Genomic DNA, 56,251 nt, shown 5'->3' with positions numbered 1-56,251 from the left:
AAGCCGACCGACAAGCACCTGGTGATCTACGCGCTGCTCGATTCGCCGCGCTCCACCGGCGCCTACAAGCTGACCCTGCGCCCGGGCACCGACACCATCGTCGACGTCAAGTCCAGGGTGTACCTGCGTGACCATGTCAGCCGCCTGGGCATCGCCCCGCTGACCAGCATGTTCCTGTTCGGCGGCAACCAGCCGTCCAAGGTGCCCAACTACCGCCCTGCGCTGCACGACTCCGAAGGCCTGTCGATCCATGCGGCCAACGGCGAATGGCTGTGGCGCCCGCTCAACAACCCCAAGCACCTGGCCGTGAGCAACTTCAGCGTCGAGAACCCGCGTGGGTTCGGCCTGCTGCAGCGCCAGCGCGAGTTCAGCCAGTTCGAAGACCTCGACGACAACTACCAGAAGCGCCCGAGCGCCTGGATCGAGCCGAGCGGCGACTGGGGCAAGGGCACCGTCGACCTGGTCGAGATCCCGACTGCCGACGAGACCAACGACAACATCGTGGCCTTCTGGAGCCCGGAAAAACTGCCTGAGCCCGGTGTGGCATCCGAGTTCAACTACCGCCTGCACTGGACCATCGACGAGTCCGAGTTCCACTCGCCGAACCTGGGCTGGGTCAAGCAGACCCTGCGCTCCACCGGTGACGTCAAGCAGTCCAACCTGATCCGCCAGCCCGATGGCAGCATCGCCTTCCTGGTCGATTTCGAGGGCCCGGTGCTGGCCGCCCTGCCGGAAGATGCCAACGTGCGCAGCCAGGTGACCACCGACGACAACGCCGAAGTGGTCGAGAACAACCTGCGCTACAACCCCGAGATCAAGGGCTGGCGCCTGACCCTGCGCCTGAAGGTCAAAGACCCGAGCAAGGCCACCGAAATGCGCGCCGCGCTGCTGCGCGACGTGCCGGTCGAACAGCCCAAGCCGGCCAAGCCTGCCAAGCAGGACAAGGCCGCTGCCAAGCACGCCAAGCAGGAAAAACCTGCCCAGCCGCCAGCCGCCGATGCGGCGACCACCACCGGGGCACCGGCCACCACCGAACAGGTGTTGACCGAGACCTGGAGCTATCAGTTGCCTGCCGATGAGTAACTCTTCACAAAGGCCGGAATCGCTTGGCGAGTACCTGGCCCATCTGCCCCTGAGCGACGAGCAGCGCGCCGAACTGGCCAGCTGCAATTCGTTCAGCGAGCTGCACCGACGCCTGTCGGCGCAGCCGCCGGTGGGTGAAAACGGTTCGGTACAGGGTTCGGTGGGCAGCCGCCTGACCCTGGACAGCGCCGCGGAACTGGAAGAGGCCGAGATGCTCGCCCTCGACGCCAGTGGCCGGGTGTGCCTGAAGGCCACCCCGCCGATCCACCGCACCCGGGTGATCCCCGAGCCATGGCGCACCAACATCCTGGTGCGCGCCTGGCGCCGGGTCACCGGACGTACCAACGCGCCGGCGCCTGAACAGCGCGAGCTGCCCAAGGCGCGCTGGCGCTGGGTGGGTTCGATGCGCCGCTACATCCTGCTGGCGTTGATGCTCGGCCAGACCGTGGTCGCCGGCTGGTACATGAAGGGCATCCTGCCGTACCAGGGCTGGTCGTTCGTCGACCTCGACGAAATCATGCACCAGTCGTTCATGCAGACCGTCACCCAGGTGTGGCCATATGCGCTGCAGACCAGCATCCTGATCCTGTTCGGCATTCTGTTCTGCTGGGTGTCGGCCGGTTTCTGGACCGCGCTGATGGGCTTTCTGGAACTGCTTACCGGGCGTGACAAGTACCGGATCTCTGGCAGCAGCGCCGGCAACGAACCGATCGAGGCCGGGGCGCGCACCGCACTGGTGATGCCGATCTGCAACGAAGACGTGGCCCGGGTGTTCGCCGGCCTGCGTGCGACCTTCGAGTCGGTGGCGGCCACGGGCAACCTGGACCGCTTCGACTTCTTCGTGCTCAGCGACACCAACGACACCGACATCGCCGTGGCCGAACAGCAGGCCTGGCTGGACGTATGCCGCGAGGCCAAGGGCTTCGGGCGCATCTTCTACCGTCGCCGTCGTCGCCGGGTCAAACGCAAGAGCGGCAACCTCGACGACTTCTGCCGTCGCTGGGGCGCGGACTACCGCTACATGGTGGTACTCGACGCCGACAGCGTGATGAGCGGCGAATGCCTCACCAGCCTGGTGCGGCTGATGGAAGCCAACCCCGACGCCGGGATCATCCAGACCGCGCCCAAGGCGTCGGGCATGGATACCCTGTATGCGCGCATGCAGCAGTTCGCCACCCGGGTGTACGGCCCGCTGTTCACCGCCGGCCTGCACTTCTGGCAGCTGGGCGAGTCGCACTACTGGGGCCACAACGCGATCATCCGCATGAAACCCTTCATCGAGCACTGCGCCCTGGCGCCGTTGCCGGGCAAGGGCGCCTTCGCCGGTGCGATCCTGTCCCACGACTTCGTCGAAGCCGCACTGATGCGCCGTGCCGGCTGGGGCGTGTGGATCGCCTATGACCTGCCGGGCAGCTATGAAGAGTTGCCGCCCAACCTGCTCGACGAGCTCAAGCGCGATCGGCGCTGGTGCCACGGCAACCTGATGAACTTCCGCCTGTTCCTGGTCAAGGGCATGCACCCGGTGCACCGTGCGGTGTTCCTCACCGGGGTGATGTCGTACCTGTCGGCGCCGCTGTGGTTCTTCTTCCTGGTGCTGTCGACCGCGCTGCTGGCGACCAACACCCTGATGGAGCCGCAGTACTTCCTCGAACCGCGTCAGCTCTACCCGCTGTGGCCGCAGTGGCACCCGGAAAAAGCCATCGCGCTGTTCTCCACCACCATCGTGCTGCTGTTCCTGCCCAAGCTGCTGAGCATCATCCTGATCTGGGCCAAGGGCGCCAAGGAGTTCGGCGGGCGCATCAAGGTCACCCTGTCGATGCTGCTGGAGATGCTGTTCTCCATGCTGCTGGCGCCGGTACGCATGATCTTCCACACCCGCTTCGTGCTGGCCGCGTTCCTGGGCTGGGCCGCGACCTGGAACTCGCCACAGCGTGACGACGACTCCACCCCGTGGAGCGAAGCGGTGCGCCGGCATGGCCCGCAGACCCTGCTGGGCGTGGCCTGGGCGCTGCTGGTGGCGTGGCTGAACCCGAGCTTCCTGTGGTGGCTGGTGCCGATCGTGGGCTCGCTGATGCTGTCGATCCCGGTGTCGGTGATTTCCAGCCGCACCAACCTGGGCCTGCGCGCCAAGGACGAGAAGCTGTTCCTGATCCCTGAGGAATACGCCACGCCGCAGGAGCTGCTGGCCACCGACCAGTACACCCACGAAAACCGCTGGCATGCGCTGAAGGACGGGTTTGTGCGGGCCGTGGTCGACCCGCAACAGAACGCCCTGGCCTGTGCCCTGGCGACCGCGCGCCATGGCGTGGCGGAGGTGGTCGAGCGCAACCGCGCCGAGCGCATCGCCAAGGCTCTGGAAGTCGGCCCGGCCGCGCTGGATGGCGCCACGCGCCTGGCGCTGCTCAGCGACCCGGTCGCCCTGGCACGGCTGCACAGCCGCGTGTGGGCCGAAGACAACCGCGCCTGGCTGGATGTGTGGCGTGAGTCGATTGCCAACGACCCGCACTCGCCGCTGTTGCCGCTGCACCCGCAGCACGAGGGGCAGGCCGCACTCGCCGGGGCCTGATCTGCGGGCCCCTTCGTCAGCAACGCTGGCTCCTACAGGTCATCCGTGCCGTTGTAGGAGCCGGCTTTGCCGGCGATGTTTCACTCCTTTTTCTGATACCAACAACGCCCCCCATGCGTTAGCATCCCCCCCGATAATAAAACTCGAAGTTTTCCTGCTGGGGGATCTGGTGATGATGAAAAAGTATCTGTCGATGCTGATGATCGGCGTCGCGGCACTGATGACGGTGAACGCTGCACAGGCAGCCGGCGCCATCGATGACGCGGTCAAGCGCGGCACCTTGCGCGTAGGCATGGACCCTACCTACATGCCGTTCCAGATGACCAACAAGCGTGGCGAGATCATCGGCTTCGAAGTCGATATCCTCAAGGCCATGGCCAAGTCCATGGGCGTCAAGCTGGAAACCGTCTCCACCGCCTACGACGGCATCATCCCGGCCCTGATGACCGACAAGTTCGACATGATCGGCAGCGGCATGACCCTGACCCAGGAGCGCAACCTCAAGCTCAACTTCAGCGAACCCTTCATCGTGGTCGGTCAGACCCTGCTGATCCGCAAGGAGCTGGCCGGCGAGATCAAGACCTACAAGGACCTGAACAACGAGAAGTACCGCCTGACTTCCAAGCTCGGCACCACCGGTGAAATGGTCGCCAAGAAGCTGATCGGCAAGGCCAAGTACCACGGCTACGACAACGAGCAGGAAGCGGTGATGGACGTGGTCAACGGCAAGGCCGACGCCTTCGTCTACGACGCCCCGTACAACGTGGTGGCAGTGAACAAGGCCGGCGCCGGCAAGCTGCTGTTCCTCGACGAGCCGTTCACCTTCGAACCGCTGGCCTTCGGCCTGAAGAAGGGCGACTACGACAGCCTGAACTTCATCAACAACTTCCTGCACCAGATCAAGCACGACGGCACCTACGATCGAATCCACGACAAGTGGTTCAAGGACACCGCCTGGCTGAAGGACATGGAATAAGGCCGCGGCCCCACGCCCGGTTCGAAACCCGACGCGCAGGCTGGCCCTGCGCGTTCGCTTTTACGGAAGTACCCCCGTGATCAAACACAAGAAAGCCCAGTGGCCCTGGCATGGGCTGACGGCGCTGGTCCTGATCGGCCTGGCGCTGAGCCTGTATTACGCAACCTCGGTGATCTCCTACGAGTGGCGCTGGAACCGCGTGCCGCAGTACTTTGCCTATCAGGCCGAAGTTGCCCAGCGCGCCGCCGAAAACGGCGTGATCGAGGCGATCGAGCGCAAGGGCGACATGGCCCGCGTCACCTTGCGTGACGAGAGCGGCGCCGAACAGGTGCTGAACGTCGAGCAGGCCAGCCTGCAGATGGACCGTGGCGACGACGTGGCCGAGGGCGACCTGATCGGCGTGACTCACCAGTGGGCCGCCGGGCCGCTGGCCTGGGGCCTGTTCACCACCTTGTGGATCTCGGTGGCGGCGGGGGTGCTGGGGTTGGTGATCGGCCTGTTCGCCGGCCTGTGCCGGCTGTCCAGCAACCCGACCCTGCGCGACCTGTCGACGGTGTATGTGGAGCTGGTGCGCGGCACGCCGCTGCTGGTGCAGATCTTCATCTTCTACTTCTTCATCGGCACCGTGCTCAACCTGTCCCGCGAGTTTGCCGGGGTGGCGGCACTGGCGCTGTTCACCGGCGCCTATGTCGCCGAGATCGTGCGCGCCGGGGTGCAGTCGATTGCCCGCGGCCAGGGCGAGGCGGCCCGTTCGCTGGGCCTGAGCGCCGGCCAGTCGATGCGCCACGTGGTATTGCCGCAGGCGTTCAAGCGCGTGCTGCCGCCGCTGGCCGGGCAGTTCATCAGCCTGGTCAAGGACACCTCGCTGGTGTCGGTGATCGCCATCACCGAACTGACCAAGAGTGGCCGCGAGGCGATCACCACCTCGTTCTCCACGTTCGAGATCTGGTTCTGCGTCGCCGGGCTGTACCTGCTGATCAACCTGCCGCTGTCGCATTTCGCCAGCCGGCTCGAGCGGAGGCTTGCGCAAAGTGATTGAAGTCCGTGACCTGGTAAAAGTCTTCGACACCCGTGGGCAGGTGGTGCGTGCGGTGGATCACGTCAGTACCGACGTGGCCAAGGGCGAAGTGCTGGTGGTGCTGGGCCCGTCGGGCTCGGGCAAATCGACCTTCCTGCGCTGCCTCAACGGCCTGGAAACCTTCGACGAGGGCACCGTGGCCATCGACGGCCTGCAACTGGCCGACCCGAAGACCGACGTGAATGCCTATCGGCGTGAAGTCGGCATGGTGTTCCAGCACTTCAACCTGTTCCCGCACATGACCGTGCTGGAGAACCTGTGCCTGGCGCAGAAGGTGGTGCGCAAGCGTGGCAAGGCCGAGCGTGAGGCCAAGGCGCGTGCGTTGCTGGAGAAGGTGGGCATTGCGCAGAAGGCCAACGAGTTTCCCTCGCGCCTGTCTGGTGGCCAGCAGCAGCGCGTGGCGATTGCCCGTGCGCTGGCGATGGAGCCGAAGGTGATGCTGTTCGACGAGCCGACCTCGGCGCTGGACCCGGAGATGGTTGGCGAGGTGCTGGACGTGATGAAGACCCTGGCCCTGGAAGGCATGACCATGGTCTGTGTGACCCACGAAATGGGCTTTGCCCGGGAAGTGGCGGACCGCGTGCTGTTCTTCGACCACGGCAAGTTGCTGGAAGATTCGCCACCGGAGGCGTTCTTCACTGCGCCGAAGGACCCACGAGCCCAGGCGTTCCTGCGCCAGGTGCTGTAACCGCAGCGTGGCCTTCGCCAGCAAGGCTGGCTCCTGCAGGGTTTCGCCGTACCTGCAGGAATCAGCCGTGCTGGCGAAGAGGCCGTTACAGGCTGAACCGCCCGACCAACGTCTGCAACTGCCCCCCCAGCCGCGCCAGCTCCACGCTCGACGCCGCAGTCTGCTGGCTCGCCGTGGTCGTCTGATCGGCAATATCCCTCACCGTCATCACATTGCGGTTGATCTCCTCGGCCACCGAGCTCTGCTCTTCACTGGCCGTGGCGATCTGCTGGTTCATGCCCTGGATGCTCGACACTGTCTCGGTGATCTGCCCCAGCGCCGCGCCCGCCCGCCGGCTCAGTTCGACGCTGTCGCGGCTCAGGTCGCGGCTGCTGTCGAGCAGGTGCACCACCTGCGCCGTACCACTGTGCAGGTTGCCGATCAGCTCCTCGATCTCCTCGGTGGACTGCTGGGTACGCTGGGCCAGGCCGCGCACTTCATCGGCCACCACCGCAAAACCACGCCCGGCCTCGCCCGCCCGCGCTGCCTCGATGGCGGCATTGAGCGCCAGCAGGTTGGTCTGCGACGAAACCGACTTGATCACATCCAGGATGCTGCCGATACGCTCGCTCTCCTGCGCCAGCTGCTGCATGGCCAGGATCGACTCCTCCACCTGGCTGGCCAACTGCTCGATCTGCCCGATGGCGTCGTTGACCACCTGGTTGCCTTCGCGCGCCTGGCTGTCTGCGGCAGTGGCTGCCGCCGAGGCGAACTCGGCGTTGCGCGCCACCTCCAGTACCGTGGCGGCCATCTCGTTCATCGCGGTGGCCACCTGGTCGGTCTCGTCCTTCTGGTTGCCGGTCATCACCTGGGTGCGCTCGGCGACACTCGACAGCTCGCCCACCGCAGCGGTCAGCTGGCCGGTGCCCTGGCCGATGCCACCGATCAGCTCGCGCAGGCTCAGGGCCATCTGCTGCATGCTGTTCTGCAACTGCCCCAGCTCGTCCTGGCGTGATACCCGCAGGTCGCTGCGCAGGTCGCCCTTGGCGATGCATTGCGCCGCTTGCAGGGTGCGTCTGAGCGGTTCGGTGATCTGGCGCGTGATCAGCCACGCGGCCAGGCTGCCGAGTACCAGCGCCAGCAAGGCGATGACGCTGAGCATGCTGCGCGCCTCGAGGGCTTCTTCGTCGCGCAGCTGGATCTGGTGTCGGGTCAGTACGCGACTGGCATCGCGCAGCTGGTTGCCCATGGTCTCCAGCCCGCCCTGAAGCTGCTCTACCGCAATGGCGGCCTGGCGGTAGCGGTCCAGCAACTGCACATAGCTGGCGAGCGCGGCGGTAGTGGCCTGCAGGTCGCTGGGCGGCAGGTTGCGCCTCAGATCGGCCAGGCTGGCCTGGGCGGCGCCGAGCGCGCTGGCACCCACCTGCTCGAAGGCACTCAGCGGGCTGAAGGTATAGGCCGGGGCGCGGCTTTGCTGGCCGGCGGTCTCGATGTGTCGTGCAAGCGTTGCGAACAGGCGCTGCTCCGAGGCCTGCCGTTCGCTGCCCTGGCGCTCGCCCAGCAGGGTCTTCTGCTCCAGCGTGTCGATGCCGTCGAGCAGGCGCTGCTCCTGTTCACGCAGGGCGGTTTCGTGCGTATGGCGCGTGCCGACGGCCTGCTGCAAGGTGTCGAAGTCGCGCACGAACTGGCCGACCACCTGCTGATTGGCCGTGATCACCTGGCGGTCGGCCGCATCGTCGAACTGCCCCAGCATGCTCTGCAGCAGGCGCTCCAGTTCGGTCAGGGTCGCGCTGATCCTGCGCCTGCTCTCGTCGTCCGCCAGCACCCGGTAGGTGATGCGCTCGGCACGCAGGTCCTTGCTCAGGTCGTTGATCGCGGCAATCTGGGTGAGGCGCTGCGAGCTGTCGATGGATTCGTTCAGTGCATGCCAGCCGCCCAGGGTGGTCGCCAGCGTCAGCAGCAGGACGCTGGCAAATCCCAGGGCCAGCTTGAGCCTGACGCTCAGGTTGCCAAGCATCCGGTACAAAGGTGCGAACATGACGGTTCTCCAGTGAAATGAGGGATGTAGCGCCTGGATAGGGTCGGGCGCAGCTACCTGTGCTCATCGGCCACTGGAGGCCAAGCTGGACCTGCAAATGCTGTAGGAAAATTCCCATCTTGCAGGCGGAAAATTCCACCTAGAGCTGGAAGCGCCCGACCAGCGCCTGCAATTGAACCCCCAGGCGTGCCAGCTCGATGCTGGAGGCCGCGGTCTCTTCGCTGGCGGCGCTGGTCTGGTCGGACACGTCGCGCACGTTGATCACGCTGCGGTTGATTTCCTCGGCCACTGCACTTTGCTGTTCGGCCGCGGCCGCAATCTGCTGGTTCATCGCCTGGATCGACGACACCGTGGTGCTGATGGTGGCCAGCGAGGTGCCGGCGCGCCGGGTCAGCTCGACGCTGCTCAGGGTCAGCTCGCGGCTGTTGTCCAGAATCCCGGCGACCTCGGAGGTGCCGCGGTGCAGGCCGGCGATCAGGCCTTCGATCTCTTCGGTGGATTGCTGGGTGCGTCGGGCCAGGCCGCGTACCTCGTCGGCGACCACGGCGAAGCCGCGCCCGGCCTCGCCGGCGCGGGCGGCCTCGATGGCCGCGTTGAGCGCCAGCAGGTTGGTCTGCTGGGCTACCGACTTGATCACGTCGAGCACGCTGCCGATCTTGTCGCTTTCGGCCTTGAGCTGGGCCATGGCTTCGCCGGAGTGGTCGACCGCCGCCGCCAGGCGCTCGATCTCGTCGATGGCCTCGCTGACCACCCGATCGCCTTCGCCGGCCTGCTGGTCGGCCAGGGTGGCGGCCTCGCTGGCCTGCTCGGCATTGCGCGCCACATCCTGCACGGTAGCGGCCATTTCATGCATGGCAGTGGCCACCTGGTCGGTTTCGACCTTCTGCGTGCTGACCCCGCTGCTGGTCTGCTCGGTCACGGCCGAGAGCTGCTCGGCGGCGCTGGCGATCTGGGTCACGCCCTCGCCGATGCCACCGACCAGCTCGCGCAGGCTCACGGTCATGCGCTGCATCGCACGCTGCAGCTCGCCCAGCTCGTCGCGTCGCTCGGCCACCACGGTCTGGCTCAGGTCGCCGCCGGCCACCCGTTCGACCAGGCGCAGGGTCTGCTGCAGGGGCGTGGTGATCTGGCGGGTGATCACCCACGCGGCCGCGATGCCCAGCAGCAGCGCAACGGCGATCGCCAGGCCCAGGTTGTAGCGTGCCTGCAGGGCCTGCTGGTCGACCAGCTCGGTCTGCGACTGGGTCAGCTCGTCGCTCACCGCCAGCAGGCTGTCGCCCAGCTGTGCCAGGTGCTGCAGGGCCGAGTCGCTGGCGCTGCGCGCCGCGCTGAAGTCGAGCACGGCAGCGCGGTAGTCGGCCAGTGCCCCCGCGGCGGCACGCAAGGTGTCGCGATAGGTGCTCGGTAGCCTGTCGGGCAGTGCGTCAAGCTGGCTGGCCGCCTGGTCGATGGCGGCCAGTGCCGGTGCCTCGAATTCGGCGCGGCCGCTGTAGGTGTAGCCGCGCAGGTGAAAGCGGGCCTGCTGGATCTGCTGGTCCACCGTCACCAGGCTGGCGTAGGCGCTGAAGTCGGCACGCTCGCGCAGGGCCTGCCCGACTGGCGCCAGCAGCACCACCGCGCGTTCGGCGCTGCTGCCCAGGGCGTCGCGTGCCTGCTGGCGCGCCTGCACCGTGGTCTGCAGCTCGGCGAAGGTGCGCCGGTACTGGTCGAGGGTGTTTTCCTGGCGTTGTACCCGGGCAAGGTTGGCCGGCACGTTGAGGCGCTGCTGCAGGTAGGCCAGGCGCTCGGCCACGTCGTCCAGTTCCTTGTCCATCTGCTGGCCGACGGCAGGCTCAAGGTTGCGCTCGTAGACCAGCCGCTGGTTGCGCACATCCTGGATCTCCTTGTTCACCGCCCCGATGTCGGTGAGCTTGTCGCTACGGTCGGCAAGGTCTTCCAGGGTGGTCCAGCCGATCAGGGCGATACCCAGCGTCAGCAACAGAACCAGGGCAAAGCCCAGGGCCAGTTTCAGTTGAATGCTCAGGTTGCCCAGCATCCGATTCATCGTCACAAGCATGGTGGCTCTCCAGGTACGAGGTTCAGACGCACCCGTGGGTGCGCCAATGCGAACGCATCGGCTGGAGCGCCAAGGTCTGGACCTGCAAACGCTGTAGGACTTTTCGCTATTTGTTCGGCGGCCACAGGGGGCCGGACACCGGCAGCGATCAACGCCGCTGCCGGCAGGGCGGGGGGTTACAGGCTGAAGCGGGCGACCAGGGTCTGCAGGTGGGTGCCCAGGCGCGCCAGCTCGACGCTGGAGGCGGCGGTCTCTTCGCTGGCGGCGCTGGTCTGGTCGGACACATCGCGCACCGTCATCACGCTGCGGTTGATCTCTTCGGCCACTGCGCTCTGCTGCTCGGCAGCGGCGGCGATCTGCTGGTTCATGGCCTGGATCGAGGACACGGTGCGGGTAATGGTTTCCAGCGAGGTGCCGGCGCGACGGGTCAGCTCGACGCTGCTGCCGGTCAGGCTGCGGCTGTTGTCCATCACCGTGGCGACCTGCTGGGTGCCGTTCTGCAGGCCGGCGATCAGCTCCTCGATCTCTTCGGTCGATTGCTGTGTGCGCTGGGCCAGGCTGCGCACTTCATCGGCAACCACCGCGAAACCGCGCCCGGCCTCACCGGCACGAGCGGCCTCGATGGCGGCGTTGAGGGCCAGCAGGTTGGTCTGCTGGGCCACCGACTTGATCACGTCGAGCACGCTGCCGATCTTGGCGCTTTCGGCCTTGAGCTGACCCATGGCTTCGCTGGAGTGTTCCACCTCGGCGGCCAGGCGCTCGATCTGGTCGATGGCCTCGCCCACCACGCGGTCGCCTTCGCGGGCCTGCTGGTCGGCCATCTGCGCCGCCTCCGAGGCCTCTTCGGCGTTGCGCGCCACTTCCTGCACGGTGGCGGCCATCTCGTTCATGGCCGTGGCCACCTGGTCGGTCTCGACCTTTTGATTGTTGACCCCGGCGCTGGTCTGCTCGGTGACGGCCGAGAGCTGCTCGGCGGCGCTGGCGATCTGGGTGACACCATCGCCGATACCGCCGATCAGCTGGCGCAGGTTCACGGTCATGCGCTGCATGCTGTGCTGCAACTGGCCGAGTTCGTCGCTGCGCTCCACGCGCAGGTCGTGGCGCAGGTCGCCGCTGGCGATGCGGTCCACGGCGCCGAGGGTGTGGCGCAGGGGTACGACGATCTGGCGGGTGATGGCCCACGAGGCGAGGATGCCGAAGAACAGCGCCAGCGCCGTGGCCAGGGCCAGCATCGACTGGGCGTGCTGCGATTCGTCGTCGCGCAGCTGGGTGAGGCTGCGGCTCATCTGCTGGCTCAGGTCGATCAGCAGCGTGCCCTGTTCGGCCATGTGCTGCAGGGCCGCGTCATTGGCGGCCTGGGACTGGCTGAACTGCTCCACCGCGTTGCGGTAGGTGGCCAGCGCCTGGGTGGCGGCGGCCAGGGCATCGGCATGCTCGGCCGGCACCTTGGCCGGCAGGCTGCGGATGACGCTCAGGGCCTGGTCGATGGCCTGCAGGGCGGTCTGCTGTAGCTCGGCCTGCCCGCTGAAGATGTAGCCACGCACGTGGAAGCGGGCCTGCAGCATCAGCGCCTTGGCCTGCACGGCGCTGTTGAAGGTCTGGATATCGCCGCCTTGCAGCAGCCCGCGCTCTACCTGATCCAGCGATGCGGCGGTCTTTTCCGCGCTGCTGCTCATGGTCGCACGGCTGGCCTCGCGGGCCTGGGCCGCCTGCTTGAGGTCGGCGAAGGCGCGCTGGTACTGGGCAACCGCCTCGTTCTGGCGTTGCAGGCGGTCGCCGTTTTCGCTGGGCGGTATGTGCTGTTCCACGTTCTTGAGCTGGCGATCCAGCTCTACCAGGGCGTTTTCTACCGCGTCGGCGCTGGCGGCATCGCGTTTGTGCTCATAGGTCTGGCGGGCGATGCGCAGGTCCTGGGTGATCTGGTGAATCCTGGAAATCTCGCCCAGGGTGTCGCCGCGCTGGGTGACACCGTTGAGCCCCTGCCAGCCGGTGAGTGCGATCAGCAGGGTCAGCAGCAACACGGTGCCGAAGCCGATGCCGAGTTTGAGCGTGACGCTAAAATTGCCCAGATGGTGGGCGAACCAACGGTACATGGGGTGACTCCATTGCGGTCAGGCGGGGGCGGATGCGTGGTCTGTGGCCAATGCATCGGCCTGGGGTCACAAAACTGAAGGTGTGTGTGAAAGGCGTCGCCGTCAAGGCCGGGTCCTACGCACAGCAGCGGACGCGGTGCTAGAACAACCGCGCCAGCAGGGCGGTGACCGCCGTCTCCACGCGCAGGATGCGCTCGCCCAGCTGTACCGGGTTCAGCCCGGCCTTGCCCAGCAGCTCGACCTCATACGGGATCCAGCCACCTTCCGGGCCGATCGCCAGGGTCACCGGCTCGGTCAATGCGCGCGGGCAGGGCGGGTGGTTGCCAGGGTGGCCGACCAGGCCCAGTGTACCCTCGGCAATCGCTGGCAGGCGATCTTCGACGAAGGGCTTGAAGCGCTTCTCGATCACCACCTCGGGCAGCACGGTGTCGCGCGCCTGCTCCAGGCCCAGCACCAGTTGCTCGCGTATCGCCGCAGGCTCCAGGAAGGGGGTTTGCCAGAAGCTCTTCTCGACCCGGTAACTGTTGACCAGGATGAGCTTGCCCACGCCCATGGTGGCCACGGTCTGGAACACCCGGCGCAGCATCTTCGGGCGCGGCAGGGCCAGCACCAGGGTCAGCGGCAGCTTGGCCGGCGGCGGCTGGGTGAACTCGACCGACAGTTCGGCTTCATGGCCCTCCAGGCGCAGCACCACGGCCTGCCCCATCAGCCCCCCCAGGCGTCCCACGCGCAGGGTGTCGCCCACCGCCACGCGGTGGATCTCCTGCATGTGGGTAAAGCGCCGGTCGCCCAGCACCACACGGTCGGCCGCGACGAAGTCGGCCTCCTCGAGCAGCAGCAGGTTCACGGCTGGGTGGCTGGCGGCTGGTCGTCAGGCTCGTCGGCCTGCACCGGGGCACTGCGCTTGCGGATGAGCCCGCCGAACAGCACGCCGACTTCGAACAGCAACCACATCGGCACGGCCAGCAGGGTCTGCGAGAAGATGTCCGGCGGGGTCAGCACCATGCCGACCACGAAGCAGCCGATGATGACGTAGGGGCGGATCTTCTTCAGGTACTTCACGTCGACCACGCCGATCCACACCAGCAGGATCACCGCCACCGGGATCTCGAAGGCCACGCCGAAGGCGAAGAACAGGGTCATGACGAAGTCGAGGTAGCTGGCGATGTCGGTCATCATCGACACGCCTTCGGGCGTGGCGCTGGCGAAGAAACCGAAGATCAGCGGGAACACCAGGAAGTACGCGAAGGCCATGCCGGCATAGAACAGGAAGATGCTCGACACCAGCAACGGCACTGCGATGCGTTTTTCATGGCGGTACAGGCCGGGGGCGATGAACCCCCAGATCTGGTGCAGGATCACCGGGATCGCCAGGAACAGCGAGACGATCATGGTCAGCTTGAATGGCGTGAGGAACGGCGAGGCCACGTCGGTGGCGATCATCGTGGCGTTGGCCGGCAGGTGGGCGCGCAACGGTGCCGAAACCAGGGTGTAGATCTGCTGGGCGAAGGCGAACAGGCCGGCGAAGATCACGAAGATGACCGCGACGCAGCGCAACAGGCGCGTGCGCAGCTCGGTAAGGTGCGAGACCAGCGGCATCGGCTGGTCGTTTTCCGGGATTTCGCTCATGGGGCTCGCGGCGGCTGTGTCGGTTCGGTGGGCGGTGCTGCTTCGACGGCAGGTGCAGGTGCAGGTGTCGGTGCAGTCACAGGTTCTGGTGCAGGCGCCGGCGCAGCCTCGGTGGCGGTGGCGGCTGGCTCCGCGCCGGGGGTGTGCGCCGGATCGGGCTGTACCGATTGCGGGTTGAGGATGCGCCGGGCTTCCTGCTCCATGGAGAGGATGTGCTCGTTGTGCAGCTGACGCCGGATATCGTCGGCACCGATCTCGCGCTCCACCTCGTTCTTGATCGCGTTGAAGCTGCGTTTCAGTCGGCCGATCCACAGCCCGGCGGTACGTGCAGCGCCCGGCAGGCGCTCGGGGCCGAGCACCAGCAGGGCCACCAGGCCGACAAGCAACAACTCACTGAAGCTGATCCCGAACATGTGTTCACTCTTTCCTGGTCGGCTCTTCGACCTTGTGCGCCTGACCATCGAAGGTCTGCGGCTGGTTCAGCGGTGCAGCGGCGGGCGGCGGGGTCGGCTGGGCAGGCTGTACGGTGGGCTGCTCCGGCTTGTCTTCCTCTTCGTTCATGGCCTTCTTGAAGCCCTTGATCGATTCGCCCAGGTCGCTGCCCAGGTTTTTCAGTTTCTTGGTACCGAACACCAGTACAACCACCACCAGCAGGACGATCCAGTGTTTCCAGTCAAAAATACCCATGGTGCAATCCTCGATTGAATTCGTTAGGCCGACGGCTGGCGGGCGGCCTTCTCGTCGTGCCCGGACAGGCCGAAGCGGCGGTCCAGTTCGTCCAGCACGGCCTGCGGGTGCTGGCCCAGGGCGGCGAGCATGACCATGCTATGGAACCACAGGTCGGCGGTCTCGTAGATGACATCGCTGCATTCGCCACTGACGGCGGCGTCCTTGGCGGCGATGATGGTCTCGACCGATTCCTCGCCGACCTTTTCCAGGATCTTGTTCAGGCCCTTGTGGTACAGGCTGGCCACGTACGAGGTGTCGGGGGCCGCGCCCTTGCGCGATTCGAGCACTTCGGCCAGGCGGATCAGGGTGTCGCTCATGTCAGTGTCCTGCGCTGTAGATGGCATGCGGGTCTTTGAGTACCGGGTCGACGGTCTTCCACGCGCCGTTCTCGTACACGCGGTAGAAGCAGCTTTCACGGCCGGTATGGCAGGCGATGTGGCCCAGTTGCTCGACCATCAGGATGATCACGTCGGCGTCGCAGTCCAGGCGCATTTCATGCAGCTTCTGCACGTGGCCGGACTCTTCGCCCTTGCGCCACAGTTTGCCACGCGAACGCGACCAGTAGATGGCGCGCTGCTCGGCGGCAGTCAGGCTCAGGGCCTCGCGGTTCATCCAGGCCATCATCAGCACGCGCCCGGTCTTGTGGTCCTGGGCGATCGCCGGTACCAGGCCATCGCTGTTCCAGTTGATCTCGTCCAGCCAGTCTTTCATGTTCGACTCCAAAATAGGCCACGGTCCCGCACCGATGCCACCTGCTAGTGTGCCAGCCACGCAGCAGGCTGGCTATCGGCGCACGATCAGGTAAAGGCCCCCGGCCAGCATCAGCCAGGCCGGCCAGGCTGCCGGGGCGCTGAGGCTCACGGCACCTGCGGCGAGGGTTGCGCCGCCCGCCAGCAGGCCGGCACCGAGCAGGCGCAGGGCCCAGCGATCGCGCTGCTGCCAGGGTGGCGGCGGGTCGTTCAGGTGCGGTTGCGACATGCGTTCGAGCAGGTCGCGGGTCATGCCGGCCAGGTGCGGCAGTTGCTCGACCTGGCTGTGCAGGTTCTGCAGCACGTTTTTCGGGCTGACCCGCTCGCGCATCCAGCGCTCCAGAAACGGCTGGGCGGTGCTCCACAGGTCCAGGTCAGGGTACAGCTGACGGCCCAGGCCCTCGATGTTGAGCAGGGTCTTCTGCAGCAGCACCAGTTGCGGTTGCACTTCCATGTTGAAGCGCCGCGCGGTCTGGAACAGGCGCATCAGCACCTGGCCGAAGGAAATATCCTTTAACGGTTTTTCGAAGATCGGCTCGCACACGGTGCGGATCGCCGCCTCGAATTCGTTGAGCTTGGTCTGCGCCGGTACCCAGCCCGAGTCGATGTGCAACTGGGCCACGCGACGGTAGTCACGCTTGAAGAAGGCGAACAGGTTGCGTGCCAGGTAGTCCTGGTCCTCGGGGGTGAGGCTGCCCACGATGCCGCAGTCGATCGCGATGTACTGCGGGCTCCACGGCTTGACGGTGCTGACGAAGATGTTGCCCGGGTGCATGTCGGCGTGGAAGAAGCTGTCGCGAAACACCTGGGTGAAGAAGATCTCGACGCCGCGCTCGGCCAGCAGCTTCATGTCGGTGCGCTGGTCGGCCAGGGTGGCAAGGTCAGTGACCTGCACGCCATAGATGCGCTCCATCACCAGCACCTTGGGCCGGCACAGGTCCCAGTACACCTGGGGCACGTACATCATCTCCGAGCCTTCGAAGTTGCGTCGCAGTTGGCTGGCGTTGGCCGCCTCGCGCAGCAGGTCGAGCTCGTCGTAGATGGTCTTCTCGTAATCGTTGACCACCTCGACCGGGTGCAGCAGGCGGGCATCGGCCGACACCCGCTCGGCGCCGCGAGCGATCAGGAACAGCCAGGCCAGGTCCTGCGCGATGATCGGCTTGAGGCCTGGGCGCACCACCTTGACCACCACCTCCTCGCCGCTCTTGAGGCGCGCCGCGTGCACCTGGGCCACCGAGGCCGAGGCCAGCGGTTCGACGTCGAAGCGGCTGAAGATCTCGCCCACCTTGGCGCCGAGCTGCGATTCGATCAGCGCCACGGCCTTTTGCGGGTCGAAGGGCGGCACGCGGTCCTGCAACAGCATCAGCTCGTCGGCGATGTCGGCGGGCAGCAGGTCACGGCGGGTGGAGAGCAGCTGGCCGAACTTGATGAAGATCGGGCCCAGGTCCTGCAGCGCCAGGCGCAGGCGCGCGCCACGGCTCAGGGGCGACGGCTTGCGCGGCAGCCAGCGCCAGGGCATGGCGAAACGCAGGGTCATCAGCCACCAGGGCAGGGGCAGGTCGAACAGCAGGTCATCGAGACGGTAGCGGATCACGACGCGCTGGATGCGCAACAGACGGCGGACGGCAAGCAGCTTCATGCGTTATCGCTGGATTCAAGGGATCGGGCAAGGCGCGCAATGCGTGCCTCGAGGCGTTCTACATCGATTTTCAGGGCATCGAGCTCGGCGAAGCGCGCTTCGGCTTCGCGCTGGCCGACCAGGGTGCGGGCCTCTTCGGCCAGGTATTCGCCAAGGTTCTGGTTGAGGCTGGCCAGGCCCTGGCGGGTCCAGCGCGCGCGGCTGCGCAGGTGGCCGCCGATCAGCTGGGTGGCGACCGGGCCGAGCCAGCGCGAGAGTTCGTACTCCCAGTCCAGCTCCAGGTCCTGCAGCACGCCGACCAGGTCGAGCAGCACCGCGCTGTCGCCTTCGAGTTCCACCTGCGGGCTGTGCAGCACCGCCGGCTTGTCCTGGCTCAGGGCCAGTTGCAGCAGGCTGCTGGCCGGCGCACGCAGGGTGCAGTCGGCCTTGGTTTCCCAGTGGCTGGCGAGCATCAGGCCTTCATCGCCGGGCAGGATGTACAGCTGCAGCGCCGGCTGGCGGCAGTCGATGGCAATGATCTTGCCCTCGAGCGCAGCCAGGCGCGGCAGCGCAGTGCTGTCCATGCGCAACACACGGTTGAGACCGTGTTCGACGCTGGCGAGCAGCCCGGCCAGCAACATCAGGGTTTGATACCGCGGTGCAGGGCCACGATACCGCTGGTCATGTTGTGGTAGGTGACGCGGTCGAAACCGGCGTCGACCATCATGGCCTTGAGGGTTTCCTGGTCGGGGTGCATGCGGATCGATTCGGCGAGGTAGCGGTAGCTGTCCGCGTCGTTGGTGATCAGCTTGCCGGCCAGCGGCATGAAGGCGAACGAGTAGGCATCGTAGACCTTGGACATCAGCTTGTTGGTCGGCTTGGAGAACTCCAGCACCAGCAGGCGGCCGCCCGGCTTGAGCACGCGCAGCATCGAGCGGATCGCGTCGTCCTTGTGGGTCACGTTGCGCAGGCCGAAGGCGATGGTCACGCAGTCGAAATGGTTGTCGGGGAAGGGCAGCTTCTCGGCGTCGGCCTGGACGAACTCGATGTTGCCGGCCACGCCCTTGTCGAGCAGGCGGTCACGACCGACCTTGAGCATCGAGGCGTTGATGTCGGCCAGTACCACCTGGCCGGTGGGGCCGACCAGCTGCGAGAACTTGCGCGCCAGGTCGCCGGTGCCGCCGGCGATGTCGAGCACGCGGTTGCCAGGGCGCACGCCCGACAGCTCGATGGTGAAGCGCTTCCACAGGCGGTGCATGCCGCCGGAGAGCACATCGTTCATCAGGTCGTACTTGGCGGCCACCGAGTGAAAGACTTCGGCGACTTTCTCGGCCTTCTGACTTTCGGGGACATCCTTGTAGCCGAAGTGGGTGGTGGGTTCGGCGTGTTCGCCTTTGCGCTGGTCGTTCATATCGCTTCACCGGAAAAAATTACTGGCCATTCTAGGGCGTGCGGCTGCATTTGTCTTGGCGGGGTGTGTCGCAGGCGGAGGCAGGGGCATAATGGGAGTATGCCCTTCTAGCCAGGATTGATTGAATGACCCAGATCAGCGTCGAACGCAAACACAGCCTGGGGCGCGCAGCGGCCCGGGAAAAGGCCGAAGCCCTGGTGGACAAGCTGACCCGCGAGTACGACCTCAAGGCGCAGTGGAATGGTGACCGGGTAGAGGTCAGGCGCAGCGGTGCCAATGGCAGCATCGATATCGGCGACGACAGCATCCGGGTGGAGTTGAAGCTCGGGATGATGCTGTCGATGATGGGCGGCACGATCAAGGCCGAGATCGAGCGGGCCCTGGACAAGGCCCTGGCCTGAAACCGCTGTCGCGGGTCAAGCGGCCCCGCAGGTTCACTGCAGGCCCTGTGGGCGCGGGCTTGACCCGCGACAGGGGCCTTCGCTGCACAGCAAATCCTGCCCTTAGGGTGAGGATTCTAATTTTTCCCCCTACCTTTGTGCCCAAGCCCAACTTTCACGGGCGTAACTCCATTTCCGTTCAAGCGTGAGGTGCAGAGCATGGCCAAAGTGACCCTGAAGAAAATCGACGACGCCCCGGGCAAGGCCCTGGGCGAGGTGCGCGGCTACGCGCGCAAGATCTGGCTGGCAGGCCTGGGGGCCTACACCCGGGTCGGGCAGGAGGGCGCCGAGTACCTGAAGGAGCTGGTCAAGGCCGGCGAAACCGTGGAGAAAAAAGGCAAGAAACGCCTCGACCACGAACTCGATGCCGCCAACAGCGAGATCCAGTCCGCCAGGCAGGAACTGGGCAGCGTGAAGGGCAAGGTCGAAGTTCAGCTGGATAAAATCGAAAAGGCTTTCGACACACGGGTCGCCAGCGCCTTGAATCGCATCGGCATTCCGTCTAAACATGACGTGGAGGCACTTTCTGCCAAGCTCGAAGAGCTGACGCTGTTGCTCGATCGTGTCGCACGCAAACAATAAGGAGAGCGGGATGGCTGGCAAAAAGACAACTGAGAAAGAGAGCAGCTCCTGGGTCGGGGGGATCGAAAAGTATTCCCGCAAGATCTGGCTGGCTGGTTTGGGTATCTACTCCAAGATCGATCAGGACGGCAGCAAGCTTTTCGAAACCCTGGTCAAGGACGGTGAGAAAGCTGAAAAGCAGGCCAAGGGCAGCGTCAACTCGGCCAAGGCCAGTGCCAAGTCTGCGACCTCGCGCGTAGGCGACGTGAAAGACCGCGCACTGGGCAAGTGGAGCGAACTCGAAGAGGCTTTCGACAAGCGCCTGAACAGTGCCATCTCGCGCCTGGGCGTGCCCAGCCGCAATGAGGTCAAGGCACTGCACCAGCAGGTCGACACCCTGACCAAGCAGATCGAGAAACTGACCGGTGCCTCGGTCAAGTCGGTCTCGGCCAAGGCGCCGGCCAAGCCACTGGCCAAGGCAGCACCGAAAGCGGCGGCCAAGCCTGTGGCCAAAACTGCGGCGGCCAAACCAGCAGCGGCCAAGCCAGCAGCCAAGCCGGCCGCGGCGAAAACCGCAGCCGCCAAGCCTGCAGCGAAAGCGGCGGCCAAACCTGCCGCAAAACCTGCCGCCAAGCCGGCAGCAGCGAAAAAGCCAGCGGTGAAGAAAGCCCCGGCCAAGCCTGCTGCAGCCAAGCCCGCAGCGGCCAAACCGGCAGCGCCAAGTGCCAGTGCGGCACCGGCGCCAAGCCCGGCGGCCACTGCGGCGCCAGCCGCGTCGGCAGCACCAGCACCTTCGAGCCCGGCCAGCCAGGCCTGACTCGAGGTAGCTGTACAGAAAACGCCCGGCCTGTGTGCCGGGCGTTTTTATGTGGGGTGCCTGTGCTGGCCTCATCGCGGGTCAAGCCCGCTCCCACAGGGATCACTGCCTTCCTTGCAGGCGCGGGCTTGTTCCGCGATGGGACCCTCAGCCCTCCAGGTACCTCAGGGCCAGTTGCTCCGCCGCCAGGCGTGACTCCACCTCCAGGTGCGGCGCCACCAGCATCATCACCTGGTACACCACGATCCCGACCTCGCCCTCGCGCGCCAGAATCCGCTGGTAGTCCAGCGAGAACAGCAAGGTCATGCTGATCTGCTCCACCAGTTGCCCCAGTGCGCGGGTATCGCTGGTCACCTGCCCATGCGCCTTGAGGCTCGCCAGCAATGCCGCCAGCGTGCGCTTGAGCGCATTGAGCAGGGTGCGCATGCCCCGCGCCAGCTTGGGCAGGCGCCCGGTAAGGTTGGACAGGTCCTGGAACAGAAAGCGGTACTGCGCCATGCGCTCCACGATCAGGTGCAGGAACAGCCAGTAGTCCTCGGCATCCAGGCGCACCTCCAGGGGCGGGTCGAGCAGGGGCGTCAGCTCCTCCTCGAAACGCTCGAACAGGCCCAGCACCAGTGGCTCCTTGCCGTGGAAGTGGTAGTACAGGTTGCCCGGGCTGATGCCCATCTCGTTGGCGATTTCCAGCGTCGAGACATTCGGCTCGCCCTGACGATTGAACAGGTGCAGGGCGCACTCCAGGATACGGTCGCGGGTCTTCATCCGTTCTTCTTGCTCAGCGCACCAGCACGTAGGTGCCGGGTGCGGGGTCCATGGGAGGGTAATTGGCGCTGCCCAGCGACAGGCGGGTTTCGCGCTGCGCACCGGAGCGCGCCTGTATCCAGTCGAGCCACTGCGGCCACCAGCTGCCCTCGACCTTCTGCGCATCGTGGTACCAGGCCCGCGGGTCGCTGCTCAGCCTGGGGTTCTCGACAAAATGCGCCTTGGGGTGGCCCGGCGGGTTGAGGATGCTCTGCACATGCCCGCTGTTGGCCAGCACGAAGCGCCGTTCGCCGCCCAGCAGCAGGGCCGAGCGGTACACCGCGTCCCACGGGGTGATGTGGTCGTTGCTGCCGGCCACGTGGAAGCTGTCCACCGTGACCTTGTGCAGGTCGATCGGCGTGCCGCACACCTCGAGGCCGTCGGCGTGCGTCAGCGGGTTGAATTTGAAGAAGTCCAGCAGATCGCCGTGCAGCGCGGCCGGCAGGCGGCTGTTGTCGTTGTTCCAGTACAGGATGTCGAATGCCGGGGGCGCCTTGCCCAGCAGGTAGTTGTTGACGAAGTAGTTCCAGATCAGGTCGTTGGGGCGCATCCAGGCGAACACCCGTGCCATCTCGCGGCCCTCCAGCACGCCCTGCTGGTAGGAGCGGCGCTTGGCCGCCTCCAGGGTCTGCTCGTCGGCGAACAGGCTGGCGGGGCTGTCGAACTGGCTGTCGAGCAGGCTGACCAGGTAGGTGGCGCTGTGCACCCGGCGCATCTGGCGCTTGGCCTGCAGGTGACCCTGCAGGGCCGCGATGGTCAACCCGCCGGCACAGGCGCCAAGCAGGTTGACGTCGCGGCTGCCGGTGATCGAGCGGCACACGTTCATGGCTTCCTCGACCGCCGCCACGTAGCTCGACAGGCCCCATTCGCGATGCCGGGCGTCGGGGTTGCGCCAGCTGATCATGAAGGTCTGCAGGCCGTTCTTGAGGGCGTACTGCACAAAGCTGTTGGTCGGGCTGAGGTCGAAGATGTAGAACTTGTTGATCTGCGGCGGCACCACCAGCAGGGGCCGGGCGTACTGTTTTTCGCTCATCGGGCGGTACTGGATCAGCTCCAGCAGCTCGTTGCGAAACACCACCGCGCCGGCGGTGCTGGCCAGGTTCCTGCCCACCTCGAAGGCGTCCGGGTTGACCTGGCGTGGCAGGCCGTCGTTGTGGCGCAGGTCGTCGAGCAGGTGGTTCAAGCCGCGCACCAGGCTCAGCCCGCCGGAGTTCAGCAGCTCCTTGACCGCCGCCGGGTTGAGCAGGGTGTTGCTGGGCGACATTGCATCGTTGAGCAGCGAGAACACGAAGTGCGCGCGGGCGCGGTCATCGTCGTCCAGCTGGCTCTCGTCGATCCACTGGCAGGTCTGCTGCTGCCAGGCCAGGTAGGCCTGCAGGCCGCGTCGGTACAGCGGGTTGAGCTGCCAGGCCGGGTCGTTGAAGCGGGTGTCGCGTGGCGAGGGCTGGTAGGGGGTATCGCCCAGCATCACGCGCCCCAGCTGGCCACCCAGCGCCAGCAGGTGGCGCGCCGTGTGCAGCGGGTGACGCAGGCCGTGGCGCCCCAGCTGGTGCACCGTCGACAGCAGGTCGCGACCGCGCAGGCCACTGATGGCGCTGCGCACGTTGAGATAGGCAGCGGGGGTCGGTACCCCGGGCTTCGCGGGCTTGTCTTTCATCCAGGCAACACTCCGTCGTCAGGCCATCAACCAATGTTTCAATGCAAGAGCGACACCAACCCGAACTGGCGCTGACATGCCCCGGCGCTCCTGCCGGGGGTGCAAGCGATAGAGGTGCTCAAGCGCTCGGGGCGGGCCGTGGATGCATGACGGCGCGTTGGCGCTCCTGCTGCAGGAATTTCATGATGATCGGGGCAACGGCTTCGGCCCGGGTGATCAGGAACAAGTGACCGTCGTCGATTATGTGTAGCTGGGCATTGGGAATTCGCCAGGCCAGCAGGCGCATATTGATCAGCGGGATCAGCGGGTCGTCGTCGCCTGCCAGCACCAGGGTCGGCTGCTGGATCTTGTGCAGCCAGTGGATGCTGGTCCAGCCCATGCCGGCGAACAGCTGCCAGTAATAGCCCAGCTTGCCCGAGGAACGCACCTTGGCCGCATGCGACGCGGCCAGGTTCGGGTCGCGGCGAAAGGCCCCGCCATAGATTTCCGGGGCGATGCGGATCACGTGGGACGGCTGTATGTAGCGCCTGGGGCTGGCCATCAGCCACAGCACCCGTGGCTTGCCCGGCACCATCACCGCACCGGCGGCGGTGGCCGCCAGCACCAGCTTCTTGCAGCGCTCGGGGTAATCGTGGGCGAACTGCTGGGCCAGCGCTCCGCCCCACGACACGCCGATGGCATTGACCTGCCCGTAGTCGAGGTAGTCGAGCATGCGCGCCGTCAGCTTGGCCAGCCCGGGGAAGCGGTAGGGCCGGCGCGGTGTCGACGAACCGCCCACGCCGGGCACGTCGAAGGCGATCACTTCAAGGTCCGGGTCCAGCGCATCGATGAACGGGAACACCAGCTCCAGGTTGGCGCCGATACCGTTGAAGATCAGCAGCGGCGTGAGGTGCGGCTTGCCGGGGCGAACGGCCGTGCGGATGGACTGGCCATCGAGCTCGACGGTTCTGAAGAGGTACGGTTGCGGCATGCGCGAGCCCTGTCGTGAGTAGCAGCGCCGCCTTGCCTGCGGCGGCGCCGGGTGTTTTCAGCGTTCGTGGACGTAGGTGCCGGGCGACGCTTCGGCGCTCGGGTAGGCCTTGTTGCCCAGCTTGGCGGGTGCCGGCTTGAGTGCGCCGGAGCGCTCGGCCAGCCACGCCTGCCAGTACAGCCACCAGGAATCGGTGTGCTTGGTGGAGTTCTCCTGCCAGTCGTCGGCCTGGGCCGGCATCTCGCTGCTGGTCATGTAGCGCGACTTGGGGTTGCCCGGCGGGTTGAGGATGCTCTGGATATGCCCGCTGTTGGACAGCAGGAACTCGACCTTGCCGCCGAACAGCTGCGCCGACTTGTAGCAGGACTTCCATGGGGTGATGTGATCGTTGGTGCCGGCCACGCTGAAGATGTCGGTGGTGACCTGGCTCAGGTCGATCGGCGTGCCGCACACTTCCAGTGCACCGGGACGCACCAGCGGGTTGTTCTTGAACATTTCGATCAGGTCGCCGTGGAAGGCGGCGGGCAGGCGCGTGGTGTCGTTGTTCCAGAACAGGATGTCGAACACCGGCGGCTCGTTGCCGAGCAGGTAGTTGTTGACCCAGTAGTTCCAGATCAGGTCGTTGGGGCGCATCCAGGCGAACACCTTGGCCATGTCGCGGCCTTCGAGCACACCGGCCTGGTAGGAATGGCGCTTGGCCGACTCCAGGGTCTGCTCGTCGACGAACAGCGCCACCTGGGTGTCGAGGGTGGTGTCGAGCACGCTCACCAGCAGGGTCAGGGCATTGACCTTCTTCTCGCCCAGTGCCGCGTAGTGGCCCACCAGCGCGGTGCAGGTGATGCCGCCGGAGCAGGCACCGAGCATGTTCAGGTCCTTGCTGCCGGTGATAGCCAGCACCACGTCGACGGCCTCCTTGAGCGCATCGATGTAGGTCGACAGGCCCCACTCGCGCTGGGACTTGTTGGGGTTGCGCCAGCTCACGATGAAGGTCTGCACCGTGGAGCGCAGGCAGAAGCGCGCCAGGCTCTTTTCCGGGCTGAGGTCGAAGACGTAGAACTTGTTGATCTGCGGCGGTACCACCAGCAGCGGCTTTTCGTGCACCTGCTCGGTGATCGGGCGGTACTGGATCAGCTCCAGCACGTCGTTGCGAAATACCACGGCGCCCTCGGTGGTGGCCAGGTTCTTGCCCACCTCGAAGGCGTCCATGTTGACCTGGCTGGGCATGCCGCCGTTGTGCACCATGTCCTTGGCCAGGTGCGACAGGCCGTCGAGCAGGCTCTTGCCACCGGTTTCGAAGAAGCGCTTGACCGCTGCCGGGTTGGCCGCGCTGTTGGTGGGGGCCATGGCCTCGGTCATCAGGTTGATGACGAAGTGCGCGCGGCTGATGTCCTGCTCCGACAGGTTGCTGTTGCCGATCCAGTCGTGCAGTTCCTTGCGCCAGGCCAGGTAGGTCTGCAGGTAGCGGCGGTACAGCGGGTTCTGGCTCCAGGCCGGGTCGCTGAAGCGGCGGTCGTCGCCCTCCGGCTGCAGGCCGGACTTGCCGAAGATCACGTCCTTGAGCTGCAGGCCGAAATGCGCGACGTGCTTGGCACTGTGCAGCGGTTGCTTGATGGCCTGACGCAGCACCATCCGGGCCGAAGACAGCAAATCCTTTCGGCGCAGGCCAATGATGGGGCTCAGGCCCAGGGTGTTTTCAGAGGCTTGGCGCTGCAGGTCATCGTTGTTCTTGTTACTCATCTACGACGCTCCGTTGTCCTGAGACGAGTACCGGCTGGGCTGTGGGCGTTGCACAGACGAATGCCCGGTACTACTGCTCGGGTGACCAGTGATAACGAACTGCGGTCCTGCGACCGGATGCGCGACGGTGATGAGCCCTGCGGGTTTATGCGTGTGAAGACAACCTGCTTTCGCTCGCGACCTCGGCATACCGGCCAGACCCTGCATCAACCCGCCCATGCAGGGTACTTGCCATATCCATTGGTTACCCGACTTTCATGGAATGCGCAAGCCGGCCAATCGCTGGCCGGCGCACGGGCATTCAAGCAAATAGAATTAGAAAATGCGCTCTAAAACGCCGGAGTGCCGGGCTAGAGCATCAGCTTGACGATCGACTCGGAAGGGTCGCGGGATTTACCGGCCTTGGCCAGCTCGTCGAGGTACTCGGCCCACAGCTGGTCCTGGCGCAGGCACAGCTGTTCGAGGTATTCCCAGGTGAACAGGCCGCTGTCGTGGCCGTCGTCGAAGGTGAGCTTGAGCGCGTACTGCCCGGCGGGCTCGAGCTGGCTCAGGCCGACGCCGAGCTTGCCAAATTGTAAGATCGGATTGCCGTGGCCCTGGACCTCGGCGGAAGGGGAGTGCACGCGCAGAAATTCGGCGGGCAGGTGATACACCTCGTCGGGCCCGTAGGTCAGGCTCAGGGTCTTGGAGGCTTTGTGCAGATTGATGGCGGTAGGCAGACGGGGCATGGCTATAAGGCTCTTGGGCTTCAAGCTGCAAGCTACAAGCTGCAGGAGAAGGCGTCCAGCACCTCCGGCCTGCAGCTCGCCGCTTGCCGCTGAGCTACAGAATGTAGCGCGACAGATCTTCGTTCTGTGCCAATTCGCCCAGGTGGCTGTTGACGTACTCGGCGTCGATGCGGATCGGCGCTTCGCTGTGGGCGCTGGCCAGGTCGCCGGCGCTGAACGACACCTCTTCGAGCAGGCGCTCGAGCAGGGTGTGCAGGCGACGGGCACCGATGTTCTCGGTCTTCTCGTTGACCTGCCAGGCAATCTCGGCCAGGCGCTTGATGCCGTCGGCAGCGAACTCGATGTTCAGCCCCTCGGTCTTGAGCAGCTCGCGGTACTGCTCGGTGAGCGAGGCATGCGGTTCGCTGAGGATGCGCTCGAAGTCTTCCGGGCTCAGGGCCTTGAGTTCGACACGGATCGGCAGACGACCCTGCAGCTCGGGCACCAGGTCGCTCGGCTTGCTCAGGTGGAACGCACCGGAGGCGATGAACAGGATGTGGTCGGTCTTGACCATGCCCAGCTTGGTATTGACCGTGCAACCTTCGATCAGCGGCAGCAGGTCGCGCTGCACGCCTTCACGGGACACATCGGCGCCACCGACGTTGCCGCGCTTGGCTACCTTGTCGATCTCGTCGATGAACACGATACCGTGCTGCTCGACCGCCTCGAGGGCCTTGGCCTTGAGTTCTTCCTCGTTGACCAGGCGCCCGGCTTCCTCGTCGCGCACCAGCTTGAGCGCTTCCTTGACCTTGAGCTTGCGGCTCTTCTTCTTGCCCTTGCCCATGTTGGCGAACAGGTTCTGCAGCTGGTTGGTCATCTCTTCCATGCCCGGCGGCGCGGAAATGTCGACGCCGACCGCTTCGGCCACCTCGATCTCGATTTCCTTGTCGTCCAGCTGGCCTTCACGCAGGCGCTTGCGGAACAGCTGGCGGGTGTTGGAATCGCTGCTGTTGACCGGGTCTTCGTTGAAGCCGGTGCGGGCCGGTGGCAGCAGCGCATCGAGGATGCGCTCTTCGGCGGCGTCTTCGGCACGGTGGCGCACGCGCACGATCTCCTGCTCGCGCAGCAGCTTGATCGCGGCGTCGGCCAGGTCGCGGATGATCGACTCGACGTCACGGCCCACATAGCCCACTTCGGTGAACTTGGTGGCTTCGACCTTGATGAACGGCGCGTTGGCCAGCTTGGCCAGGCGACGGGCGATTTCGGTCTTGCCCACGCCGGTGGGGCCGATCATCAGGATGTTCTTGGGGGTGACTTCCACGCGCAGCTCTTCGGGCAGCTGCATGCGGCGCCAGCGGTTGCGCAGGGCGATGGCGACGGCGCGCTTGGCATCGTCCTGGCCGATGATGTGGCGGTTGAGTTCGTGGACGATTTCGCGGGGGGTCATGGACATAATGGTCGATGGTCCTGTGGGCAAGTGTTCAGCGTGGAAAAGCCCGACCGTCGGGGTCGGGCGCCAGAACAGCTGAATTACTCGGCCAGGTCCTGCTCCTCGATGGTCAGGTTGTGGTTGGTGAACACGCAGATGTCGCCGGCGATGTTCAGTGCGGTCTCGGCGATTTCGCGAGCCGACAGGTCGGTTTTCTGCAGCAGGGCGCGTGCGGCGGCCTGGGCGTAGGCGCCGCCGGAACCCATGGCGATCAGGCCGTCTTCGGGTTCGACGACGTCACCGTTGCCGGTGATGATCAAGGAGGCGTCCTTGTTGGCCACGGCCAGCATGGCTTCCAGACGGCTCAGCGAGCGGTCGGTACGCCATTCCTTGGCCAGCTCGACGGCGGCGCGAATGAGGTGGCCCTGGTGTTTTTCGAGCTGGCCTTCGAAGCGCTCGAACAGGGTGAAGGCGTCGGCGGTGGCACCGGCGAAGCCGGCGATGACCTGGCCGTGGTACAGGCGACGAACCTTCTTGGCGTTGCCTTTCATCACGGTATTGCCGAGGGAAACCTGGCCGTCGCCGCCCATGACGACTTTGCCGTGGCGACGAACTGAAACGATGGTGGTCAAGGGAGAGTCTCCACGCAGCGAGGCGAAAATGCCTGATGCAGACTCATATGGGGGTGGGGGGAAAGATTTCAACCTTTGCGGCCCCTTCGCCGGCAAGCCGGCTCCTACCGGTAGGAGCCGGCCTTGCCGGCGAAGGGTTTGACTCAGGCTTCGTGGCTGATGTGCCCGTCAACCAGGGTGTAACGCACCGCACCCGGCAGGCAGTGCCCGATGAACGGGCAGTTTTCGCCCTTGGAGCGCCATTGTTCGCCAGCCACGGTCGAGGCCTGCGGGTCGAACAGCACCAGGTCTGCCGCCGCACCCACCTGCAACTGCCCGGCCGGCAGGCGCAGGGCCGCCGCAGGGCCTGCAGACAAACGCTGCAACAAGGTTGCCAGGTCGAGCAGGCCGTCCTCGACCAGTGTCATCGCCAGCGGCAGCAGCAACTCGACGCTGCTGATGCCTGGTTCGGTGGCACCGAACGGCGCCAGCTTGGCGTCGCGCTCATGCGGCTGGTGATGGCTGGAAATCGCCTGGATCACGCCCCGCTTGACCGCATCACGCAGGCCGTCGCGGTCGGCGCGGGTGCGCAGCGGCGGTTGCACGTGGTACAGGCTGGAGAAGTCGCGCAGCGCCTCGTCAGTGAGGATCAACTGGTACAGCGCCACATCCGCCGTCACCGGCAGGCCGCGGGCCTGGGCCTGTTCGATCAGCTTGGCGCCCCGGGCGCTGGTCAGCTGGCTGAAGTGCGCACGCACGCCGGTCTGTTCCACCAGCAGCAGGTCGCGGGCCAGGGCCACGGTCTCGGCGGTTTCCGGAATGCCCGGCAGGCCGAGGAAACTGGCCATCGCGCCCTCGTGGGCGAGGCCGCCCTGGGCCAGGTCGCGGTCCTGGGAATGGAAGATCACCGTCAGGTCGAAGGTGGCCGCGTAGTCCAGCGCGCGGGCCAGGGTGCGGGTGTTGGTGAAGCTGTTCAGGCCGTTGCCGAAGGCCACGCAGCCGGCATCGCGCAGGGCGATCAGCTCGGCCAGTTGCTCGCCTTCCAGGCCCTTGCTCAAGGCGCCGATCGGGTACACCTTGCTGTGCCCGGCTTCACGGGCGCGGTCCAGGATCAGCTCGGTGACTGCCGAGGTGTCGAGCACCGGCCGGGTCTGCGGCGGGCAGCACAGGCTGGTCACGCCACCGGCGGCGGCGGCGCGGGTTTCGCTGGCGATGCTGCCCTTGCGGCTGTAGCCGGGCTCGCGCAGGGCAACGCTCAGGTCGACCAGGCCGGGCGCGGCCACCAGGCCGGTGGCGTCCAGGGTACGGGCGGGCTTGAAGCCGGCCGGGGCAGCGCCGATGGCGACGATCTTGCCGGCGTCGATGTGCAGGTCGCCGACCTGGTCCAGGCCGCTGGTTGGGTCGATGACACGGGCGCCGAGGATACTCAGGCTCACTGGGCGTTCTCCTGCTCGAATTGACGTTGCGCGGTCTGCCCGCTCATGGCCATGGACAACACCGCCATGCGCACGGCGATGCCGTAGGTGACCTGGTTGAGGATCACCGAGTGGGCGCCGTCGGCCACGGCCGACTCGATTTCCACGCCACGGTTGATCGGCCCGGGGTGCATCACGATGGCATCGGGCTTGGCCCCGGCCAGGCGTGCGGTGGTCAGGCCGAACAGACGGTAGAACTCGCCCTCGCTGGGCAGCAGGCCGCCGGTCATGCGCTCACGCTGCAGGCGCAGCATGATCACCACGTCGACGTCCTTCAGGCCTTGCTCCAGGTCGGTGTAGACCTTCACGCCGTACTGTTCGATGCCGATCGGCAGCAGGGTCTTGGGGCCGATCACGCGGATGTCCGGGCAACCCAGGGTTTTCAGCGCGAGCATGTTCGAGCGCGCCACCCGCGAGTGCAGGATGTCGCCGACGATGGCCACCGAGAGGTTCTCGAAGCCGCCCTTGTGGCGACGAATGGTCAGCATGTCGAGCATGCCCTGGGTGGGGTGCGCGTGGCGCCCGTCGCCACCGTTGATGATCGCCACCTCCGGGCACACGTGCTCGGCGATGAAGTGCGCGGCGCCCGAGTCGGCGTGGCGCACCACGAACATGTCGGCGGCCATGGCTTCAAGGTTGCGCAGGGTGTCGAACAGGGTCTCGCCCTTGCTGGTGGAGGAGGTCGACACGTTCAGCGTGATCACGTCGGCCGACAGCCGCTGGGCGGCCAGTTCGAAGGTGGTGCGGGTACGCGTGGAGTTCTCGAAGAACACGTTGCACACGGTCTTGCCGCGCAGCAGCGGGACTTTCTTGACCGCACGCGCGCCGACTTCGAGAAACGAGTCGGCCGTGTCGAGAATTTCGGTCAGCAGTTCGCGGGGCAAACCGTCGAGCGAGAGGAAGTGGCGCAGCTGGCCCTGGTCATTGAGCTGCAGCGGGCGCTTGGCGTCGATTGGCGTCATCGCGGGGGACTCTTAAAGGGCGGAAGCGGAAGCGAGGTCCTGGCGCTCGAGTTCGAGCGGCGCGGGGCCGGACAATTTTACCCGTTCATGGGCTTGCAGCGACAGGGTGGCGCCCACCACGTTTGGCCGGATCGGCAGTTCGCCGGCATCCAGGTCCAGCAGACACACCAGGGTCACGCTGGCCGGGCGGCCATAGTCGAACAGTTCGTTGAGGGCGGCGCGGATGGTGCGCCCGCTCATCAGCACGTCGTCCACCAGTACCAGGTGCTGGCCTTCGATCTCGAACGGCAGCTCGGACGGGCGCACCTGCGGGTGCAGGCCGTTCTGGCTGAAGTCGTCGCGGTAGAACGACACGTCGAGGGTGCCCAGCGGCGAATCGCTGCCCAGCTCGGCCAGCAGCGCCTGGGCCACCCATACGCCGCCGGTGCGGATGCCGATGAAGCGCGGTTCGGCGATGGCGCGGCGTTGCAGGTGGGCGCGAAGGTCAACGGCCATCTGCCGGATCAGTTCGGCGGGGTTGGGTAGGCTCATGCTTGCTCCTCAAGAGGCCGGGGCAGAGAGCTGGCCCGGCGTGTAACCGATGGTCGGGTTCAGGCCTGTTCGGCGTGGGCGTCGAGCCAGCCTTGCAGCAGCAGGGCGGCGGCAATCGCGTCCACCGGGTTGTCGCGGTAGCTGCCGCGCTGGCCGCCACGGGCCATGCGTTCGCCCTTGGCCTCGAAGGTGGTCAGGCGCTCGTCGTGGGTGTAGGCCGGCACGTTGAAGCGGCCGTTCAGGCGTCGGGCGAATTTCTCGGCGCGCGCGCTCATTTCGCTGGGCGTGCCGTCCATGTTCAGCGGCAGGCCGACGACCACCGCGTCGGGTTGCCATTCCTTGAACAGTTTTTCCACCTGGGCCCAGTCGGGTGCGCCGTTCTGCGCCTTCAGGGTGCACAGCTCGCGGGCCTGGCCGGTGATCACCTGACCGACGGCGACGCCGATCTGCTTGGTGCCGTAGTCGAAGCCCAGCAGCAGTTTGAGCGCCGCCATCAGGCGTGCCCCGCCTGGCTGGTGAGCAGGCTGAGGTTGATGCCCAGGCTGGCTGCGGCGGCTTCGAGGCGTTGCTCGCAGGCCATGCCGAAGATGATCTCGGGGTCGAACGGGCAGTTGAGCCAGGCGTTGTCGGCCAGTTCCGCTTCCAGCTGCCCGGCTTCCCAGCCGGCGTAGCCCAGGGTAATCAGGCTCTGCGCCGGGCCCACGCCGTCGGCGATGGCGAACAGCACGTCCTGCGAGGTCGACAGGGCCAGCCCGTCGAGCTGGACGGTGGCCTGGAAGGTCTTGTCGTTGGTGTGCAGCACAAAACCGCGGTCAGTCTGTACCGGGCCGCCGATATGGATAGGCACGTGGATGCAGCGTGCCGGCGGCTCGGTGTCCGGGCGCAGCTGCTCGAGGATATCGGCCAGGTTCAGCTCCTGCGGGCGATTGACCACCAGCCCCATGGCACCGTTGGCATTGTGCTCGACGATGTAGGTCAGGGTGTGGGCAAAGTTCGGGTCGGCCATGTGCGGCATGGCAATCAGGAACTGATGCTTGAGGTAACTCGGGCTGAGGTTTTTCATGGGGGTTAGTGTGGCGGCGAGCGGCCACGCTGACAAGGTGCGTGTCGAGCCTGCGGGCCGATTATGCCTGTTTCTTGGCGGTGCTAATCGGCACGGGCTGCTGTGTGAGGCGCTAGTTAGGTGACCCTGCGGTTGCTGATGTCGCGGCACTGCGCTGCTTTTTGAAGCGGGTACATTTTTTTCGCGGCGACCTACAACTGGTAACTGTGTCAGGTGACAGGTGGTCTGGATCAACTCATAGTCTCACCGCAAACCGAGCATTTGGCTTATCTAAAGGAGAAGTGCAATGATCACTCGGATGTCTATCAACGAAGCAATCGGAAATTTCTTTACTAGTGAGGTAACGCTTACAGGACGCGGTGACCCCGAACGCGCTTATCTGGTCTGTGTCAGTGGGACCGGAGAATACTGCGGCGAGGGTAAGACGTACGAGAATGGGTGTTTCACAATTACCTTCAAGCCACCTGGCCCAAACCCTCACCATGGCTACCAATTTACGGTTAGGCATCTTGAAGACGATGGCACAGTAGGCAACAACCTGAACTGGTCTACTGCCGTCAACAACCCACTCGAAGGTTAATGATCTGACATGGCGAGTTGAAACTCTTCTCACTGTCTAGCAGTTGAGGCATGCCTCGCAGTTATTGTAAGTGCTGGTCCTGCTTCAATTTCGCGACAACATTTTTTGTTGGCCAGCTTCGGTAGTTTTGATTACGAACACTCGTACTTACAGGTGTTACTTGAGGCGCTTGACGATGTCAGACGAGTACACCTTCGGCGATCAGTTGCTCGACAACCGATCCCCACGGGCGAAGCGCCACGTTCGAACAATTTCCAGCCGATCGATATCCGACAGGTCGCCGGTGAACGGCGCAAACGGCGCCGCCAGCCTCACGATGCGCTGCGCCGCCTGGTCCAGCAGCGGCTGCCCGGAAGATTCGAGCACCAGCACCTCGTACAGCGAACCGTCATGGTTGATCGACACCAACAGGCGCAAACTGCCGTAGATCTGCTGGCGGCGGGCCTCGTCCGGGTAGTTGAGGTTGCCGATGCGCTCGACCTTCTTGCGCCATTCATCCTTGTACCAGGCGCCCTTGTCGCGCATGGTCGAAGCCGCGCTCAGGCGGTGGATGCGCGGGCGCTTGGCGTACAGCTGCTGTTCGTTGGCCAGCTCCGCCTCGAGGCTGGCGATCTGGCTGGACAGGTCGGCGCTGTCGAACGTCGGCGTGGCCGCCTTGGGTTGCACCTTGGGCTGCTGCTCCTTGGGTCGGGTCTCGACCTTCTGCGGCTTGGGCCTGGTGGTGGCCACCACTGCCTTGGGCGGGGCCGGCTGGGGCGCCACTTCGGGCTTCGCGGCCGGGGGCGGCGTCACCTTGTTGATCTTGCTGTCCTGGAACGGGGCAATCTCGGTGGTTTTGGGCACCGCCTTCTTGTCCAGCGTGCCGCTGCCCTGCTGGTTGTCCTGCGCCAGGTAATCGGCCTTCTTCGGCGGTGCCTCGCTCTTGAAGGTGGCCAGGGTGATTTCCATGGTGCGGCGGATTTCTTCAGGCTTGGCGAAGGTAAACCCCAGGCCCAGGATCAGCGCCAGGTGCAGCAGCGCCGCCAGGAACAGGGTAAAGCCCAGCCGGTCCGCCGCGCGGACACGGGGCGGGGCAAAATCGGCAGGAAGGTCGGCAGGAAGCGTCATCGATTATCCAGCAGCCGGGGCAGGGCCGGCGCAGCGGGGTGCCAGTCGAGAATGGACCGGCATGATACCCCACAACGCGGGCCCGCCACTTGTCGGCGGTCAGCGTGCCTTGAGCTTGCGATCAATGGCGTCCATCAGCTGCGCGCCGATCTGCGTGCCGTAGGCGTTGTCGATTTCGCGGATGCAGGTGGGGCTGGTCACGTTGATTTCGGTCAGGTGCTCGCCGATCACGTCCAGGCCGACGAACAACAGGCCCTTCTCGCGCAGGGTCGGGCCCACCTGGGCGGCGATCCAGCGGTCGCGCTCGGTCAGCTCGCGGGCCTCGCCACGACCGCCGGCGGCCAGGTTGCCGCGGGTTTCGCCGCTGGCCGGGATGCGCGCCAGGCAGTACGGCACCGGCTCGCCGTCGATCATCAGGATGCGCTTGTCGCCGTCCTTGATCGCCGGCAGGTAGGCCTGGGCCATGATCTGCTGGGTGCCCAGGGCGGTCAGGGTCTCGAGGATCACCGACAGGTTGGGGTCGCCCACGCGGTGGCGGAAGATCGAGGTGCCGCCCATGCCGTCCAGCGGCTTGAGGATCACGTCGCCGTGCTTGGCGGCGAACTCGCGGATGATGTCCGGGCGCCGGCTCACCAGGGTTGGCGGCGTGCACTGCGGGAACAGCGTGGCGAACAGCTTCTCGTTGCAGTCGCGCAGGCTCTGCGGACGATTGACCACCAGCACCCCGGCGGCCTCGGCCTGCTCCAGCAGGTAGGTGCTGTAGACGAACTCCATGTCGAAGGGCGGGTCCTTGCGCATCAGGATCACGTCCAGCTCGCTCAGCGCGACGTCGGTCTCGGCCTCCAGCTCGAACCAGTGCTCGGGGTCGGCGAACACCTTGAGCGGGCGCATGCGGGCACGGGCCACGCCTTCGCTCTGGTACAGGTCGTGCTGCTCCATGTAGAACAGCGACCAGCCACGGGCCTGGGCGGCCAGCAACATGGCCAGCGAGCTGTCCTTCTTGTAGGAGATCTGCGCGATGGGGTCCATGACAATCCCGAGGCGAACGCTCATGGGGTATTTCCTCTCGGCGGCTTGCTGCCGCAGTGGCTCGAATTGAAGTGCGTCAGGGTGGCGCCCGGCGGGCTGGCGGTCAAGGGGAAACGTCAGCCGGCAGGCATCGGCGCAGGGCGCGGCGAGGCTCGATGGAATGCACCCCCAGAGTGTGCTAAAAAGGCCTGGCACGTGGCCTGCAAGGCCCTTCCAGGCGATGGTAGAGCAATTATGGTACAGCCCGACACGGCGTTGAAGGTGATGGTGATCGATGACTCCAAGACGATTCGCAGCACTGCCGAAAAGCTGCTGGGCGAAGCCGGTTGCGAAGTCGTCACCGCGGTCGACGGTTTCGACGCCCTGGGCAAGATCGTCGACCACACCCCGGGGATCATCTTCGTCGATGTGCTGATGCCGCGCCTCGATGGCTACCAGACCTGCCTGCTGATCAAGCAGAACAGCGCGTTCAAGGACATCCCGGTGATCATGCTGTCGTCGCGCGACGGCCTGTTCGACAAGGCGCTCAGCCGCCAGGTGGGCTCTGATCAATTTCTGACCAAACCTTTCAGCAAGGAAGAACTGCTGGATGCGATCCGCGCCCATGTGCCGGGTTTCGCCGCAGAAGAACAACCCGCACCCTGACGCCGCCGCCCTCCTGGCCGCGGCGTCATGCCTTTATTGGGGAACAGCATGGCCCGAGTTCTGATCGTCGACGATTCGCCGACCGAAATGTACAAACTGACCGGAATGCTCGAAAAGCACGGGCACCAGGTGCTCAAGGCCGAGAACGGCGCCGATGGCGTGGCCCTGGCCCGCCAGGAAAAGCCCGATGCGGTGCTGATGGACATCGTGATGCCCGGCATGAACGGCTTCCAGGCGACCCGTCAGTTGAGCAAGGACGACGTCACCAAGGGCATCCCGGTGATCATCGTCACCACCAAGGACCAGGAAACCGACAAGGTCTGGGGCCAGCGCCAGGGCGCCAGCGACTACCTGACCAAGCCGGTGGACGAAGACACCCTTATCCAGGTCCTGAACAAAGTTCTCAAGGCTTGACCACGCGGCGCATGGGCGAATCGCTGACCGCCTTCGAGCTGTTGCTCGAAATCGACCGGCGCTGTCGCCTGCTGGCGGCCGACCTGCCATTGCAGGAAACCCGCCTGCAGACCTGGAGCGGCATCGGCTTTCGCATGGCCGAACACTGGTTCGTGGCGCCCATGGGCGAGGTCGCCGAGGTGCTGCAGGAACCCCGGCTCAGCCGCATTCCCGGGGTCAAGCCATGGGTGGCGGGGGTGGCCAACCTGCGCGGGCGGCTGTTGCCGGTGATGGACCTGTGCGGTTTTCTCGGCCTGGGCCTGTCGGTGGTGCGCAAGCAGCGGCGGGTGCTGGTGCTGGACCACGAGGAGCTGTTCGCCGGGCTGCTGGTGGACGAAGTGGTGGGCCTGCAGCACTTTGCCCTGCACGGCCTGGAGCTGTCGCCGCCGGCGCCGCTGCTGCCGGCTGCGGCCCCCTTCGTGCAGGGGCACTTTCAGCGCGAGCACTGCTGGGGCATTTTCAGCCCCTTCGCCCTGGCCCAGGCGCCAGGCTTTCTCGATGTGGCGTTGTAAAGGGATGCCAGACCTGTGACCAAGTTCAAGACCCGCCCCTCGGTACAAGGCTCGCGCAGCAGCGCGCAGATCGCCGCACTGTTCATCGTGCTGATCCTGTCGATCATTCTGCTGTTCGCCAACTTCGCCTACCTCAATACCCAGGCCAACTACGACAAGCAGTACATCGGCCATGCCGGCGAGCTGCGCGTGCTGTCCCAGCGCATCGCCAAGAACGCCACCGAGGCCGCTGCCGGCAAGGCCGTGGCGTTCAAGCTGCTCAACGATGCGCGCAACGATTTCGAACAGCGCTGGGGTTACCTGAAAAAAGGCGACCCGGCCACCGGCCTGCCGTCGGCCCCGGTGGCGGTACGCGGCGAGATGGATGCAGTGCAACGCGACTGGGAGAGCCTGCGCAAGAGCACCGACGCGATCCTGGCCAGCGAGCAGACCGTGCTGTCGCTGCACCAGGTGGCCGCGACCCTGGCCGAGACCGTGCCGCAGTTGCAGGTCGAGTACGAAAAGGTGGTGGAGATCCTGCTGCAAAGTGGCGCCCCCGCCAGCCAGGTGGCGGTGGCCCAGCGCCAGTCACTGCTGGCCGAGCGCATCCTGGGCTCGGTCAACACCGTGCTGGCCGGCGACGACACCGCGGTGCAGGCCGCCGATGCCTTCGGCCGCGATGCCAGCCGCTTCGGCCAGGTGCTCGACGGCATGCTCGGCGGCGCGCCCTCGATCCAGGTCACCCGCGTCCAGGACCCGGATGCCCGTGCGCGCCTGGCCGAGATCGCCGAGCTGTTCCAGTTTGTCGCAGGCTCCGTCGACGAGATTCTTGAAACCTCGCCCGAGCTGTTTCGCGTGCGCGAGGCGGCCGGCAGCATCTTCAGCCTGTCGCAGACATTGCTCGACGAAGCCTCGCACCTGGCCAACGGCTTCGAGAACCTGGCCTCCGGCCGCACCCTGGATACCGTCGGCGGCTACGTGCTGGGCCTGCTGGCGCTGGCCTCGATCATCCTGATCGGGCTGGTGATGGTGCGCGAAACCAATCGCCAGCTCAGCGAAACCGCTGAAACCAACGAACGCAACCAGCAGGCGATCATGCGCCTGCTCAACGAGATCCAGGAACTGGCCGACGGCAACCTGACCGTCACCGCCTCGGTCACCGAGGACTTCACCGGGGCCATCGCCGACTCCATCAACTATTCCATCGACCAGTTGCGCGACCTGGTGGCGACCATCAACCTCAGCGCCGAGGAAGTCGCCAGCGCGGTGCAGGAGACCCAGACCACCGCACACCTGCTGGCCAAGGCCTCCGAGCACCAGGCCCAGCAGATCACCGATGCGTCGATTGCGGTGGGCGACATGGCCGAGTCGATCGACCGGGTGTCGGGGCACGCCTACGAGTCGGCCAAGGTGGCCGAGCGCTCGGTGGCCATTGCCAACAAGGGCAACGAGGTGGTGCACAACACCATCAACGGCATGGACAACATCCGCGAGCAGATCCAGGACACTGCCAAGCGCATCAAGCGCCTGGGCGAGTCGTCCCAGGAAATCGGCGACATCGTCAGCCTGATCGACGACATTGCCGACCAGACCAACATCCTCGCCCTCAACGCGGCGATCCAGGCGTCGATGGCCGGCGAGGCCGGGCGCGGCTTTGCGGTGGTGGCCGATGAGGTGCAGCGGCTGGCCGAGCGCTCATCCTCGGCCACGCGCCAGATCGAGGCGCTGGTGCGCGCGATCCAGGCCGACACCAACGAGGCGGTCATCTCCATGGAGCAGACCACCGCCGAAGTGGTGCGCGGGGCGCGTCTGGCGCAGGATGCCGGGGTGGCGCTGGCCGAAATCGAGGGTGTATCGCAGACCCTGGCCGAACTGATCCACAGCATTTCCGATGCCGCGCAGTTGCAGACCTCTTCGGCCGGGCAGATCTCCCACACCATGGCGGTGATCCAGCAGATCACCTCGCAGACCTCGTCCGGCTCGACCGCCACCGCCGAGAGCATCGGCAACCTGGCGCGCATGGCCAGCGAGATGCGCCGTTCGGTGTCGGGCTTCACCTTGCCGCCAACCACGGAGCCGCGCTGACCGGCGCGTGGGACTTTATGGCTACTAAAGTGCGTATCGCCGAGCGCCACGACAAGGTGGCCCTGGCCTGGGTCAAGGGCCCCATCGACGACTGCCTGGCCCAGGCCCGCCAGGCGTTGGAGCAGTTTGCCGGCGACGCTGGCGACAGCCAGGTGCTGGAGCGTTTCGACGCGCCGCTGCGCCAGGTGCGCGGTTGCTTGCAGATGCTCGAGCTGGAAGGCGCGGCCTTGCTGACCCGTGAAATGCAGCAGCTGGCCCAGGCCCTGGGCGAAGGCCGCGTGGCCTCTCGCGGTGACGCGCTGGGCGCGTTGTTCAGGGCGCTGGAGCAGCTGCCGCAGTACCTGCAACGCCTGCGCGGCGCCCGGCACGAGCTGCCGTTGCTGGTGCTGCCACTGCTCAACCCGTTGCGCGCCGCGCGTGGCGCGCCGGCGCTGGCCCAGGCCAGCCTGCCGGGCGAGCAGACCGTCGCCGAGCCCGCTGCGGGGCTAGGCCTGAGCCTCGGCGCGCTGCGTGACCCGCTCGAGGCGGTGCCGGGGCGCGATGCGATGCGTTCGGTGGTGCTGGCAGTGCGCGAAGACCTGGTGCGCATCAAGGAGCAACTGGACCTGTTCGTGCGCAGCGACCGCCAGCAGGTCGAGGCGCTGGCCCCGCTGCTGGCGCCGTTGCGCCAGATCGCCGATACCCTGGCGGTGCTCGGCTTCGGCCAGCCGCGCCGGGTGATCATCGACCAGGTGGCGGTGCTTCAGGCCCTGGCCCAGGGCCAGCGGGTGCCCGAGGATGCGCTGCTGATGGATGTTGCCGGGGCGCTGCTGTATGTCGAGGCGACCCTGGGCGGCATGGTGGGCTCGATCGAGTCGGTCAGCCAGGCCAGCGTACCCGGCACCGACCTGGACGACATTCGCCGACTGGTGCTGGACGAGGCCCACGGCGTGCTGCTGCAGGCCAAGGACCTGATCGCCGATTGCCTGGAGGCCGGCTGGGATCGCCTGCGCCTGCAACCGCTACCGGGGCTGTTCACGCAGATCCGCGGGGCGCTGGCGATGCTCATGCTGCCCCGGGCGGCGGCGCTGGTGCGGCGCTGCCATGATTACGTCGAGACCCACCTGCTGTACGCCGAGCGGCTGCCGGACAACGCCGCGCTGGATCACCTGGCCGATGCCCTGTGCAGCCTGGAACTGTACCTGCAATGGCGCGCCATCGACCCCCAGGCCGACCTGGACGAATGGCTAGAGCGCACCCAGCTGGCCTTGGCCGCACTGGGGTTCCCGAGCCTGCCGCCGGCCCCGCCGGCGCCCGCGCCTGTGCCCGAGATGCTTGAGGCGCCGCTGGACGACGAGCTGCGCGAGGTGTTCCTGGAGGAAGCCGAGGAGGTGCTGCAGCAATTGCAGCAGCACTGGGCGATATGGCGGGGCAACCCGGCGGCACGTGACGCGCTGGTGGAAATGCGCCGCGCCTTCCACACCCTCAAGGGCAGCGGCCGCATGGTGCGCGCCCAGGTGCTGGCCGAGCTTGCCTGGGCCGCCGAGCACCTGCTCAACCGCATGCTCGAAGGCCGCGTCGAAGCCAGCGGCGATGTGCTGGCCGGGCTCGAGCAGAGCATTGCGCTGCTGACGCCGTTGCTGGACGAATTCGCCCAGGCCCAGGCTCTGCCCCATGCCGAGGTCGAGCGCCTGGCCACGCGCCTGCATGCGCTGGCGATGAACGACCCGCTGGGCGTCACAGCCCCGGAGCCGGCCTTCGACCCGCGCCTGCTGGAGATCTTCCGCAACGAGGCGCAGACCCACCTGGCCAGTGTCGACGAGTTTCTGCAGGCCGCCGAGGTGCAGTTGCCGGTGCCGGTCAGCGACAGCCTGCAACGGGCGCTGCATACCCTCAAGGGCAGCGCCGCGATGGCCGGGGTGGTGCCGATCGCCGAGCTGGCCAGCGCACTGGACCTGCTGGCCCGCGAATTCAAGGCCCACCAGCTGGGCCTGGACCTTGACGAGCTGTACCTGCTGCAGATGGCCGAACCACTTCTGCGCCGCGGTCTGGCACAGCTCGACAGCACCCCGCTGGCACCCATCGGCGGTGCCCGGACCCTCATCGAACAGATCGACCAGGTGGTTGCTGCGCGCCTGCAGGCACTGCGCGACGCGCCGAGCCAGGGCCTGCGGGTCAAGCGCGACCCGCAACTGATCGCCAGCTTCCTGGCCCAGGGCATGGACATCCTGCTGGACGCCGAAACCCTGTTGCAACGCTGGCAGGAGCACCCCGGCGAGCGCCAGGAGCTGACTGCGCTGCTGGATGAACTGACCACCCTGGGGCAGAGCGCGCACCTGGCCGACCTGTGGCAGGTGGACGAACTGTGCGAGGCGCTGCTGGACCTGTACGGCGCGGTGGAGGAGAGCAGCCTGGCGGTCAGCGAGCGCTTCTTCGGCGAGGCGCAACGGGCCCATGAAGCCCTGATCGACATGCTCGACCAGATTGCCGCCGGCCAGGAAGTGGACCCGCAACCGCAACGCCTGCACGCATTGCGCGAGCTGCTCGAGCAAGGCCTGGCGCCGGATGCCATGGGCCTGGTGCGCAGCCAGGGCGAGCAGCCCGGGCAGATCGCCGAACTGGGCGATGCCACCCGCGCGCTGCAACGCCAGGCGCACGACAGCGAGGTGGTCGAGCTGTTTCTGGAAGAGGCCCGCGACATCCTCGAAGGGGCCGACCAGGCCCTGGCGCGCTGGGCCGGCGACCCCGACAACGGCTCGGCGCTGTCGTCGCTGCAGCGCGACCTGCAGACCCTCAAGGGTGGCGCACAGCTGGCGCAGGTGGGGGCGGTCGAGGTGCTGGCCCAGGAGCTGGAGTTGCTCTACGAAGGCCTGGTCGATCGCCGTTACCAGCCCGGCAACCTGTTGCCGGGCCTGCTGCGTGAAAGCCATGCGTTGCTCGGGCGTCTGCTCGAGCAGGTGCAGCAGGGACAGGCAACGGAGCTGGTGGTGGAACAGCTGGCAGCCCTGCGCGAGTTCCGTCACACCGCACCGGCGCCCGAGCCCCAAGGCAAGCCGGCGGAGCCCCAGCGTCACGAGGGCGACAAGGAACTGCTGGAGATCTTTCTCGAGGAAGGCTTCGACATCGCCGAAAGTGCCGGTGCCGCGCTGCTGCGCTGGCAGGCCGACCCGCGCAACGGGGTGGAGGTGGAGAACCTGCTGCGCGACCTGCACACCCTCAAGGGCGGTGCGCGCATGGTCGAGATCGCGCCCATCGGCGACCTGGCCCATGAACTCGAATTCCTCTATGAACACCTGGCGGCCGGGCAGTTGCAACCCAGCCCGGCGCTGTTCAGCCTGCTGCAGAACTGCCATGACCGCCTGGCGCACATGCTCGATGCGGTGCGCCTGCACCAGCCGCTGCACGCCGCCACGGCGCTGATCGACTATATCCGCAATTTCAGCAGTGCTGCCCTGAGCGACACCGCCGCCGCAACGCCCGGCGCCGAGGTGGCCCCGGTGGAAGTGGCGGCGCCGAGCCCGGAGCGTGCCCCGGCCGACATGGTCAAGGTGACGGCCGAGCTGCTCGACGACCTGGGCAACCTGGCGGGCGAGAACTCGATCATTCGCGGGCGCATCGAACAGCAGGTGAACGATGCGCAGGTGGCCCTGGGCGAGATGGAAACCACGCTCGAGCGCATGCGCGACCAGCTGCGCCGGCTCGATACCGAGACCCAGGGGCGCATCCTCAGCCGCCAGCAGAGCGAAGGCGAGGCGCTGGGCTATGACGACTTCGACCCGTTGGAAATGGACCGTCATTCACAGTTGCAGCAGCTGTCGCGGGCCCTGTTCGAGTCGGCCTCCGATCTGCTGGACCTGAAGGAAACCCTGGCCGTGCGTGCCCATGACGCCTACAGCCTGCTGCAACAGCAGGCGCGGGTGAACAGCGAGTTGCAGGAAGGCCTGACGCGCACCCGCATGGTGCCGTTCGAGCGCCTGGTGCCGCGCCTGCAGCGGGTGGTGCGCCAAGTTGCCAGCGAGCTGGGCAAGCAGGTCGAGCTGGTGGTGGGCAATGCCGAGGGCGAGCTGGACCGCAGCGTGCTCGAACGCATGGTGGCGCCGCTGGAACACATGCTGCGCAACGCCGTCGACCACGGCATGGAAAACCGTGCGGCGCGCCTGGCGGCGGGTAAGCCGGAGCAGGGCACCATCGCCCTCAACCTGCTGCACGAAGGCGCCGATATCGTCATCGAAATGACCGACGATGGCGCCGGCGTGCCGCTGGAGGCGGTGCGGCAAAAGGCGATCAAGCGCGGCCTGCTGGACCCTGCCACCGAACTGAGCGATCACGAGGTGATGCAGTTCATCCTGCGGCCCGGGTTCTCCACTGCCGAGAAGATCACCCAGATTTCCGGGCGTGGCCTGGGCATGGACGTGGTGCACGAAGAGGTCAAGCAACTGGGTGGCTCGATGGTGATCAACTCGGTGCCGGGCAAGGGTGCGCGTTTTCTGATTCGCCTGCCGTTCACCGTGTCGGTCAATCGCGCACTGATGGTGAACTACGGCGAAGAACAGTACGCGGTGCCGCTGAACACCATCGAGGGCGTGGTCCGTGTACCGCCGGCCGAGCTCGAGGCCTGCTACCAGCTGGACCCGCCGTGCTACCGCTACGCCGGCCACCGTTATGAGCTGCGCTACCTCGGCGAACTGCTGCAGGGCGAGGTGCAGCCGCGCCTGCTGGGGCAGAGCCTGCCGCTGCCGGTACTGCTGGTGCAGGCCCACGACCAGCAGTTCGCCGTGCAGGTGGACAGCCTGGCGGCCAGCCGTGAAATCGTGGTCAAGAGCCTTGGCCCGCAGTTTGCCGCAGTGCACGGGCTGGCCGGGGCGACCCTGCTGGGCGATGGCCGCGTGGTACTGATTCTCGACCTGCTGGCGCAACTGCGTGCGCTGCACCTGCAGTTGTCCAAGGTGGCCCAGGGCGCCGCACGCCTGCGCCTGGAGCACCCTGGCAATGCCGCCGCACGTCCGTTGCTGGTGCTGGTGGTGGACGATTCGGTCACGGTGCGCAAGGTGACCGGGCGCCTGCTGGAGCGCCATGGCATGAACGTGCTGACGGCCAAGGATGGGGTCGATGCCATGAGTGTGCTGGCCGAACACCGTCCCGACATCCTGCTGCTGGACATCGAGATGCCACGCATGGACGGCTTCGAGGTGGCCACCCAGGTGCGCCAGGACCCGCACCTGAAGGACCTGCCGATCATCATGATCACCTCGCGCACCGGCCAGAAGCACCGCGACCGGGCCATGGCCATTGGCGTCAACGACTACCTGGGCAAGCCCTACCAGGAGTCGGTGCTGCTGCAGAGCATTGCCCGCTGGAGTACCCCGCATGCTTGAACAGACCCCTCGCAACAATCGGCGCAACACCCTCACCGGGCTGTTGCTGCCGTTGAGCGACCGCAGCCTGGTGCTGCCCAACGTGGCGGTGGCCGAGCTGATCGGCTACCAGCCGTGCACGCCCTTGCCGCATCAGCCGGCCTGGTTGCTGGGCTGGATCGACTGGCGCAGCCAGCGCCTGCCGCTGCTGAGCTTCGAGGCGGCCTGCGGTGGCCAGACCCAGGTTGGCGAGCGCGCGCGCATCGTGGTGCTCAATGCCCTGGGCGATACGCCGCGGCGTTTCTTCGCCCTGCTGGTGCAGGGCATACCGCGCACGTGCAAGCTCGACAGCCAGCTCAACTACGTCGATGTGCCGCTGGCGCCGCTGGAGCTGGCGGCGGTGCAGGTGGGCGAGCAGGTGGCGCGGGTACCGGACCTGCCCGGGCTGGAACAGCTGTTGCAGACGGCCGTGGCCTAGTACCAACCGCGTAATGCACTTGATGCCGGGCTTGTGTAGGGTAGGGGAGCGAATCATTCTACGGAGGGCATCAATGCATGTACCACGGTGAACGTTTCAATGCCTGGACCCACCTGGTGGGCGCGGTTCTGGCCTGCATCGGCGCGATCTGGCTGCTGGTGGTGGCCGGGATGCAGGGCGACCCCTGGAAGATCGTCAGCCTGGCCATCTACGGCTTCACGCTGATGCTGCTGTACAGCACTTCGACCCTTTATCACAGCGTGCGCGGGCGGGCGAAGGTGATCATGCGCAAGCTCGATCACCTGTCGATCTACCTGCTGATTGCCGGCAGCTATACCCCGTTCTGCCTGGTGAGCCTGCGCGGTCCGTGGGGCTGGAGCCTGTTCGGGGTGGTGTGGGGGCTGGCGGTTATCGGCATGCTGCAGGAGATCAAGCCGCGCTCCGAGGCGCGCGTGCTGTCCATCGTGATCTACGCACTGATGGGCTGGATCGTGCTGGTGGCGGTCAAACCGCTGCTGGCCAGCCTGGGTACGGCGGGGTTCGCCTGGCTGGCGGCGGGGGGCGCGCTGTACACCATCGGCATCATCTTCTTTGCCTATGACAGCCGCTTCCGCCATTGGCATGGCATCTGGCACCTGTTCGTGATTGCCGGCAGCCTGCTGCACTTTATCGCGATATTTTTCTACGTGCTTTAGGGCCCCTTCGCCGGCAAGGCCGGCTCCTGCAGTAGGAGCCGGCCTTGCCGGCGAACGCCGCGACGCGATCTAGAAATCGCCCCACAGCTGCTGCGCCACTGCCAGCGCCACCACTGGCGCGGTTTCGGTACGCAGCACCCGCGGGCCCAGGCGCGCGGCATGGAACCCCGCCGCCTTGGCCTGCTCCACTTCTACCTCCGACAAGCCGCCTTCCGGCCCGATCAGAAACGCCAGGCTCGCGGGCCTGGCATGGCTGGTCAAGGGTTCGGCCACCGGGTGCAGCACCAGTTTCAGCGCCTCGTCACGCGCCTTGAGCCAGTCTGCCAGCAGCACCGGCGAATGGATTGTCGGCACTGTCGAGCGCCCGCATTGTTCGCAGGCACTGATCGCCACCTGGCGCCAGTGGGCCAGGCGCTTGTCGGCACGTTCGTCCTTCAGACGCACCTCGCAGCGTTCGCTGACGATCGGGGTGATCACGCTGGCGCCCAGTTCGGTGGCCTTCTGGATCGCCCAGTCCATGCGCTCGCCACGGGACAGGCCCTGGCCCAGGTGCACGTGCAGGGGGGATTCGGCCTGGCCGGGGAGGGCCTGGGCGAGCGTGACGCGCACGCTCTTCTTGCCGACCTCGAGCAGTTCGCCCAGGTATTCCTGGCCGCTGCCGTCGAACAGTTGCACCGCATCGCCCGGCGCCATGCGCAGCACGCGGCCGATGTAGTGGGCCTGGGCCTCGGGCAGGTCGTGCTCGCCCAGGCTCAGGGGGGCGTCGATGAAGAAGCGGGACAGTCTCATGGTTCTGCTCTGAATAGATGGAGGCAGTTCGGGCGCCATCGCGGGTCAAGCCTGCTCCTGCAGGGTCACAGGTGATCCCTGTGGGAGCGGGCTAGCCCCGCGATGCTGTTTAGCCCGGATCGCGGAAATCAGGATGGAAATCGGCCGGCACCGCCACGCTCACGCTGCTGCGCGTGGCGATATCGATGCCCTCGCTGGCCACCTCGGCCAGGAAGTCGATCTGTTCGGGGGTGATCACGTACGGCGGCAGGAAGTACACCACGCTGCCCAGCGGGCGCAGCAGCGCACCACGGGTCAGGGCATGCTCGAACACCTTCAGGCCGCGCCGCTCCTGCCACGGGTAGGCGGTCTTGCTGGCCTTGTCCTGCACCATCTCGATGGCCAGGGCCATGCCGGTCTGGCGCACTTCGGCCACATGCGGGTGGTCGACCAGGTGCGCGGTGGCCGTGGCCATGCGTGTGGCCAGGGCCTTGTTGGCCTCGATCACGTTGTCCTGCTCGAAGATGTCCAGGGTCGCCAGCGCCGCGGCACAGGCCAGCGGGTTGCCGGTGTAGCTGTGCGAGTGCAGGAACGCGCGCAGGGTCGGGTAATCGTCGTAGAACGCGCTGTACACCTCGTCGGTGGTCAGGCACGCGGCCAGCGGCAGGTAGCCGCCGGTGAGGGCCTTGGACAGGCACAGGAAGTCGGGGCGGATGCCGGCCTGCTCGCAGGCGAACATCGTGCCGGTGCGCCCGAAGCCTACGGCGATCTCGTCGTGGATCAGGTGCACGCCGTAGCGGTCGCACGCCTCGCGCAGCAGCCTGAGGTACACCGGGTGGTACATGCGCATGCCGCCGGCGCCCTGGATCAGCGGTTCGACGATCACGGCGGCGATGCTCTGATGGTGCTCGGCCAGGGTCTGTTCCATGGCGGCGAACATCGTGCGCGAATGGTCTTCCCAGCTCACGCCCTCGGGGCGCAGGTAGCAGTCGGGGCTGGGCACCTTGAGGGTGTCGAGCAGCAGCGCCTTGTAGGTCTCGGTGAACAGCGGCACGTCGCCCACCGACATCGCCGCGATGGTCTCGCCGTGGTAGCTGTTGCTCAGGGTGACGAAGCGCTTCTTGTCCGGCTGGCCCTTGTTGAGCCAGTAATGGAAGCTCATCTTCAGCGCCACTTCGATGCACGAGGAGCCATTGTCGGCGTAGAAGCAGCGGTTCAGGCCCTCGGGGGTGAGCTTGACCAGGCGCTCGGACAGCTCGATCACCGGCTGGTGGCTGAAGCCTGCGAGGATCACGTGTTCGAGCTGGTCGACCTGGTCCTTGATGCGCTGGTTGATCTTCGGGTTGGCGTGGCCGAATACGTTGACCCACCAGGAACTCACCGCGTCGAGGTAGCGCTTGCCTTCGAAGTCTTCGAGCCATACGCCATCGCCACGCTTGATCGGGATCAGCGGCAGGTGCTCGTGGTCTTTCATCTGGGTGCAGGGATGCCACAGGACCTTGAGGTCACGTTCCATCCACTGTTGATTCAGGCCCATGGGCTCTCTCCTGGCGACGCGGGTTCGGGTAACCGCGCAAGCCTATGCAAAGCGCCGGGGCAGGACAACCCATAAGGCGCAAACGGTGCGGGCATTAGTGGCAGGCCCGGGCGGCCTGACGTATCCTTCACCGACGTTTTTCCCGGGGGGTTCACCCCGCATTTTCCGCCTTTGATCCGGAGTTCGCCGAATGTCTGCTGGTTGGCTGCGCGCCTGCGCGCTGGTAATGATAGGGCTGTTCAGCGCGGGCGCCCTCGCGGCTGCCAAGCAGCCGACGGCCATCGTGGTCGGTGGCGGCCTGGCAGGCCTCACCGCCGCCTACGAACTGCAAAACAAGGGCTGGCAGGTGACCCTGCTGGAAGCCAAGCCGGGCATGGGCGGGCGTTCGGGCCTGGCCACCAGCGAGTGGATCGGCAACAGCAAGGCCCAGCCGACCCTCAACCGCTACCTCGACACCTTCAAGCTGGCCACCCTGCCGGCGCCGGAGTTCGTGCGCGTACCGAGCTACCTGATCGATGGCGAGTACTTCAGCGCCGCAGACCTGGCCACCAAGCAGCCGGCCACCGCTGAGGCACTCAAGCGCTACGAGAAGACCCTCGACGACCTGGCGCGCTCGATTAGCGACCCTGAAAACCCGGCGGCCAACAGCACCCTGTTCGCCCTCGACCAGCTCAACGTTTCCGGCTGGCTGGACAAGCTGCAACTGCCACCGACCGCGCGCCAGCTGGTCAACCAGCAGATTCGTACCCGCTATGACGAGCCTTCGCGTCTGTCGTTGCTGTATTTCGCGCAGCAGACCCGCGTGTACCGCGATGTGAGCGATCGCGACCTGCGCGCCGCCCGTCTGCCCGGCGGCAGCCCGGTGCTGGCGCAGGCTTTCGTCAAGCAACTGAAGACCATCAAGACCAGCGCACCGGTCAGCGCGATCATCCAGGACAAGGACGGCGTCACGGTCAAGGTCGGCGCGGTGGGCTACAGCGCCGACTACGTGGTGCTGGCGGTACCGTTGCGCGCCCTGGCCAAGATCCAGATGACCCCGAGCCTGGACAACCAGCACCTGGCGGCGCTCAAGGGCACCAACTACGGCTGGCGCGACCAGCTGCTGCTCAAGTTCAAGACCCCGGTCTGGGAAAGCCGTGCGCGCATGTCGGGCGAAATCTACAGCAACACCGGCCTGGGCATGCTGTGGATCGAACCGGCGCTCAAGGGTGGCGCCAACGTGGTGATCAACCTGTCCGGTGACAACGCGCGCCTGCTGCAGGCGTTCGGCGACAAGCAGATGGTCGACCAGGTGCTGATTCGCCTGCATGCGTTCTACCCGCAGGCGCGTGGCGCGTTCACCGGCTATGAAGTGCGTCGCTACAGCACCGATGCCGGCACGGGCGGTGCGTACCTCGCCTACGGGCCGGGGCAGATCAGCAGGTTCTGGCGCCTGTGGGAGCGTCCGGTGCAGCGCGTGGCGTTTGCCGGCGAACACACCGATGCGCTGTACCCCGGCACCCTGGAAGGCGCTCTGCGCAGCGGCCAGCGCGCGGCGGGCCAGGTGGTGGACATGTCCAACGGCAAGTCGTTCGACCCGGCCAAGCTGGCGCCGGTGGCGGCCGGGGCCGCAGCGGCAGCGGTGGCGGCCAAGGACAGCAAGCCTGGCTTCTTCTCGAGGTTGTTCGGTGGCGGTGACAAGCCGGTAGACAACGCGCCGGCCAAGCCGGTTGATGCGGCGCCAGCTCCTGCGCCAGTAGCCAGGCAGGCGCCGGCAAAGCCTGCGCCTGCTGCCAAGAAGGCCCCGGCGAAAGCTGCGCCAGCCAAGAAGCCTGCGGCCAAGGCCCAGCCGGTCAAAAAGCCTGCGGCCAAGCCGGTGGCGAAGAAGCCGGCGGCGGCTACCCAAGCCAAGACGCAGTAATGCAGTGACCGCATCGCGGGTCAAGCAGCACCAGAATTCCTTCCTGCCGAGTTAATGTTTCCTTAACCTGTTCGTCTCACACTAAAGATCATGTTTCTCGATCGTTCAAAGCAAAATTTTCCGCTTTAATTCGATAGATAACCGGTTAGTCTTGGGCACAGTTCTTACAGGGAAACACGGCAATGCAACTGCGCAATTCTCCTTCTCGCTATGGCGTGGTCAGTATCGTCCTGCACTGGGGCGTGGCCCTGGCGGTCTTCGGCCTGTTCGGCCTGGGGCTGTGGATGGTCGGCCTGGACTACTACAGTGCGTGGCGCAAAACGGCACCCGACCTGCACAAGAGTATCGGCCTGACCCTGCTGGCGATCATGCTCGGTCGCGTGCTGTGGCGCTTCATCAGCCCGCCACCACCGGCCCCGGCCAACCACGGCCCGCTTACCCGCTTCGCCGCCAAAGCCGGCCACGGCCTGCTGTACGTGGGCCTGTTCGGGGTGATGATCACCGGCTACCTGATCTCCACCGCCGACGGCGTGGGCATCCCGGTGTTCGGCCTGTTCGAGGTGCCGGCACTGGTCAGCGACCTGCCCAATCAGGCGGATGTTGCCGGGGAAATCCACTTCTACCTGGCCTGGGGGTTGGTGATCTTCGCCGGCCTGCATGGCCTGGCCGCCCTCAAGCACCACTTTATCGACCGTGACGCGACCCTCACCCGCATGCTGGGCCGCAAAGCTTGATGTTCAACCTCAACTCCAAAGGAATAGAAGTAATGTTGAAAAAGACTTTTGCCGCTCTGGCGCTCGGTACCGCCCTGTTCACCGCTGGCCAGGCCATGGCTGCCGACTACAAGATCGACAAGGAAGGCCAGCACGCCTTCATCGACTGGAAAGTCAGCCACCTGGGCTACAGCTTCATCCACGGCACCTTCAAGGACTGGGACGGTACCTTCAGCTGGGATTCCGCCAAGCCGCAGGACAGCAAGATCTCGGTAGACGTGAAGACCGCCAGCCTGTGGTCCAACCACGCCGAGCGTGACAAGCACATCGCCAGCAAGGACTTCCTGGACGTTTCGAAATTCGCCGACGCCAAGTTCGTCTCCACCGCCGTCAAGCCCACTGGCGACAAGACTGCCGACGTGACCGGCGACCTGACCTTCCACGGCGTGACCAAGCCAGTGACCTTCAAGGCCACCTTCAACGGTGAAGGCAAGGACCCATGGGGCGGCGAGCGCGCCGGTTTCAATGCCACCACCACGCTGGACCTGAAAGACTTCGGCATCAAGCTGCCTGGCGACGTGGCACAGACCGCCCAGCTGGACATCTCGCTGGAAGGCGTCAAGCAGAAGTAATTGCCTGGCCTGTAAACAAGAACGCCGCCCCTAGGGGCGGCGTTCTTGTGTGCGCAGTGGCGGGATCAGCGGTTGCGCGTCAGCAGCGCAGGCTTCTCGCCACGTGGGCGGCTTGGTAGCTGCTCGAGCTGTTCGGCGGTCGGAAACCGGTCGATCTTGGATTCCTTGTGCACGATCTTGGGCTGCGACTGGCCGTCACGCGGGTTGCGCACTGCCGGTTCCTGCGACGACTGGTCGTCACGGGCCGGGCGACGGTTGCGGTTGTTGCTGCCGTCGCGGCGCGCCTGGCCATCGCGACCACCGCCACCGCTGCGTGCACCACCGCGCTTCTCGCCATTGCTGCCGGCGCCACCGCTACGTGCACCACCACCGGTGTTGCTGCGTGGCTGGCCACCGCGGGGTGCGCCGGTGCCGGCACCGGCGGCTGCCGGTGCGCCCGGGCGACGGTTGCGGCCCTGGCCGCCCTTGTTCTGGTACGGGCTGACGTAGTCGGCACGGTTGCCGAAGTTGTCCACTTCGTCGTCCAGGAAGGCTTCAGGGTCACGGTCGGCCGGGATTTTCGGAACTACTGCTGCCTGACCCGAGGGTGCCTGGCGGGTTTTGCTGTTGTCACGGGGCTTGCGCTCTTGGCGCCCGCCGGCGGCCTTCTCAGTGGCTCTGTCGCCTGCGGGCTTATCCTTTTCCTGGCCTTTGTCCTTGCCCTTGTCCTTGCGCCCGCCGGCATTGCTGCCGTCGGCACGCTGGCCACGGCCACCGCGCGGGTTCATCTGCGGACGTTCACGGGCTTCGGGTTTTTCGGCTTCGACCGTCGAGGCATCGAAGCCCATCAGGTCGCCGTCCTGGATTTTCTGGCGGGTGACGCGCTCGATGCTCTTGAGCAGCTTCTCTTCGTCCGGCGCCACCAGCGAGATGGCCTCGCCGGAACGGCCCGCACGGCCGGTACGGCCGATACGGTGCACGTAGTCTTCCTCGACGTTGGGCAGCTCGAAGTTGACCACGTGGGGCAACTGGTCGATGTCCAGGCCGCGGGCGGCGATGTCGGTGGCGACCATGATGCGCACGGTGCCGGCCTTGAAGTCGGCCAGGGCCTTGGTGCGCGCGTTCTGGCTCTTGTTGCCGTGAATCGCCGCGGCAGTCAGGCCGTGCTTCTCGAGGTACTCGGCCAGGCGGTTGGCGCCGTGCTTGGTACGTGTGAAGACCAGTACCTGCTCCCAGGCACCCTGGGTGATCAGGTGGGCCAGCAGGGCACGCTTGTGGCTGGCGGGCAGACGGTACACACGCTGCTCGATACGCTCGACCGTGGTGTTGGGCGGCGTGACCTCGATGCGCTCGGGGTTGTGCAGCAGCTTGTCGGCCAGGTTGGTGATGTCTTTTGAGAAGGTCGCCGAGAACAGCAGGTTCTGGCGCTTGGCAGGCAAGCGTGCGAGGACCTTCTTCACGTCATGGATGAAGCCCATGTCGAGCATGCGGTCGGCTTCGTCGAGCACCAGGATCTCAACGTGGCTCAGGTCGACGCTGCCCTGGCCGGCGAGGTCCAGCAGACGGCCGGGGCAGGCCACCAGCACGTCGACGCCGCGGGACATGGCCTGCACCTGCGGGTTCATGCCGACACCGCCGAAGATGCAGGCGCTGACGAACTTGAGGTCGCGGGCGTAGATCTTGAAGCTGTCGTGGACCTGGGCGGCGAGTTCGCGGGTGGGGGTCAGCACCAGTACCCGCGGCTGGCGTGGGCCATGGCGCTGGGACTTGTCGGGGTGGCCACCTGGAAACAGGCGTTCGAGAATCGGCAGTGCAAAGCCACCGGTTTTACCAGTACCTGTCTGCGCCGCGACCATCAGGTCGCGACCTTGCAACACGGCGGGAATGGCCCGCTGTTGCACCGGCGTAGGCTGGGTATAGCCCGCTGCCTCGATAGCGCGGACTAGAGCCTCGGAGAGACCGAGGGAAGCAAAGGACATGAGTAATCCTGTTCTAGTGGGGGCTAAGCCCTATGGGAAGTTCGTGCCTGGCGCGACGGGCATCAGGTGATGCTATCGCGTCCGGTCCTGCTGGGCCTTCAATGCGCATCCGGGGTGCGGCGGGCGGGCTCTGGGCGCGCTGTCCTGCCGATCGGGATGCCTTTTGCAAGGCCGAGCGTCCGGGCGTAAGCCTGGCGGGGTTGGCGGAGTATAACAGAGCAATCAGTGCGTGCTGCGTTCCTGCTGCTCAACGGTTTGCGGAGTATTCACCTCGGCGCCTGCGTAGCGTGCGTTCAGCTCGGCATAGGCCGGCTCCTGCTTGAAGCGGCGCAGCTCGGCGGCGAAGCGTTGCGCCAGCAGGTCCATGCCGGCATTGCGGCGTACTGCCAGGAACTGGGGCTGGCGGTCGATCACCAGCCCCAGTTCACTGACCTGTTGCTCCAGGCCCAGGCTCTTGATCACATGCCGGCCAACCCGGCGATCGGTGACCAGCAGGTCGATGCGCCCCAGTTGCAGCTTGCCCAGGTTGGCTTCCAGGGTAGGTGCCGGCTCGCGCTTGAAGTCGGGTGAATCGGCAAACGCCGGGCCGTAGGTATAGCCGGGCGCGGTGCCCACGGTCAGCCCCTTGAGGTCTTCCAGGTGCCTGATGGCGTGGGGCCGGGCGTTGGCCTGGAACAGCACGAACTCCACGTGCGACAGCGGTTCGCTGGGGTAGAACAGCTGGGCGTCGCGCTGCTCGGTCTTGAAGATGTCGAGCACGCCGTCGGCCAGCCCCTGTTCGACCATCGCCAGGCAGCGCTTCCATGGCAGGAACTGCCATTGCACCTCGATGCCCAGGCGCTTGAACACCTCGGCGGTGACCTCGTAGTCGATGCCCTTGGCCTCTCCGTTTTCCTGGTACACATAGGGCGGCCAGGGGTCGGTGACGATGCGCAGCCTCTCGCCATGAGCCAGGGTACTCAGGCAGGCGAGAAACAGGGCGGCGAACAGTCGGTAAAGATCGGGCATGGCTGGAGAGTACGATGGCTGCTCGAGAATGGCCAGCGCGCCCAGGCTTCAGCCCTCGCGGCGCTGCTCCAGGTGAGCTTTCACGATCGGCAGCTGACGACCCAGGGCCAGGCGCATGCCTGGATGCCTGAACCACTGCCCGAGCTGGTTGGCGCAGGCGGGCTTGCCCTGGCGCCTCTCGACGTTCTCCAGGGCTTTTTCCCACCAGGCCTGGGCGCAGGCGCGATCGAATTCGTTGGCATAGGGATGACAGCCGTAGGCCAGCTCACGCATGAACTGACGTTGCCTTGCCGGCAGCAACAGCCCCAGCAGCTTGCAGTGCAGGCGTTGCAGCAGCGGCGGGCGTGGCAGCTGTGTGTTGACCTGGGCGATATCGGCCATGGCCTGTGTCGAGAGCGGGTCGCTACCGTGCTTGTTCAGCCAGGCCTGGATCTTGGCTCGGAACAGTTGCTTGCGGCTCCAGTAGTGGTGGATCAGGTCGGGGCATTCCTGCACGTTCAAGGTGTCATGGGCGGCGACCGCCAGGCAGAACTCTTCGAGGGTATAGGCGCGCGGGGCCAGCGGATAGAACTCGTCCATCAAGGCGATGGACTGGTCGAGCAGGCCCGCGTCCTGCCGGTACAGGCCGATGACGCCCGAATTGAGCAATGGCATGCCGTCTTTGGCCAGGCCGCGTGCCTGCAGTGGGCCTGCAAGGTTTTGGTACAGTGCGCATTGCTGATTTACGCCGTATTTGCCGCCGACCGCATTGCACAGCAGCGTGCCGGGCTGCATGCGCCGGAACAGCTCGATGGGTGACTGATGGAAAAACGTGTCGGTGTCGATCAGCAGGGCGTGTTCGTGGTCCTGCAGCACCTGGCGCAGCAGCACGTGCTTGGTGCGAAAGTGATAACCGTGCGGCTCGCTCCATGCCTTGCGGGTGTCGGCATCGAGTGCATGCACCGTTACCGGCAAGTGGCGATAGGGGTGCGGGTCGTCGCTGAACACCTGGATATCGAGGGGTTCCCCCGGCGTCTTGTGCAGGTTGGCCAAGGCGCTGGAGATGCTGAACTGCGCTTCCTGATGGTAAGTCTGGGCACCGAAGACAAGATAGATCAGTTGGGGACGTGCGGAAGGGGAAGCGAGGGGCATAGAAACGCGAAGATCCGTATCTGTAAGGGAAAATGGAAAGGGCCTTAGCGTACGCTAAAGCCCTTACCGTTTTCGCAACTATTTATTACCGTGTTTGACAGTAATCAGCGTGGCAGCTTGAGGTTGTTCCACACTGCCAGGCTGGGTTCGGCCTGGTTCAGGGTATAGAAGTGCAGCCCCGGTGCGCCGCCTTGCAGCAGTTTTTCGCACATTTCGGTGATGACCTGTTCGCCGAAGGCCTGGATGCTTTGCACATCGTCGCCATAGGCTTCCAGCTGCTTGCGGACCCAGCGCGGGATCTCGGCGCCGCACGCATCGGAGAAGCGCGCCAGCTTGCTGTAGTTGGTGATCGGCATGATGCCGGGTACCACCGGGATGTCCACGCCCAGCTTCTGCACGCGCTCGACGAAGTGGAAGTAGCAGTCGGCGTTGAAGAAGTACTGGGTGATGGCGCTGTCGGCGCCGGCCTTGGCCTTGCGCACGAAATTGATCAGGTCGTCTTCGAAGTGACGGGCCTGTGGGTGCATTTCCGGGTAGGCGGCCACTTCGATGTGAAAGTGATCACCGCTTTCCTGGCGAATGAATTCGACCAGCTCGTTGGCGTAGCGCAGCTCGCCACTGGCCATGCCCATGCCCGACGGCAGGTCGCCGCGCAGGGCCACGATACGCTTGATGCCGGCGGCCTTGTACTGGGCCAGCAGGCTGCGCAGGTCGTCCTTGCTGTCGCCCACGCACGACAGGTGCGGCGCGGCCGGTACCTTCACTTCGCTTTCCAGCTGCAGCACGGTGTTGAGCGTGCGGTCGCGGGTCGAGCCACCGGCACCATAGGTGCAGGAGAAGAAGTCCGGGTTGTAGCTGGCCAGGGTGCGAGCCGTGGCGAGCAGTTTTTCATGTCCAGCGTCGGTCTTGGTCGGGAAGAACTCGAAGCTGTAACGGCGTTCCTGAGACATGGCGAAATCCTGGTAAACCGATCGTGCTGGCCAGCCGTGAGGCTGGCCACAGAAAAAAGCCGGTGACGCTGTGGCAGCGTCACCGGCTTTGGCCCATCAGTAGCGGTAGGCGTCTGGTTTGAACGGGCCTTCAACAGTCACGCCGATGTAGTCGGCCTGCTGTTTGGTCAGTTGGGTTACCACGCCGCCGAAACCGCGGACCATTTCCAGGGCCACTTCTTCGTCGAGTTTTTTCGGCAGTACTTCGACGGTCAGGCGCTCGGCTTTCTGGGCCGGCGACAGGTCGGCGTACTTCTGGCCGAAC

Annotated in this window: 51 protein-coding genes and 1 pseudogene (2 of these 52 only partly in view); 18 read left to right on the top strand and 34 right to left on the bottom strand. The window is 65.9% G+C overall.

The window, feature by feature from the left end; genetic code table 11:
• The 5 genes from JZZ72_RS01015 to JZZ72_RS00995 all read left to right on the top strand — a co-directional run.
• Positions 1 to 1,083: the 3' portion of a glucan biosynthesis protein G gene (locus tag JZZ72_RS01015; protein WP_080922881.1), read on the top strand. The gene continues 633 nt to the left of window position 1, outside the view; only the last 1,083 of its 1,716 coding nucleotides appear in the window; the start codon falls outside the window, past its left edge; the stop codon is at positions 1,081 to 1,083.
• Positions 1,076 to 3,649, top strand: coding sequence for a glucans biosynthesis glucosyltransferase MdoH (mdoH, locus tag JZZ72_RS01010; RefSeq protein ID WP_043862171.1), 2,574 nt, complete (start codon positions 1,076 to 1,078; stop codon positions 3,647 to 3,649). The genes JZZ72_RS01015 and mdoH overlap by 8 nt, the downstream gene beginning before the upstream one ends.
• A 175-nt stretch (positions 3,650 to 3,824) precedes the next feature.
• Complete coding sequence (locus JZZ72_RS01005) at positions 3,825 to 4,625, top strand: transporter substrate-binding domain-containing protein (RefSeq protein ID WP_043862230.1); 801 nt, start codon at positions 3,825 to 3,827, stop codon at positions 4,623 to 4,625.
• 76 nt (positions 4,626 to 4,701) lie between these two features.
• On the top strand, positions 4,702 to 5,664 hold the full coding sequence (locus JZZ72_RS01000; protein WP_043862170.1) for an amino acid ABC transporter permease: 963 nt from the start codon (positions 4,702 to 4,704) through the stop codon (positions 5,662 to 5,664).
• Complete coding sequence (locus JZZ72_RS00995; protein ID WP_043862229.1) at positions 5,657 to 6,391, top strand: amino acid ABC transporter ATP-binding protein; 735 nt, start codon at positions 5,657 to 5,659, stop codon at positions 6,389 to 6,391. The genes JZZ72_RS01000 and JZZ72_RS00995 overlap by 8 nt, the downstream gene beginning before the upstream one ends.
• Before the next feature lie 85 nt (positions 6,392 to 6,476).
• Here the strand turns inward: JZZ72_RS00995 and JZZ72_RS00990 are convergent, their stop codons facing one another.
• The 13 genes and pseudogenes from JZZ72_RS00990 to ubiE all read right to left on the bottom strand — a co-directional run bounded on the left by JZZ72_RS00990 (position 6,477) and on the right by ubiE (position 18,693).
• Positions 6,477 to 8,408, bottom strand: coding sequence for a methyl-accepting chemotaxis protein (locus JZZ72_RS00990; RefSeq protein WP_210013903.1), 1,932 nt, complete (start codon positions 8,406 to 8,408; stop codon positions 6,477 to 6,479).
• Positions 8,409 to 8,547: 139 nt separating this feature from the next.
• The gene (locus tag JZZ72_RS00985) at positions 8,548 to 10,464 is read right to left on the bottom strand and encodes a HAMP domain-containing methyl-accepting chemotaxis protein (protein ID WP_210013902.1); all 1,917 of its coding nucleotides are present in this window, start codon (positions 10,462 to 10,464) and stop codon (positions 8,548 to 8,550) included.
• A 176-nt stretch (positions 10,465 to 10,640) separates the two neighbouring features.
• Positions 10,641 to 11,354, bottom strand: coding sequence for a methyl-accepting chemotaxis protein (locus tag JZZ72_RS28170; RefSeq protein ID WP_404940724.1), 714 nt, complete (start codon positions 11,352 to 11,354; stop codon positions 10,641 to 10,643).
• A gap of 141 nt (positions 11,355 to 11,495) precedes the next feature.
• Positions 11,496 to 12,557, bottom strand: a pseudogene (locus JZZ72_RS28165) (methyl-accepting chemotaxis protein); the annotation flags it as partial.
• 139 nt (positions 12,558 to 12,696) lie between these two features.
• Entirely contained in the window at positions 12,697 to 13,404 is a 708-nt protein-coding gene (locus tag JZZ72_RS00975; RefSeq protein ID WP_043862166.1) for a 16S rRNA (uracil(1498)-N(3))-methyltransferase, read from the bottom strand.
• Positions 13,401 to 14,186 (bottom strand): twin-arginine translocase subunit TatC, encoded by a 786-nt coding sequence (gene tatC / locus JZZ72_RS00970; protein WP_043862165.1) that lies wholly within the window; start codon positions 14,184 to 14,186, stop codon positions 13,401 to 13,403. Before tatC ends, JZZ72_RS00975 begins: the two co-directional genes overlap by 4 nt.
• Positions 14,183 to 14,599 carry a Sec-independent protein translocase protein TatB gene (tatB, locus tag JZZ72_RS00965; protein ID WP_043862164.1) on the bottom strand — a complete coding sequence of 139 codons (417 nt, stop codon included), beginning with the start codon at positions 14,597 to 14,599 and terminating at the stop codon, positions 14,183 to 14,185. The genes tatC and tatB overlap by 4 nt, the downstream gene beginning before the upstream one ends.
• Positions 14,600 to 14,603: 4 nt before the next feature.
• On the bottom strand, positions 14,604 to 14,873 hold the full coding sequence (locus JZZ72_RS00960; RefSeq protein WP_043862163.1) for a twin-arginine translocase TatA/TatE family subunit: 270 nt from the start codon (positions 14,871 to 14,873) through the stop codon (positions 14,604 to 14,606).
• Between the two features lie 23 nt (positions 14,874 to 14,896).
• Positions 14,897 to 15,232, bottom strand: a complete 336-nt coding sequence (locus JZZ72_RS00955) for a phosphoribosyl-ATP diphosphatase (RefSeq protein ID WP_043862162.1) — start codon at positions 15,230 to 15,232, stop codon at positions 14,897 to 14,899.
• A 1-nt stretch (position 15,233) separates the two neighbouring features.
• On the bottom strand, positions 15,234 to 15,626 hold the full coding sequence (hisI, locus tag JZZ72_RS00950; RefSeq protein ID WP_043862161.1) for a phosphoribosyl-AMP cyclohydrolase: 393 nt from the start codon (positions 15,624 to 15,626) through the stop codon (positions 15,234 to 15,236).
• Positions 15,627 to 15,698: 72 nt separating this feature from the next.
• Positions 15,699 to 17,303: a ubiquinone biosynthesis regulatory protein kinase UbiB gene (ubiB, locus tag JZZ72_RS00945; RefSeq protein WP_043862160.1), complete on the bottom strand. Its 1,605-nt coding sequence runs from the start codon at positions 17,301 to 17,303 to the stop codon at positions 15,699 to 15,701.
• Positions 17,300 to 17,923: a ubiquinone biosynthesis accessory factor UbiJ gene (locus JZZ72_RS00940; protein ID WP_210013901.1), complete on the bottom strand. Its 624-nt coding sequence runs from the start codon at positions 17,921 to 17,923 to the stop codon at positions 17,300 to 17,302. Before JZZ72_RS00940 ends, ubiB begins: the two co-directional genes overlap by 4 nt.
• Complete coding sequence (ubiE, locus tag JZZ72_RS00935) at positions 17,923 to 18,693, bottom strand: bifunctional demethylmenaquinone methyltransferase/2-methoxy-6-polyprenyl-1,4-benzoquinol methylase UbiE (protein WP_043862158.1); 771 nt, start codon at positions 18,691 to 18,693, stop codon at positions 17,923 to 17,925. The genes JZZ72_RS00940 and ubiE overlap by 1 nt, the downstream gene beginning before the upstream one ends.
• 125 nt (positions 18,694 to 18,818) lie before the next feature.
• Here ubiE and JZZ72_RS00930 point away from each other — a divergent pair, with 125 nt between their 5' ends.
• The 3 genes from JZZ72_RS00930 (at position 18,819) to JZZ72_RS00920 (ending at position 20,511) form a co-directional block, all read left to right on the top strand.
• Positions 18,819 to 19,094, top strand: coding sequence for a polyhydroxyalkanoic acid system family protein (locus JZZ72_RS00930; RefSeq protein ID WP_043862157.1), 276 nt, complete (start codon positions 18,819 to 18,821; stop codon positions 19,092 to 19,094).
• A 198-nt stretch (positions 19,095 to 19,292) separates the two neighbouring features.
• Entirely contained in the window at positions 19,293 to 19,715 is a 423-nt protein-coding gene (locus JZZ72_RS00925) for a phasin family protein (protein ID WP_043862156.1), read from the top strand.
• Between the two features lie 10 nt (positions 19,716 to 19,725).
• Positions 19,726 to 20,511: a phasin family protein gene (locus JZZ72_RS00920; protein WP_210013900.1), complete on the top strand. Its 786-nt coding sequence runs from the start codon at positions 19,726 to 19,728 to the stop codon at positions 20,509 to 20,511.
• Between the two features lie 147 nt (positions 20,512 to 20,658).
• Here JZZ72_RS00920 and JZZ72_RS00915 read toward each other — a convergent pair whose 3' ends face one another.
• From JZZ72_RS00915 to gshB, 14 genes are all read right to left on the bottom strand, one after another.
• On the bottom strand, positions 20,659 to 21,273 hold the full coding sequence (locus JZZ72_RS00915; protein WP_043862154.1) for a TetR/AcrR family transcriptional regulator: 615 nt from the start codon (positions 21,271 to 21,273) through the stop codon (positions 20,659 to 20,661).
• Positions 21,274 to 21,286: 13 nt separating this feature from the next.
• A complete protein-coding gene (gene phaC, locus JZZ72_RS00910) occupies positions 21,287 to 22,969 on the bottom strand; it encodes a class II poly(R)-hydroxyalkanoic acid synthase (protein WP_078479839.1) in 1,683 nt (560 codons plus the stop codon).
• A 118-nt stretch (positions 22,970 to 23,087) separates the two neighbouring features.
• A complete protein-coding gene (gene phaZ / locus JZZ72_RS00905) occupies positions 23,088 to 23,939 on the bottom strand; it encodes a poly(3-hydroxyalkanoate) depolymerase (protein ID WP_043862152.1) in 852 nt (283 codons plus the stop codon).
• Positions 23,940 to 23,996: 57 nt separating this feature from the next.
• On the bottom strand, positions 23,997 to 25,676 hold the full coding sequence (phaC, locus tag JZZ72_RS00900) for a class II poly(R)-hydroxyalkanoic acid synthase (RefSeq protein WP_043862151.1): 1,680 nt from the start codon (positions 25,674 to 25,676) through the stop codon (positions 23,997 to 23,999).
• Positions 25,677 to 26,026: 350 nt separating this feature from the next.
• On the bottom strand, positions 26,027 to 26,404 hold the full coding sequence (locus JZZ72_RS00895; RefSeq protein ID WP_043862150.1) for a gamma-butyrobetaine hydroxylase-like domain-containing protein: 378 nt from the start codon (positions 26,402 to 26,404) through the stop codon (positions 26,027 to 26,029).
• A 94-nt stretch (positions 26,405 to 26,498) separates the two neighbouring features.
• On the bottom strand, positions 26,499 to 27,836 hold the full coding sequence (gene hslU, locus JZZ72_RS00890) for an ATP-dependent protease ATPase subunit HslU (protein WP_054915767.1): 1,338 nt from the start codon (positions 27,834 to 27,836) through the stop codon (positions 26,499 to 26,501).
• A 77-nt stretch (positions 27,837 to 27,913) separates the two neighbouring features.
• On the bottom strand, positions 27,914 to 28,444 hold the full coding sequence (gene hslV, locus JZZ72_RS00885) for an ATP-dependent protease subunit HslV (RefSeq protein WP_028945572.1): 531 nt from the start codon (positions 28,442 to 28,444) through the stop codon (positions 27,914 to 27,916).
• Between the two features lie 143 nt (positions 28,445 to 28,587).
• The gene (locus JZZ72_RS00880) at positions 28,588 to 29,859 is read right to left on the bottom strand and encodes a dihydroorotase (protein ID WP_043862148.1); all 1,272 of its coding nucleotides are present in this window, start codon (positions 29,857 to 29,859) and stop codon (positions 28,588 to 28,590) included.
• Positions 29,856 to 30,860: an aspartate carbamoyltransferase catalytic subunit gene (locus JZZ72_RS00875; RefSeq protein WP_043862147.1), complete on the bottom strand. Its 1,005-nt coding sequence runs from the start codon at positions 30,858 to 30,860 to the stop codon at positions 29,856 to 29,858. Before JZZ72_RS00875 ends, JZZ72_RS00880 begins: the two co-directional genes overlap by 4 nt.
• Before the next feature lie 12 nt (positions 30,861 to 30,872).
• Positions 30,873 to 31,391 carry a bifunctional pyr operon transcriptional regulator/uracil phosphoribosyltransferase PyrR gene (gene pyrR / locus JZZ72_RS00870; RefSeq protein ID WP_054915766.1) on the bottom strand — a complete coding sequence of 173 codons (519 nt, stop codon included), beginning with the start codon at positions 31,389 to 31,391 and terminating at the stop codon, positions 30,873 to 30,875.
• Between the two features lie 59 nt (positions 31,392 to 31,450).
• Complete coding sequence (ruvX, locus tag JZZ72_RS00865) at positions 31,451 to 31,885, bottom strand: Holliday junction resolvase RuvX (RefSeq protein ID WP_043862145.1); 435 nt, start codon at positions 31,883 to 31,885, stop codon at positions 31,451 to 31,453.
• Positions 31,885 to 32,454: a YqgE/AlgH family protein gene (locus JZZ72_RS00860; protein WP_043862144.1), complete on the bottom strand. Its 570-nt coding sequence runs from the start codon at positions 32,452 to 32,454 to the stop codon at positions 31,885 to 31,887. The genes ruvX and JZZ72_RS00860 overlap by 1 nt, the downstream gene beginning before the upstream one ends.
• Positions 32,455 to 33,235: 781 nt before the next feature.
• Positions 33,236 to 34,141 (bottom strand): energy transducer TonB, encoded by a 906-nt coding sequence (locus JZZ72_RS00855; protein WP_043862143.1) that lies wholly within the window; start codon positions 34,139 to 34,141, stop codon positions 33,236 to 33,238.
• Positions 34,142 to 34,240: 99 nt separating this feature from the next.
• On the bottom strand, positions 34,241 to 35,194 hold the full coding sequence (gene gshB / locus JZZ72_RS00850) for a glutathione synthase (protein ID WP_210013899.1): 954 nt from the start codon (positions 35,192 to 35,194) through the stop codon (positions 34,241 to 34,243).
• A gap of 210 nt (positions 35,195 to 35,404) precedes the next feature.
• On the opposite strand from gshB, the gene pilG reads away from it, so the two are divergent.
• The 7 genes from pilG to trhA all read left to right on the top strand — a co-directional run bounded on the left by pilG (position 35,405) and on the right by trhA (position 45,350).
• Entirely contained in the window at positions 35,405 to 35,815 is a 411-nt protein-coding gene (gene pilG, locus JZZ72_RS00845; RefSeq protein WP_043862141.1) for a twitching motility response regulator PilG, read from the top strand.
• A gap of 48 nt (positions 35,816 to 35,863) precedes the next feature.
• Positions 35,864 to 36,229: a twitching motility response regulator PilH gene (gene pilH, locus JZZ72_RS00840; RefSeq protein ID WP_043862140.1), complete on the top strand. Its 366-nt coding sequence runs from the start codon at positions 35,864 to 35,866 to the stop codon at positions 36,227 to 36,229.
• Positions 36,226 to 36,780: a chemotaxis protein CheW gene (locus JZZ72_RS00835; protein ID WP_078479846.1), complete on the top strand. Its 555-nt coding sequence runs from the start codon at positions 36,226 to 36,228 to the stop codon at positions 36,778 to 36,780. Before pilH ends, JZZ72_RS00835 begins: the two co-directional genes overlap by 4 nt.
• Positions 36,781 to 36,795: 15 nt before the next feature.
• Positions 36,796 to 38,844: a methyl-accepting chemotaxis protein gene (locus JZZ72_RS00830; protein ID WP_043862138.1), complete on the top strand. Its 2,049-nt coding sequence runs from the start codon at positions 36,796 to 36,798 to the stop codon at positions 38,842 to 38,844.
• A 17-nt stretch (positions 38,845 to 38,861) separates the two neighbouring features.
• Positions 38,862 to 44,198 (top strand): Hpt domain-containing protein, encoded by a 5,337-nt coding sequence (locus JZZ72_RS00825; protein WP_213085732.1) that lies wholly within the window; start codon positions 38,862 to 38,864, stop codon positions 44,196 to 44,198.
• The gene (locus tag JZZ72_RS00820) at positions 44,191 to 44,655 is read left to right on the top strand and encodes a chemotaxis protein CheW (protein ID WP_058541631.1); all 465 of its coding nucleotides are present in this window, start codon (positions 44,191 to 44,193) and stop codon (positions 44,653 to 44,655) included. The genes JZZ72_RS00825 and JZZ72_RS00820 overlap by 8 nt, the downstream gene beginning before the upstream one ends.
• Before the next feature lie 77 nt (positions 44,656 to 44,732).
• Positions 44,733 to 45,350 carry a PAQR family membrane homeostasis protein TrhA gene (gene trhA, locus JZZ72_RS00815; RefSeq protein WP_043862136.1) on the top strand — a complete coding sequence of 206 codons (618 nt, stop codon included), beginning with the start codon at positions 44,733 to 44,735 and terminating at the stop codon, positions 45,348 to 45,350.
• Between the two features lie 69 nt (positions 45,351 to 45,419).
• Here trhA and JZZ72_RS00810 read toward each other — a convergent pair whose 3' ends face one another.
• Together JZZ72_RS00810 and JZZ72_RS00805 are read right to left on the bottom strand one after the other, a co-directional pair.
• Positions 45,420 to 46,139 carry a 16S rRNA (uracil(1498)-N(3))-methyltransferase gene (locus JZZ72_RS00810; RefSeq protein ID WP_043859631.1) on the bottom strand — a complete coding sequence of 240 codons (720 nt, stop codon included), beginning with the start codon at positions 46,137 to 46,139 and terminating at the stop codon, positions 45,420 to 45,422.
• A gap of 109 nt (positions 46,140 to 46,248) precedes the next feature.
• Positions 46,249 to 47,655: an adenosylmethionine--8-amino-7-oxononanoate transaminase gene (locus tag JZZ72_RS00805; RefSeq protein WP_104573013.1), complete on the bottom strand. Its 1,407-nt coding sequence runs from the start codon at positions 47,653 to 47,655 to the stop codon at positions 46,249 to 46,251.
• A gap of 190 nt (positions 47,656 to 47,845) precedes the next feature.
• Between JZZ72_RS00805 and JZZ72_RS00800 the strand changes: the two genes are divergently transcribed.
• The 3 genes from JZZ72_RS00800 (at position 47,846) to JZZ72_RS00790 (ending at position 50,900) form a co-directional block, all read left to right on the top strand.
• Positions 47,846 to 49,555 carry a flavin monoamine oxidase family protein gene (locus JZZ72_RS00800; protein ID WP_210013898.1) on the top strand — a complete coding sequence of 570 codons (1,710 nt, stop codon included), beginning with the start codon at positions 47,846 to 47,848 and terminating at the stop codon, positions 49,553 to 49,555.
• Positions 49,556 to 49,737: 182 nt separating this feature from the next.
• On the top strand, positions 49,738 to 50,289 hold the full coding sequence (locus JZZ72_RS00795) for a cytochrome b (protein ID WP_043863618.1): 552 nt from the start codon (positions 49,738 to 49,740) through the stop codon (positions 50,287 to 50,289).
• Between the two features lie 32 nt (positions 50,290 to 50,321).
• Entirely contained in the window at positions 50,322 to 50,900 is a 579-nt protein-coding gene (locus JZZ72_RS00790) for a YceI family protein (RefSeq protein ID WP_043863617.1), read from the top strand.
• 65 nt (positions 50,901 to 50,965) lie between these two features.
• On the opposite strand, the gene JZZ72_RS00785 is transcribed toward JZZ72_RS00790, so the two are convergent.
• The 5 genes from JZZ72_RS00785 to ahcY all read right to left on the bottom strand — a co-directional run.
• Entirely contained in the window at positions 50,966 to 52,858 is a 1,893-nt protein-coding gene (locus JZZ72_RS00785; protein WP_210013897.1) for a DEAD/DEAH box helicase, read from the bottom strand.
• Between the two features lie 222 nt (positions 52,859 to 53,080).
• The gene (locus tag JZZ72_RS00780) at positions 53,081 to 53,866 is read right to left on the bottom strand and encodes a substrate-binding periplasmic protein (protein ID WP_210013896.1); all 786 of its coding nucleotides are present in this window, start codon (positions 53,864 to 53,866) and stop codon (positions 53,081 to 53,083) included.
• 48 nt (positions 53,867 to 53,914) lie between these two features.
• Positions 53,915 to 54,997: a hypothetical protein gene (locus JZZ72_RS00775; protein WP_210013895.1), complete on the bottom strand. Its 1,083-nt coding sequence runs from the start codon at positions 54,995 to 54,997 to the stop codon at positions 53,915 to 53,917.
• A gap of 104 nt (positions 54,998 to 55,101) precedes the next feature.
• Positions 55,102 to 55,947 carry a methylenetetrahydrofolate reductase [NAD(P)H] gene (gene metF / locus JZZ72_RS00770; protein WP_043863614.1) on the bottom strand — a complete coding sequence of 282 codons (846 nt, stop codon included), beginning with the start codon at positions 55,945 to 55,947 and terminating at the stop codon, positions 55,102 to 55,104.
• 96 nt (positions 55,948 to 56,043) lie between these two features.
• Positions 56,044 to 56,251 carry the 3' portion of an adenosylhomocysteinase gene (ahcY, locus tag JZZ72_RS00765; RefSeq protein WP_054915763.1) on the bottom strand. 1,202 nt of this gene lie beyond the right edge of the window, so the window shows 208 of its 1,410 coding nt (coding positions 1,203-1,410); its start codon lies off the right edge, out of view; the stop codon is at positions 56,044 to 56,046.

Source organism: Pseudomonas palmensis (assembly GCF_017848315.1).
GTDB lineage: Bacteria > Pseudomonadota > Gammaproteobacteria > Pseudomonadales > Pseudomonadaceae > Aquipseudomonas > Aquipseudomonas palmensis.
Note: the sequence above shows the minus strand (reverse complement) of the source record. Positions and strands in the feature narration are given on the sequence as shown.

Bases quoted from the DNA above. Each gene is read 5' to 3' on its own strand.
- JZZ72_RS00955 (WP_043862162.1), bottom strand. From the start codon at position 15,232: ATGAGCGACACCCTGATCCGCCTGGCCGAAGTGCTCGAATCGCGCAAG.
- JZZ72_RS00855 (WP_043862143.1), bottom strand. From the start codon at position 34,141: ATGACGCTTCCTGCCGACCTTCCTGCCGATTTTGCCCCGCCCCGTGTC.
- pyrR (WP_054915766.1), bottom strand. From the start codon at position 31,391: ATGAGCCTACCCAACCCCGCCGAACTGATCCGGCAGATGGCCGTTGAC.
- JZZ72_RS00930 (WP_043862157.1), top strand. From the start codon at position 18,819: ATGACCCAGATCAGCGTCGAACGCAAACACAGCCTGGGGCGCGCAGCG.
- hslU (WP_054915767.1), bottom strand. From the start codon at position 27,836: ATGTCCATGACCCCCCGCGAAATCGTCCACGAACTCAACCGCCACATC.
- JZZ72_RS00960 (WP_043862163.1), bottom strand. From the start codon at position 14,873: ATGGGTATTTTTGACTGGAAACACTGGATCGTCCTGCTGGTGGTGGTT.
- pilH (WP_043862140.1), top strand. From the start codon at position 35,864: ATGGCCCGAGTTCTGATCGTCGACGATTCGCCGACCGAAATGTACAAA.
- tatC (WP_043862165.1), bottom strand. From the start codon at position 14,186: ATGAGCGAAATCCCGGAAAACGACCAGCCGATGCCGCTGGTCTCGCAC.
- gshB (WP_210013899.1), bottom strand. From the start codon at position 35,194: ATGAGCGTTCGCCTCGGGATTGTCATGGACCCCATCGCGCAGATCTCC.
- JZZ72_RS00810 (WP_043859631.1), bottom strand. From the start codon at position 46,139: ATGAGACTGTCCCGCTTCTTCATCGACGCCCCCCTGAGCCTGGGCGAG.
- JZZ72_RS00875 (WP_043862147.1), bottom strand. From the start codon at position 30,860: ATGACGCCAATCGACGCCAAGCGCCCGCTGCAGCTCAATGACCAGGGC.
- hisI (WP_043862161.1), bottom strand. From the start codon at position 15,626: ATGAAAGACTGGCTGGACGAGATCAACTGGAACAGCGATGGCCTGGTA.
- JZZ72_RS00825 (WP_213085732.1), top strand. From the start codon at position 38,862: ATGGCTACTAAAGTGCGTATCGCCGAGCGCCACGACAAGGTGGCCCTG.
- trhA (WP_043862136.1), top strand. From the start codon at position 44,733: ATGTACCACGGTGAACGTTTCAATGCCTGGACCCACCTGGTGGGCGCG.
- JZZ72_RS00795 (WP_043863618.1), top strand. From the start codon at position 49,738: ATGCAACTGCGCAATTCTCCTTCTCGCTATGGCGTGGTCAGTATCGTC.
- JZZ72_RS00940 (WP_210013901.1), bottom strand. From the start codon at position 17,923: ATGTTGCTGGCCGGGCTGCTCGCCAGCGTCGAACACGGTCTCAACCGT.
- JZZ72_RS00990 (WP_210013903.1), bottom strand. From the start codon at position 8,408: ATGTTCGCACCTTTGTACCGGATGCTTGGCAACCTGAGCGTCAGGCTC.
- mdoH (WP_043862171.1), top strand. From the start codon at position 1,076: ATGAGTAACTCTTCACAAAGGCCGGAATCGCTTGGCGAGTACCTGGCC.
- tatB (WP_043862164.1), bottom strand. From the start codon at position 14,599: ATGTTCGGGATCAGCTTCAGTGAGTTGTTGCTTGTCGGCCTGGTGGCC.
- JZZ72_RS00775 (WP_210013895.1), bottom strand. From the start codon at position 54,997: ATGCCCCTCGCTTCCCCTTCCGCACGTCCCCAACTGATCTATCTTGTC.
- JZZ72_RS00925 (WP_043862156.1), top strand. From the start codon at position 19,293: ATGGCCAAAGTGACCCTGAAGAAAATCGACGACGCCCCGGGCAAGGCC.
- JZZ72_RS01005 (WP_043862230.1), top strand. From the start codon at position 3,825: ATGAAAAAGTATCTGTCGATGCTGATGATCGGCGTCGCGGCACTGATG.
- JZZ72_RS00790 (WP_043863617.1), top strand. From the start codon at position 50,322: ATGTTGAAAAAGACTTTTGCCGCTCTGGCGCTCGGTACCGCCCTGTTC.
- JZZ72_RS00985 (WP_210013902.1), bottom strand. From the start codon at position 10,464: ATGCTTGTGACGATGAATCGGATGCTGGGCAACCTGAGCATTCAACTG.
- ruvX (WP_043862145.1), bottom strand. From the start codon at position 31,885: ATGGCGGCGCTCAAACTGCTGCTGGGCTTCGACTACGGCACCAAGCAG.
- JZZ72_RS00820 (WP_058541631.1), top strand. From the start codon at position 44,191: ATGCTTGAACAGACCCCTCGCAACAATCGGCGCAACACCCTCACCGGG.
- pilG (WP_043862141.1), top strand. From the start codon at position 35,405: ATGGTACAGCCCGACACGGCGTTGAAGGTGATGGTGATCGATGACTCC.
- phaC (WP_078479839.1), bottom strand. From the start codon at position 22,969: ATGAAAGACAAGCCCGCGAAGCCCGGGGTACCGACCCCCGCTGCCTAT.
- JZZ72_RS00895 (WP_043862150.1), bottom strand. From the start codon at position 26,404: ATGCCCCGTCTGCCTACCGCCATCAATCTGCACAAAGCCTCCAAGACC.
- JZZ72_RS00915 (WP_043862154.1), bottom strand. From the start codon at position 21,273: ATGAAGACCCGCGACCGTATCCTGGAGTGCGCCCTGCACCTGTTCAAT.
- JZZ72_RS00805 (WP_104573013.1), bottom strand. From the start codon at position 47,655: ATGGGCCTGAATCAACAGTGGATGGAACGTGACCTCAAGGTCCTGTGG.
- JZZ72_RS00920 (WP_210013900.1), top strand. From the start codon at position 19,726: ATGGCTGGCAAAAAGACAACTGAGAAAGAGAGCAGCTCCTGGGTCGGG.
- JZZ72_RS00785 (WP_210013897.1), bottom strand. From the start codon at position 52,858: ATGTCCTTTGCTTCCCTCGGTCTCTCCGAGGCTCTAGTCCGCGCTATC.
- JZZ72_RS00860 (WP_043862144.1), bottom strand. From the start codon at position 32,454: ATGAAAAACCTCAGCCCGAGTTACCTCAAGCATCAGTTCCTGATTGCC.
- JZZ72_RS00780 (WP_210013896.1), bottom strand. From the start codon at position 53,866: ATGCCCGATCTTTACCGACTGTTCGCCGCCCTGTTTCTCGCCTGCCTG.
- ubiB (WP_043862160.1), bottom strand. From the start codon at position 17,303: ATGAAGCTGCTTGCCGTCCGCCGTCTGTTGCGCATCCAGCGCGTCGTG.
- phaC (WP_043862151.1), bottom strand. From the start codon at position 25,676: ATGAGTAACAAGAACAACGATGACCTGCAGCGCCAAGCCTCTGAAAAC.
- JZZ72_RS28170 (WP_404940724.1), bottom strand. From the start codon at position 11,354: ATGAACGAGATGGCCGCCACCGTGCAGGAAGTGGCGCGCAACGCCGAA.
- JZZ72_RS00800 (WP_210013898.1), top strand. From the start codon at position 47,846: ATGTCTGCTGGTTGGCTGCGCGCCTGCGCGCTGGTAATGATAGGGCTG.
- phaZ (WP_043862152.1), bottom strand. From the start codon at position 23,939: ATGCCGCAACCGTACCTCTTCAGAACCGTCGAGCTCGATGGCCAGTCC.
- metF (WP_043863614.1), bottom strand. From the start codon at position 55,947: ATGTCTCAGGAACGCCGTTACAGCTTCGAGTTCTTCCCGACCAAGACC.
- ubiE (WP_043862158.1), bottom strand. From the start codon at position 18,693: ATGAACGACCAGCGCAAAGGCGAACACGCCGAACCCACCACCCACTTC.